Here is a 55845-nt window from a genome sequence, read left to right as displayed (position 1 = left end):
CGGCGAGCACTGGCCACCCCACTCCGTTCGATTGGAGATGTTAGAAGAGGCGGTCGCAGTGATTCGAAAGCTCTGGGAGGGCGGCCAGACAAGCCACTACGGCAAACACTACACCGTCGAGAACGCCCGACTGTTCACCTTACCCGATGAGCTTCCACCAATCGTCGTCTCGGCGTTCGGCGAAAAGACCGCGACAGCTGCCGGCGAAATCGGTGACGGGTTCTGGTGTGTCGGGCCACAAGGTGACCTCCTCGACGCCTATGAAAATGCAGGCGGCTCCAGTCCGTCCTATTGTCAACTCCACGCCTGTCACGCCGACAGCGAGGAAGAGGCAGTTGAAACCGTCCACGAGGTATGGCCGAACTCCGGACTCCCGGGTGAACTCGCTTCGCAGCTACCGACCCCGCGACACTTCGAACAGGCAACACAGATGGTGAGTGAAGAAGACATCCGCGAGGGAGACATCATCACCACTCCTGACCCGGACGAACACATCGATAGCATTCAGCAGGCTATCGATGCAGGCTATGACCGCGTGTACACGCACCAGATCGGTGACGACCAACAAGCGCTGCTCGACCTCTATGAAGAAGAGATCCTGCCAAGCTTCGAGTGAGTGTTCATAACGCCAAAATCGTCGCCCCGACAAAAGCTACCCGTAACGGCATTCCGCCGCGTCAGTAGGCGCGATCCCATGCAGCGATTGAGTGGGATATCGAGTAGCGCTATTCGACCGCAGCAATCCCAACACCTTGTGATGGCAAGCAAAACGTCTGTACCCCCGCCTTCCGTCTTCGAGAGGAGTTACTCGTATGTTTGAAACAGCTCTCGGTGTCGGGTTCGTGGTCGTACTCTTCGCGAGTGCGTACGTTTTGCGCACTCATACCACGACAGTGGAAACGACGGCTGCCGACGGCGGCGTGTTGCCCGAAAGTCCGGGAACCGAAACGGGCAGCAAGACCGAGGGGAAAACTGCCGGTCTCGTGCGCTGGCTCACCACCACCGACCACAAGGACATCGGCATCATGTACATCGTTTTCGGGACTGTGGCGGCGCTGTGGGGCGGCGTCGATGCGATGATGATACGGACCGAGTTACTCACACCGGCGGTCGATATCTGGACCGAAGGGACCTACGACGCACTCTTTACGACGCACGGTCTCACGATGCTGATACTGTTCGTCACGCCCGTCGCCTTCGGTCTCGCGAACTATTTCTTGCCGCTCTTGGTCGGAGCCGACGACCTCGCCTTCCCGCGGCTCAACCTGCTCGGGTTTTGGTTGCTGCCGCCCGCGTTGCTGCTCATGCGCGGCGGATTGTCGATAAACATCCTCGCGAAGGTCCTCGGACTTTTCCTCTCAATGGACACTATTGGCTTTCTGTTTACCATCCAACCGCCGGAGCTCGGCTGGTATCTCTACGCGCCGCTGTCCATCGAATCGCCGAACCCACAGGTCGATTTCATGCTGCTCGGCCTGCATCTGAGCGGCATCTCGACGGTCATCGCCTCGATAAACTTCATCATCACCACCTTCGCCGAGAGGAGCGAGGACGTCGCGTGGTCGGATATCGACCTGTTCACGTGGACGATAGTCACGACCGCCGGTCTCGCCCTGTTTGCCTTCTCGATACTCGGCAGCGCCATCGTGATGCTGCTGCTCGACCGCAACTTCGGGACGACCTTCTTTACGACCGAGGGCGGCGGTCCCATCCTCTGGCAACACATCTTCTGGTTCTGGGGCCATCCGGAGGTCTACATCATCGTTTTGCCGGGCTTCGGGCTGATGAGCCTCATCCTTCCCAAATTCTCCGGTCGGACGCTGTTCGGCCGCCGGTTCGTCATCTACTCCACATTTGCTATCGGCGTGCTCTCGTTCGGTGTCTGGGGCCATCACATGTTCTCGACGGGCATCGATCCGCGCATTCGTGCGGGATTCATGGCGATCTCGCTCGCCATCGCGATTCCGAGTGCCATCAAGGAGTTCAATTGGATTACCACCATCTGGAAAGGACGAGTGCGCCTGACCGCGCCGATGATGCTCTGTGTCGGCGGACTGAGCACGTTCGTCATCGGTGGCATCACGGGCGTGTTCCTGGCAGCTATCCCCGTGGACATCCTCTATCACGATACCTACTACGTCGTTGGGCACTTCCACATGATTTTGATGGGCATCATCCCGTTCATGCTGATGGCGGCGAGTTACTACTGGTATCCCATCGTTACCGGCAAGATGTACGACCAGCGCCTCGCCAAGCTTCAGGTATTTTTGATGATCGTCGGCGTACTCATTGCCTTCGGCGCGATGCTCGTCACCGGTGCGCTCGGTCTCCCGCGGCGGTACGCGAGCTACCCCCCCGAGTTCGCCTTCCTGATGCAGATTACGACCGTAGGATCGTACGTCATCGGTATCAGCGTCCTCATGTGGCTCGTGAACATGCTCAAATCGTATCTGTGGGGACCGCGCATCACCGAGGCCGATGTCTGGAACCTCAAGGAGACCGGCCAGTTCACCCGCGAGTGGCAGTGGTTCGAACAGCGCCTCGACGAGCGCTACACCACCGACGGCGGCGAGCAGGCCGACGACCGTGGCGACGGAACCACCCACTCATGAGCGACGACGAACTGGCGGGTGAGGACGAAAAGGGGTTCTTCGAACACTTCGCGCCGGTCTATCGGAGCCTGAAGCGGACGGTGACGAGCCGGTCGATACAGACGTATGCGGTCTCGGTCGTTGGGATACTCGTGCTCTCGGCGAGCATCGGCGGGGCCGTCGTCGGCGTGTATGGACTCGTTCAGGAGGATTTCGGTCTCTGTAGCAACCCCATCATCGAAGTCACGCCACCGGAAGCCGCCGACCTCGCCGCCGACGACGCACAGCCATCGCTGCCCCACATCGACTACGAGGAGTTGACCCGTGACGAACAGCGCGGGTTCCGCACGGCGCTCAACGTGGCGAACAACGAGGAGGAAGTCGAAGGCAACGTCACCCACCTCCCGCTGTTCCGCAACGGTGCCATCGTCGAGTACCGCGGCGAGGAGTATTACGTGGCGGTCAGTTCATTCAACGAATGCGTCGACCCGGGGGCGTTCGACCTCCCGTTCAGTATCGCCGGAGTGATCGTTGGCGCGGGCATCGTCGCCGCCCCCAGCCTCTGGAGGCGGTTCCGATAACATCATGACAAAGTACGACATCCATCGACCGAGTTTTTCGGCCACGACCACGGACGACTGGGAGTTCCCGACCGAACAGGACTTCCCAACTGATGACCTCTCGGCGGTCGCCGACCATTTCCTGCTGTCGGCCTCGGGGTTCGACGATCCCGACCAGTTCGAGGATTTACAGTTGCCGGTGGTCAACTCGCAGGGCTATCTGAGCAACAACGGTCTCTGGGCCGCCCGGAGCGGTCCCTACAGCGTCGAGCGTATCGCGGATATCGACCCCGAGACGAAAGCGGAGGTGCTGGACCTCATCGATGACCTCGGCACGGAAAACTTCGATACGTTCGAGGACGTCGTCGTGACCGAACCCGAGTGGGGGGCGACGACCGGAAGCCAGCCGGCAGATTCGGCGGGTGGGGTCGTCGATTCCGCTATCGATGCGGCGGAGGCGTCGCACTCGCCGGGCGGTGCCGTCGTCGGTCTCGGATTCCTTCTCGTCGCCGCTGCCGTCGTCAACGACCGGCGGGGATGAGTGGGGCAGTCGCGTCTCTGGTGGCAGGTCACTGGAAGGTCGTCCCGACGAACGCGATGTCGATGCGTGGTTCGGCATATTCGAAGGCGAGACCGACGACGAGTCCGTAAAGACACTGCCCGAGGAAGGTGAGGACGACGAACAGGACGAGTGCTATACCCGTCTCGCCGGAGTAGAAGGCAATGGCGAAGCCACTCCAGCCGATGGCGGCGAAAGTGACACCGCTGACCGCCATCCGCCAGCCGGGGAGGTACTGATGCAGTGCAGCGAACAGGAACGGCCACGTCGTCATCCCGCCGCCGACGAAGATGAGATAGCCCACGAGCGGATCGCCGGTCCCGAGGAACGGGTCGCCGATGCCGGCGAGCGAGGCCATCTCGCCGAATTGGGTGGGGTCGAACGCATCGAGGCGGATGGCGACGTAGAGCACGACGCTATCAGCAAGCGTGCCGAGACCACCGGCGATGGCCCCGACGATGCCGCCGACGACGACGCGCCGGAGATCGTTCGCCGCTTTGCTTTCGGATTCGCCAGTCACCCGTTCGACGAGCGAGCCGGTATCGACCATGCCCATGAGTACACCCACGGCCGCAAAAAGCCTGCTCCGGGGAGAGTATGGGCTTTCATTCGCCAGCAGTAGGTTCTTGTGCATACTATGCACCAACAGCTATAATGAGACGGGGACGGGCGGTGGCGGCGCTGGCGTTCGTGGTGTTTTTCATCAGCGCTGTCGAACCGGCGGCCGCACAGTCGATCAACAAGGCGTTGATTCGAAACCTGAACCGTCAGCTGCTGTACGTCGCCGTCCCCCTCGCCATACTGGTCGAGACGATTCTCTTCTATGCCGTCTGGCGGCACAAGGACAACGAGAACCCCACGCCGACCCGCGAGAACCGTTCGCTCGAAATCACGTGGACGATTGCGACCGCCATCATCCTCCTGTTCGTCGGGTTCGCCTCCTACAACGTGCTGGCCAATCCATATATCTCGCCGTCGTATGGGAATCAGGAGATCGCCGGGGCGAACGTGTCGAACCCTCACCTCCAAGGGGCAATCCTCCCCGACGACCCGGATGCCGTCGTCGTGGATGTCATCGCCTACCAGTGGGGCTGGGAGTTCGTCTATCCTGAGGCAAACGTCACAACAAACAACGTCTCGGTGCTGCCGGCGAACAAGGACGTCTACTTCCATCTCACCGCCCGCGAGGTAATACATTCGTTCCACGCGCCCGAACTCGGTCTCAAACAGGACGTCATCCCCAGCGAGACCAACACGATCCGGACCAACGTATCGAAGCGTGGACAGTACAGAGTGTACTGTTCTGAGTACTGTGGGGCCGGTCACTCGCGGATGTATGCCAATCTCACCGTCATCTCCCAACAGCGATACCGGAACTGGCTCGCCACTCAGCGCAACGCACGGAACGATACGCCAGTGTCCGTCAACGCCACCGAACCGTCGCGCGGTGCTACGCGAGTGACACCGACGCGCCGACGTACAGCAGCGTGACGATGAACACCCACACGAGGTCGACGAAATGCCAGTAGAACGAGACCGTCACCATCGAGGTGTCGCGCTCACCCGATAGCTGGCCGAGCAGCCCGCGGGCGAAGAGCACGCCGAGCAGTATCGTCCCACTGACGACGTGAAGCCCGTGCAGCCCCGTCAGCCCGTAGAACGCGCTGCCGAACGTCGAGGAGATGGTGAAGCCCTCCTTGACGATGAGGTCGTAGTATTCGTAGATTTGACCGAAGACGAACAGTACACCGAGGGCGAGCGTCGCGCCGAGCAGGCTCAGAAACCGCCGACGATTGCCGTCTTCGAGTGCCGAGTGGGCGGAGTGAAGCGTGACGCTGCTCGCGAGGAGCGCGACCGTATTGACGAACAGCACCGGACTCAGCAGTCCGGGGAGTTCGCTCGGCGGCCACCCACCCGCTCGGATGAAGAGGTAGTAGATAAACCCCGCGGAGAAGGTGGCGATGTCACTGATGAGAAAAAGCACCATCCCACCCCGGAGCGCGCGCGGCGCGCGCTCTGCCAACCCGCGCGTCCAGAAATCGATGAGGAAGGCGTGGTAGAGCCAGCCGAACAGACCGACGAGGAAGACGGCCGCACCCGAGAGGAAGACGACTGGTCCATAGATACCGGGGATGGGCGCGACATCGCCGTTGCCGAAGAAGTACAGGCCAGCACCGAGATACAGTCCGACCACCCCGAGCGCACAGACGACCGGCCACCACGTCGCCTCGCTCCTGCCCGCTGGAACGTCCGCACCCGCCGGCGGCTCCTGTCCGTCGCCCGGTTCGACCGCCTCGTTCGTTCCCATGGCCACGGATTGGACGGACCTCTCAAAAGTCCCCGGCTTGCGTTCGTCGAGACCTCAGCCGTTCGTTTCGGCGGCCGGTCGCGAGCGCGAGTCCGTCATTAGCGTCTCCCGCTCGGGGAGATAACACACCGCGAGAATGCCGACAGCATAGACCGCCGCGCTGGCGGCGACGACCGTATCGATACCGTCGAAGACGGCGATTTCGTAGCCTATTAGAATCGGGAGCGGGACGGCCACCAGCCGCGCGGTAGCCCACACCACCGCAATCGCCGTTCCATCGCTCGGAACGAGTTCGGGGAGGGACGCAGAGAGCCAGCCGAACTGCCCGACCGTGAAGTAGCCGACGACCACTGCCATCACCGAGAAGAGAACGGGCGTGCGTATCAGCAAGAACAGACCAAACACGGTCGACAGCGACCCGATAGCCATGACCAGCAGTGAGCCGACTCGGCCGATGCGCTCGGCGATGGTACCGGCTGTGAGCGAGCCGGCAATCCCGCCGATACCGTAGCACGCGCCCGCGATGGCGGCCCACAGGTCAGGTCTGGCCAGTCCGTAGCCCTCCGTGACGGTGGTCGCATACGCCGGCAGCCACGCGACGACACCCCACCAGCCCGCAAGCGCCGCGAACGCCAGCGCGGCAGCCACGATGGTTCGTCGCCGAGTTAGACCACGAAACATGTCTCCAATGGAGATGGTGTCCGTTCGGTCGTCATTCCTAGTCAACTGCGCCGAACCGGCCACGCGGCGAACGAAGGGGGTCGCTATCGCCGGCAACACGCCGATGGCGAAGAGGTATCGCCACGGCCCCGGACCGAAAACCGGCGCGAGGAACTGTGGGTCGAACGTCTGAAGGACGGCCCATGCGACCGATGCGAGGACGATTCCGCCGCCGAAACCGGCACTAACGGAGCCTGTGTACCGGTCGTCAGTCGTCCTCGCAGCTGCGTTCGTGAGTTCACCCCCGATACCGAGGAACGCGCCGGCGAGAAACCGGAAGATTGCGAACGCCAGAAACGTCTCGCTTGCGGCGGTCAGCCCGGCGACGACCGCATAACCGAGCAGGGAAATCGTTATCGCGTTCACCTGCCCGACGACATTGATGGTGAGCGCCCGAGCCGTCCCGCCAACGGCCCAACCCAAAAGCGTCGCAGCCAGCACAATGCCGGCGTAGAAATACAGCGACGAGGCGGCATACGGCGAGAGGAGATCGTCAAGAATCGGTCCGAGCGCCACCACGAACACGAACGTCTCGTAGCCGCGAAACAGCCATCGCAACGCCCCGGCTGCCGGCAAGCGAGCGTCATCCGTCTGATAGTCGTCTCCAGCCATCGAATACAGTCCGCCCCTGAGCCGGTTAAGCGCTTCCCGGAGTGAGCCAGCCGCGCGAGCCGAGGCAGAATATGCCAGCATCGAAGCTAAGCCGATACCGCGACGAATCGGCCTATGGATGAGCGGTTGGATGGACGCTTCAACGCAGCCATCGGCCGACGGGCAGCGCTGAAGGCCGGTGGAAGCGGCCTCCTCGCGCTCTCGCTGGCCGGCTGTATCGGGCGCGCGAACGTCGGTGAGCGTGGACTGAACCCGCCGTCGTCGGACACCATCGAACGGGGTGGGGTTTTCACCATCGGCGTCGCCGACCCGCCGGCGGGGACGAATCCGTTGGCGGTTTCGAACGAACAATCGTACGGCATGCTCGACCTCCTCTACGGGTTCGGGACGACCGTGGACCCGGTCGATTTCGGGGTGCATCCGAGCGTCTTCGCCAACTGGTCCGAACACCACACCGAGACGCCGACCGCGAAGCCGGCGGTGCGGTTCACTGTTCGCGAGGGCTTAACCTTCACCGACGGCACTGACTGTACCGTCGAGGACGTCCTGTTCACCTATCGGTACCTGCTCGACCACCGCCCGGAGAAGTATGCATCGCTGCTCGACCCCATCGAATCCGTCGAGCGGGCGTCGTCGAACCGCTTCGACCTCAGCATGCAGCTCTCGGAGCCGGTCAGCACCTACGACTCCGTCCAGCTCGCCGTCCCCATCCTCCCAAAACACATATGGGAAGGCATTGATAGTCCTGCGGAGTACCGCCCAACCGACCACGGCGGTCCCGTCGGTCTCGGCCCAGCCCGTGTGAGGACCTATGACCCCGACACCGCAATCGAACTCGGCTTTCGTGGCGATTACCCGCTTGCGGATCTGGAGTGGAAGAGGAAAAAGGAGGAACTGCTCCACGGCGGCCCGTTTCTCGACGGTCTCCGTTATCGTGTCTACGAGGACGACACCGCCCTCGAAACGGCGTTCCATCGCGGTGACGTCGATGCCATGTACGGCTCGTACACGGCCGAGGAAATCAAACCTCTGCTCGACGGCCGGAGGCTCGTTCGTGGCTCTGGCGAGGGCTACAAAGCGTTCGCGTTCAACCTGCGTCGGACGCCGCTCGACGACCTCCCCTTCCGGCAGGCGCTCGGGTTCGCGTTCGATGACCGCTACTGGGTGGAACGACTCAACGACGGCCACGTCATCCCAGGTGATTTCGTCGCGCCACCGGACTACACGGCCGTCAGACCCGAACATCAGCCATCCATCCTGCCTCGCCCCGTTCGTCCGGCCAGCCAGCAACTACTCACCGGTCCCTCGACGGAGGCGTTCGCGTTCCGCGAGACCGATGACGGCTCGCTCGACGTCGAGGGGATTCGGTCGTTCCTCACGGAGGGGGCGTTGATTACTGGTGGTCCTGGTACGTTCGCCGGGGAACGCTATCCGGGCAGCCTGACCGGTGTCGAGGCATCCCAGACCGAGGCGAAATACGAGTACACGTTCGGCTCGGTCGAATCAGATGTACTCAAAGCCGCCGATACCGAGCAGGAGTTGCGAGTTGATGGCACCACGATTACGGCGATACGCGACGGCCCGCTCGCGCTTCTGACGCGTCCGGCGAGCGAACACCCCGAGGAGGCGAAAATGACGCGGCGGTATACAAGTGCTCTCCGTCGCATCGGCATCCCAATCGAACGGCGCGAGCTGCCATCTGAAGAACTGCGCACAGCAGTCTACCGCGACGAAGCGTTCGCTGTCGCGCCAATCGACGGGGAGGCGGTCTCCGAATTCGCCATCGAGACGCTCTATGAACGGTTTCACAGCGACAACGCCGACGACCACGACACCGCCGACATCGGTACGCGGAACAACGCCGATGAGTTCGTGCGAAATGCGACCGGCTACGGTCTCACCGAGAGCGCCACGGCCGACGACCTCATCACAGCTGCGCGCGAGGAGATGGCCGTCGAGTCCAGAAACGACCTGATTCGTCGGGCCATCGAACGAGTCTATCTCGATATACCAGTACTAGTTGCCTCCTATGAGAAGCTGTACTGGCCGGCCAACCGGACGGGCTTCGATGGCTACGTCGAGAACCTTCCCGCTCCGGGTGACACGTATCTGTCGACGGAGTTACTCCAGCTTCACCGGGCCAGCACGAACGGTGTGCTGGTCGCTCGTCGTTAGTCGCCCGCTTGCCCGGAGCCGGCTTGGCCCCCATCGTTTCCCAGACTGAGGGGAGCGGGACCGGTCGGAACGACGTCGTGACCCATCGACCAGTTGGTGACCTTGGCGAACGCGACGTATGCCGCACACAGCGCCGAGACCAGCCCGAAGTAGCCGCCCCAGACATTGAGGGCGGTGACATCGAACCAGTAGCCGAGACCGATGAGACCGTACGTCATCGCCAACGTGGCGAACACGGCGGCCAGCGCCGTACTGTCGGCGAGCGAGCCGACGAACCACAGGATAGTGATGATCCCGAACCCGAAGTTGATGACGCCGAACGCGGTCAGGCTCGGACTGGGGGTGATAATGCCGGTGAGGCTGAACAGCTCGAACAGCGCGAACCACCACCAGTACGCGCCGTACGTGAGGAACGCGGTCTGTGCGAGCGTATTGCCGTTGCGCCACGCGAGTATGCCGGCGAACAGCTGAATCGTCCCACCGTAGGCGATGGCGAGCGGGATGACCGTACCGGTAGTCCCACCACCAGTCAACCAGTTCGTTTCGATCAGCCCGACGATGAACGTCGTGAGCGCGAAGCCGATGAGTCCAATCGGTTCCGGATTGGCGAGTTTCGTGTCCTTTGGCATGGTTCTGACACCGACTACCGGTTGTGCCGTGACTCAATTGACCGCCCGGTCTGCGAAAGTAGGGGGTACAAGTGTCACCAGCGAGCTGGTGCCTCCATAGACGAGGAGCGCGTACACCTACTTCGAATAGGTGCTAAACGATTCGACCGACGTATCCTTCTCGGATTCATGAAGATAAAGAGCACTGTTCACGAGACCGATGTGACTGAAGGCCTGCGGGAAATTGCCAAGCAACTCACCCGTTTCAGGGTCTATCTCCTCGGAGATGAGACCCAGTGGACTGATAGACTCCAAGAGGTTCTCATAGATTTCACGCGCACGTTCAGTGCACCCCATGAGCGCGAGACAGTCTACGAACCAGAACGAACACAGCATGAACGCTCCCTCCTCGCCCGACATGTCGTCGTGTTCGTACCGATAGACGAGCCCGTCATTGGTGGCGAGCCGGTCGTGGATTGCAGCTATCGTCCCTTCGATACGCGGATCGTCAATCGGGAGAAAGCCTATCAGGGGAAGCAGTAGGAGGCTCGCGTCGAGCTGGTCGTCGTCGAACGCTTGGACGAAACTGTTTTGCTCCTCGTCGAATCCACGTTCGATGGTGGTCTCTTTGATGTTCTCTCTATCCGTGTGCCAGTCATCGAGTGGGGCATCGAAGTCGTTTTCTTCGGCTATATCGATCCCACGGTCAAGCGCAACCCAGCACATCGCCTTCGAGTGGACGAACTGTTTCGGACCGCCGGGCATCTCCCAGATACCTGCATCCGGTTCGTCCCAGACTTCACGGACGTACTCTACGATCTCTCGAATGGCCTCCCAGTCGTGACTGGCGATGTCCCTATCCGACCGTGTGAGCTGATAGATTGCATTGATGAGTTCGCCGTACATCCCAAGTTGGAACTGTGAGGCAGCCCCATTACCGATACGTACCGGTGTCGAGTCTCGATACCCCGAGAGATGGTCGAGTTCGATTTCCTCGTAGGTGGAGTCGTGTTGGAGTCCATAGAGGGGCTGCATTTCCGCGGGGTCTGTCGAGCGGCTAAGGTCCAAGTACTCATCGAGGTAGTTCTCTGCCTCGTCAATAGCGCCGAGGTTGCTGAAGGCTCTCACTGTAAAGGCCCCGTCGCGTATCCAGCTGTAGCGATAGTCGTAGTTGCGAACCCCACCGATCACCTCTGGGAGTGACGTGGTCGGTGCGGCAGTGATTCCGCTGGTTCCTCGATAGGTGAGGAGTTTGAGGGTGAGACTCGAACGCACTACCGTATCGTGATAGCCCTCGAACTGACCCTCGAAGTCCTCGCCCAAGCGTGCCCAGTCGCGCCAGAACTCGATTGTGCCATCGAGTAGTTCCTCACATGATTCGTCGTCAGTCGGTGCTCGCATTCCGTATTGGAGGACGAACCAGTGAGTATCGTACTCGTTTACTGGATAGGACGCGGTCGCTCTCCTGTCCTCGCTATCGAGCGTCACGGGACTCGATAGCGAGAGTTGTCTGGCCGCACCGGTTGCGAGCACACCACCGGCAGTGGATTCGAGCATGGTCTCCGCGCGGGCGTAGTCGAAACGCGGGGAGAACTCGATGTCGAGGGAAACAGTGCCGTCCGTACAGGTCACTTTTCGATAGAGTGCCTGAATTTTGGGTTGGTCGCCCCCGCCATTGAACCGCGGCATGAAGTCGGTCACCGTCGCGGTTCCGGAGTCGGTGTGAAACGTGGTCTGCAGCACGTTTGTCCGCTCCATATACTCCTGTTCAGCTTCGTACTCGCCCGTGGGGTGGATGGCGAACCGCCCGCCGCGGTCGGCGTCGAGGATGGCGGCGAAGGTGCTTGAGGAGTTGAGGCGCGGTAGACAACACCAATCTATCGAACCATCAGTACCGATGAGCGCGCACGTTTCGAGATTGCCGATCAGACCATAGTCGGCAATCGGCTTGTACTCACTCATTCGTCTCCCATGCTCGTGTTCCGGTATCGTAGCGCAGCGTGTTGCGGGTCAAAGCGATGTTTCGAATCATGAACCAGATTGTCTGTCGTGTGGCGAATATATGGTTCTACCGCTCGAATTGACCGTATGAGGCCCGTGTATTTGCAAGCTATCGAGACAAGTGAACTACAACCACACGTTTAGCCGGTATGTCTATGGACGAAATCACGCCGCCGGCCGGGAGTACGGGATGAGCAATGGGAATTCCGATGTCGTCGTCATCACCGGCGCGACCTCGGGTATCGGACGGGCCACGGCGAGAAAATTCGGCAAAGACGGCGCTCGCGTTGGATTGCTTGCACGCGGCGAGGACGGGCTTTCCGGCGCGGAAGAGGACATCGAGGACGCTGGCGGCGAAGCGCTCACGATTCAGACCGACGTCACCGAGTACGAACAGGTCGAAGCGGCTGCCGACCGAGTAGAAGACGAGTTCGGTCCCATCGACATCTGGATAAACGACGCGATGACCACGGTGTTCGCCGAATTCCTCGACATCGAACCCGAAGAGTACAACCGGGTCACGGAAGTCACCTACCTCGGTACCGCCAACGGCTCGCGTGCCGCACTCTCCCGGATGGTGCCACGAGACGAGGGAAAACTCGTTCAGGTTGGGTCGGCGATGTCATACCGAGGGATTCCTCTCCAATCGGCGTACAGCGGTTCGAAGTTCGCCATTCGCGGGATGACCGAATCGCTCCGAACCGAACTCCTCCACAACGATTCGGATGTAGACATATCGATGGTCCAACTTCCCGGACTCAACACGCCGCAGTTCGACCACTGCCGAGGTCACGTTGACGAATATCCCCAACCCGTGCCACCCATCTACCAGCCCGAAATCGCCGCCGACGCGATTCACTGGGTGTCATACCATCGCCGCCGTGAACTCTACGTCGGCCGCTCGTCGCTGAAGACCATCTGGGGCAACAAGATCGCGCCGTGGATTGTAGATCGTTATCTCGCACGCACTGGCTACAGCGGCCAGTTTTCGGACCTCGACTATGACCCCGACCGCCCGGACAACCTCTTCGACCCCGTTCCCGGTGACCCCGGCGCACATGGCCCGTTCGATAAGCGCGCGATACCAACGAGTCGGCAACTCCAACTCGCAAAGCACCGCCGGGAACTCGGCGTCATCGGGACACTGCTCGTCGCACTGTTCGTACGTCTCTGGGTGGGTAGTGAGGACGAGAACGACCAGCACGACGAATCTGCGGGAACCTCCGAATGAGACGTCTCGTCGCTTTTCGGGCCGTCTACGGCGTATTCCTGCTCGTCGCTTCGAACGCGGTCGTCGAAACTGTAACCGGCAAGCAGTCACGAACGGCGGCGACGGTCGGACGCTTCATCGGGGCGAGGCACGTGATACAGGCCCTCACACTCAGTCGGACGCATTCCGAGGGCTGGAGAACCGTTGGCGTGGCTACTGACGTGCTCCATGCCCTCAGCATGGTGGCGCTCGCTGGTCTCAGCGAGCGGTATCGTCGGCTGGCGGTGCTTGCAGCGGCGTCGGCCGGCATCTGGGGAGCAAGCAACTGGCTATCACACCGAGGGTCCTGATCACGATCTTTGGGACTACACTGCGCCGAACAGTACTGAAAGCGAATCGTGTATCGAGTGGGAGATATACTGCGCGCCCGTACTTCTACCGCTCGACGGTAGTCACAACGCGGCTGCTACTAGAACCGTTACACGATTCCGGTCATCGACCGAATACCGGCTGATACCGGCGTCGTATGAGGCGAAAACTACATCTCGCCGGCCCACTGATTCGATAATCATGTCCACATCGACTCCTGAAGTCGTCCGCCGACCGTCGGCAAAGACCGCGGTCGGACTGTTCGCCCTCGTCGTCGGCTACCTGGGTGCGCTCGTCGGGACGGTGTTTTACACGTGGGCTGGGCTGCACACCCTGTATCGGGTTCCAGTGCTTGCCATCCCAGTCGTCGGGGTGCTCGTGGTTCTCGCCGGCGGAGCGCTGGTCTGGGCTGAGCGCGCCTGAGTTCACTCGTCGTCGGTGGCTACCTCGCCGGTGATGCGTTCGGCGATACGCGCCGCCGTTTCCGAGCCGCCGGTGTGTTCGGCCTCGGCGATGATGCGTCCGGAGACGTACGTGACGACCGCGAGAACGACGAACGGCACGACGTGGAGCAGTTGGGCCAACCCCATCGCGACGATGTCGCTGCCGAACGGGTCGAACACCACGAGCAGAACGGCGAAAAAGAGAATGATGGCGAGTGGGACGATGTTGACGGAGAGGTCAAGCAGCGTCTCGCGGTCAAAGGTGGTATCGGACATCGGTTTCTGTAAGGAACGCTGGAAAGATAAACCCAGCCGGTTAGGATAGGTCCAGCTGGCTCTCCATCGCACCACCTGCCGACTGGAGCGACACCATCATTCTGTCACGCCAATTCTGACCTCGCGCTCAAGATGGGTTTCGCCAGCGGCGAACGGTTGCAAGTCGTGATGTGAAGAGACTCGCTGCAACCTCCGCCTGTGATTGTACCGGGTTCAAACGACCCCATATCAGGCTTGAGATTGCATGCAACGGCTCTATGTGTGTTAGATTAGATACGCTATTCGATGGCCACAGATGGAATCATCGGGACCAGCCCGGCTGTTCGCGTCGCTGCCGGCAGCGATAGCTATACAGAGGGCCAGGAACTGCTTTCTGCCGAACAGGAGTCAGGAACGGCCATCAGGACGGTCATGGTCGGTTCAACCGGGTTCGAGGACCTCGAACCGCTCGTGCTGGCAACGCTCGACGGCGAGACGGCCTTTTTTCCGCGCTGTTCGACCGAACAGGTCCAAGCGGTCGTCGCGGAACTCGACGATGGCACGCTGCCGACCGATAGAGCGGTGGCGGTTGCCGAGCACGAATCCGGGACGGCGACGCTGCCGATACCCGACGATGGACCGTTGGGCGTGGGCGACCGGAACGTGCTCTCGGGCTGTGGCTGGGCAGTCCCGACAAGCATCGCGGACTACCGCGCTGACGGGACAACCGGCATTAATGACGAGAACCTGACAACACGGCTTCGAGACGTCGGCCTCCGGGGGCGCGGACGCGGTGACGCAGCCGCAGACGAGCCAGTTGTAGACCACTGGAAAGCCGCTGCGGCGGCCGATGGCGATCCGGTCGTCGTCGTGAACGCACACGACGCGGACCCCCACGCGGCGATGGATCGACTCCTGCTCGAAAGCGACCCGTTCGCGGTGTGTGAGCCGGCACTCGTGGCCGCGGCAGCGCTCGATGCGACCGATGTCGTCGTGTACGTCAACGAGACAGAGACGATTGCCCGTCGGCGCATACAGGAAGCGGCGAACGCGCTCGTCGACGAGTTCGACATGGGCGTCTCGATACGGGCCGTTACTGGTCCGGACGAATACAAAGCCGGCGAGCCGACGATGGCGCTCGAAGCAATCGAGGGCAATCACCGACTCGAAGCCCGGCGGCAACCGCCGGGACCGAGCGAACATGGTCTCGATGGCCGGCCGACGCTGGTCCACACGCCGCGGACGTTCGCGCAGGTCGGAGCAGTCCTTGATGGCGAGGACGTCGGCGCATCGTCGGACCCCGGGACGCGATTGTTCACCGTCGCTGGTGATGTCGAGGCGGCAGCCACCGTGGAGCTTTCGACGGATGCGACGCTCGATGCGGTGCTGCCAGCGGTCGAGACTGAGACCGAACGAAAGGCCGCGTGCGTCGGCGGCGTGTTCGGTGGACTGACGCGCTCGCTCGATGTTCCCGCGAGCGCGCCCGGTCTGCGAAGCGCGCGCCTCGGCACGAATGGGGTCGTGGAGATGATGGACGATTCGACCTGTACGGTGGCGTTTGTCGGCGAACGAGCGAAATTCGCCCGTGAAGAGAACTGCGGGCGGTGTGTTCCCTGCCGCGAGGGGTCGAAACAGCTCGTTGACCTCCTACGAGACGTCTACGACGGCGAGTACAAGGACGGGATGCTCCGCGAACTCGCACGGACCATGCGCGAAACCAGTATCTGCGGGTTTGGCCGCGAGGCCGCCAGACCCGTGACGACGGCGATGGAGACGTTCGAAACCGAGTTCAACGCCCACGCGAGAGGGAACTGTCCAACAGGGGCTTGCAACCACTCATGAACATTGAAAACAGCGAAAAGCGAGGGACACGATGAGCACGGACCCGATCTGGAAAAACTCACGCACGACCGGAGCGGACGTACCGTTGACCGAAGACATCGCACCGGGGACGGCGAACGACCCCGAAGCTGGTTCGACCGAGCCGGCGACGATAACCGTCGACGGTCAGCCGGTCGAAACCGAGACCGGGGCGACGCTACTCGATGCGTGCGATACGGTCGAGACCGATGGCGAGGTTCTCGCGCTCTGTTCGTACGACGACAACGAGAACATCGGTCCGCGCAGCGAGTGTCGGACCTGCATGGTCGACACAGATGAGTACGGCGTCGTGCCCTCGTGTAGCTTTCCCGCCGAGGACGGACTGACCGTCTCCACCGACGCCGAAGCGGCAAGCGAGGCCCGGGACGTGAACCTCGACCTCCTGCTCTCGAATCACAACCTGCTGTGTACGACCTGTGGAGCGAACGGCCGGTGTGAGCTTCAGGACGTCTCCATCGAAAACGATGTCGTCGAGCCGCGCTACGGCGTGAAGCACGACCGCAGCGAGCTGGAACCCATCGATGACTCCTCGCCGTTCATCCAGATAGACCGCAATAAGTGCATCCTCTGTAATCGGTGCGTCGAGGCGTGCAACGACGTGCAGGTCGAGGGTGTGCTCCGGATGGAAGGGACGGGCGAAGACACCCGCATCGGCTTTCAGAACGACGCCGAGACCATGATGGAATCGACGTGCGTCTCGTGTGGGCACTGCGCGACGGTCTGCCCGACGGGCGCGCTCGTCGAACAGGGTCTCGTCGACGCAACGACGATTCCCATCCCCGGGTTCACCCACAAGAACTCCGCCGAGGGGTATATCGGCGAGGACTACGACCACCAGCCCCAGCAGATGACGCCGATGAAACGCGAACTCAGTACGGAAAACGAACCGCGAGCCACCCACCATTCCACCGTGGATGGGAACGACTGACCATGACCGACGATTCGCACTCGGATTCGGACAAACAGTACGTCGAGGAGGGCGAAGACGAGAATCCGGCCGGGGAGGGCCATCCCAGACGACCGAGACAGCGGACACGAGACAATGAAAGCGCCACCGAAAAGGAGGGCGTCGCGGGATTCATGGCTCGTGCCCAAGAGAGAGCCAGCGCACGGGTCAAAGAGACCGCAAACGAGCGGGTCGTCCGGCCGTTCGAGCACGAGTTTTCGGATTTCATGGGTGATGCCATCTCCGAGGGACGGCTCTTTTCCATCGCGGACGCAGTAGGTGATTACCAGAAAAACGATATCGACGTGACGGACACGACCTGCGAGTACTGTGCGGTCGGCTGTCGGTTCGACGTACTCACGAAGGACGGCGAGTTCCTCGGTACGCGACCGAACCCCGAGAAAGCGCCGGTAAACGGGATTTCGACCTGCGTGAAAGGGAAGTTCGCCCACGGGTACACCAACAGTGACGACCGGCTGACCCAGCCGCTCGTCAAGGACGAGGGCGAGTTCCGGGAGGCCTCGTGGGCCGAGGCGCTCTCGCGGGTCGTCGAGGGTCTCGACGGCATCATCGAGGAGGACGACCCGGACGCACTCGGGTTGGTGGCGTCCTCGAAAGCGACCAACGAGGCGAACTACGTGATGCAGCGCTTCGCCCGCGAGGTGCTCGGCACGAACAACATCGACAACTGCAATCGACTGTGCCACGCGGCCACGGTCTCCGGTCTCTCCTCGACGGTGGGCTTCGGCGCGGCCTCCGCCGGCATGGAGGGTTTGGAGGAGACCGACTGTTATCTGATGACGGGGACGAACACCACGGAGAACCACCCGGTCTTTGCGACGAAAATCAAACAGAACGTCAAGGACAACGACGCCGACCTCTTCGTGTTCGACCCGCGCAAAGTACAGATAGCGGAGTACGCCGACCAGTATTCCAGAATCGAACCCGGCTACGACAATACGTGGCTCAACGGCCTGATTCGATACATCATTGAGGAGGACCTCCACGACGAGGAATACATCGCAGAGCGCACTACCGGCTTCGACCAAGTGGCCGAAACGGTCGAGAAGTTCACCCCCGAATTCGTCGAGGAGAAAGCTGGCGTTCCCCCCGAAGAGCTGAAGAACGCGGCCGAGACCATCGCGACGGCCGATTCGTGTCTGTTTTGCTGGACGCTTGGGCTGGCGGAGCATTCCCACGCGACCGAAAACATCTACGCGATGGCGAACCTCGCGCTCATCACGGGCCACGTCGGTCACCCGAAGGGCGGTCTGTCGCCGTTCCGCGGCCAGAACAACGTTCAGGGCGGCGGTGGCGACATGGGACCGGTCCCGAACAACTTCCCCGGCTATCAGCCCGTCACCGACCCGGACAACCGAGAGAAGTTCGCCGACGCCTACGGGATGGATGCCGACGAGATGCCCGCACACGAGGGGTATCGCATCACCGATATGTTTCTCGCGGCCGACAACGGCGACCTGAAGGGGATGTTCATTCAGGGTGAAAACCCGGTGGTTTCCGAACCCAATATCCCTCACGCACGGGAGGTGCTCGAAAACAAGCTCGAATTCCTCGCCGTCCAGGACATCTTCCTCTCGGACACGGCGGAGTACGCGGACGTGGTGTTACCGGCGACGGCCTCGCTCGAATCGAACGGTACTTACACGGGGTCGAGCCGGCACGTACAGTTGGTCAAGCGCGCGCTCGAACCGACGGGGAACGTGAAACCGGACTGGGAGATAACCCAAGAGCTTGCCGAGCGCTTCGGCTACGAGTGGGATTTCTCGTCCGCGAGTGAAATTATGGACGAGATCGCCGACCTCACGCCGATCTACGCGGGCATCAGTCATGAGCGTCTCGAAGCACTCGATAACGACCTTCAGTGGCCCGTCTGGGACGACGAGCATCCCGGCTCGCCGTATCTCTACGAGGAGCAGTTCCAAACCAACGATGGGTTGGCGCACATGCACCCAGCGGATACGGTCGACCCGAGTGAGACCCCGGACGAAGACTATCCGATAGTGATGACATCAGGGCGCGTACTCTACCAGTATCACACGGGCACGATGACGTTCCGCGACGAAGGGACGATGTCCTACACCGATAGGAGTTTCGTCGAAATTCACCCGGACACGGCCGAGGAGTACGGGATTTCGGACGGCGACACGCTCGACATCGCCTCACGACACGGGGAGACCCAGGCAATGGCCCAGATCACCACCCGGCCAAGCACGGGCGAGATATTCATCCCGATGCACTACCTCGATGGTGGCGCGAACAACCTGACCAAGGAGGACCCGCTTGACGGGCCGAGCAGGGTCCCCGAATACAAGGTGACTGACGTGCGAATCGCGGTCGCCGACGGGGACGGGTCTGCCGTGGCCGTTCCGGATTCGAGCACGAACGAGCGGACGGCGGACGACGACTGACCATCGAACGGAACCACACGAATGATAATTGATAACAGGTATCCCATGCGACGCCCGAACAACAACCCATGACAGAGGTAACCGAAGACGACATCGGCAAGCCGATCTTCAGCGCCCAAGAGAACGAGATCGGCACGCTCCGCGGAGTTGACAGACCAACCATCTATCTCCGCATTGCAGATGACATCGACACGTCCCTTCGAGGAAGCATGAAGATAGCCGAGACGACGGCTATCACGGACAACGGCGAGAACTACGCCGCGGCGACGATGGCCGCGATCTCCGACATCACCGACGACGAAATCCACCTCTGGCCGGCGTATGCCACCGAAGCGGAACACGAATCGGTCGACTATGAGGAGATTCCGGGACAAGACAGCAACATCGAACCCGAGGATGGCTAATGCGTGAACTGCGTCCCACACTGTGGTGGGCGGCCAACGACTAAATGGACTGGCGTACGAGGAGAGAACATGGAACGCACGATAGCACTCAAAAAGCTCGTTGGACTCGACCCCACCCCGACAGGAATCGGCAGCGAACAACGCACCACCCACGAATGCACGGTCTGTCGAACGGAGTTCAATACTTCGGAGACGACCTGCCCTCAATGTGGAAGCCACACCTTTCGGACTAAAGAGACGACCCCAAACGCGACGTTCAACTTGCTGTTCGTCCTGGTCATGACCGGGTTCGCCATCGTCTACAACATCGCGACGGGTGACTACCCGAAGGGAGGGCCGGGAGCGTAAACACGGTCTTCATGCGCCAAACAGTGAACAGAGGGGAGATGACTCTGTCCGAGATGTCGTTCGGGGCCATCATAGCTATCCGGCTTCCGCTCATGTGAAAACCTGATGGCAATCGATGTAGATGCAGCGCGCGAGGAACTCCAGCGTGCTAGCGATGCGGCGGACGGCGAAGTACAGCGCCACATCAACTCCATCGACGAAGGACTGATGGAACTCGCCGAGGGCGACAAGATAACCGAGGCGGAAGCGGACCCTGACCGTGTGGCCGAACTCGAAGAGAAACTCGCTGGTCTCAGCGCGGAAACCGACGATCAAGCAATCGTCTCCCACATCGAGAACGTGCTTGACCATCTCGACGCTGCGGACGAGTTTGGAACATCATAGACCCGCTTCAGACGGTTTGCAAGCTGTATTCCGTGAAGAAATTCGTCCACACGGGCGCAGTAGTATCGTACTGCCACTCTCTTCTGTCGCTTCAGGCGTCTCAAGGCAGGACGGACAGACAAATCCCCCAGTATCGAGGCTGAGCTGATTCTCCGGCGACGACTGACCGCTGAATGGCTCGGTTATTGGCCCGCAAGCCGTCTTACTCCCGAAAGCCACCCCTTCGGTGGCACACTTATCTTTGTCATCTCTCCACTACACTGCTGGCAAACGTCAGGATGGGGCGCACCACCGACTTCATAGACTCTGTTTTCACACTCAGTGCATTCGTAAAGACCTCTTCCACCCATAACCGAATGTGTCATTTCGTACTACTTATGGATTCGGGCGACGAGTGCAACCAGTATATGAGTCGAGTCTGACGGAGCGCCACGACGATGTCATGGATGAGTACCACTCTGAGAAGCCGGTGGACTACTCCTGACACTGGTGACACCGCCCATCTTCGATATATACTGCCAGCATTGATTCGCCGCAGCTGGCACACTCTTCGAGCGCCGCATCAGTATTCTCTTGTTCTGGGTCACTCATGAATAGTGGATCGTTGTCTCAATAGTCCCGATTTTCGGTGACGAGTTCGGTTGCGACGATACCACGATACGCGCGGCGAAACCGCTCCGAGAGCGCCTGATGGGAAATTCCGAGACCAGTGGCGACTTCCTCCAGCGTAACGTTTCGCGGGATGTCGTAATACCCAGCCTCGAATGCCTCAACCAGTGCCTCGTGCTGGTCGTCGGTCAGCCCAGAACGATTTGAACCATCACCATCCAAGCTCGAAATGCTTCGACACCTGTCCCCACAGTCGAGATCGTCCATGATTTCGTGCGCCCGGCCAATCCCCTCTCGATTGGGAGCCAGCAACCGGAGCTGCCACTCGCCGCCTTGTCCCCGTGCAGACACGAGCGTGACATCCACAGCGACGAGTCGCCGAATCAGCCGGCGCGGGCGGCCCTCCCACGTCACTCGGTACGTCCAGCCGTCTGCACGTTCGCCGAAGCGTTCGACCGTCCCAACGTTTGCATCCGCCCGGAGCGCGGTGTCGACGTGATTCTCACGGCTGTCAGCTCGTACCACCAGCAGGGCGTGGTCTGTGGGATTGGCGACCGCGGATTCGCACTCGACACGTGCATCGGGGACGCGCTCGAAGAACTCCGCAAGCGCGAAACCCTCTGCCGGGAGGGTGAACCGTGCGGTAGATGCGACGGTGTCTGCCGCCGAGGAGACCGGTGATGTTGGTGTGCTCACTGGATGAGTAGTATGTTTAGACATTGTTGGATTGGCGAGGCGCGTGGGCCTCGCGGATCTCGGCTCCCTCTCGGAGTTTGTCCTCACAGTTCGGACAGACGCGCACGTCGTCCATTCCCGCTGGCGCGAATACCCGCACGTACTGGTCGGTCACGAATCCCTCACAGTTCTTGCAGGCCGGCATAGCAAGTACCCAATCGAAGGGCAATCACATGCCAATATGGGGTACTTGTGCACCTCTCATCATAGGGGGAGTGATATCAAGGGACAAGACTGGGTCGGACACTATCCGTACAGGAGAGGAACCGTACTTCTGGAGGTTCTATTCGCGGATGATTTCACTATCGATATCGTGACCCGTTTCAACCGTGTGTCCGATGGCACGACGACCGAGTTCTTGAGTACTGTATTCACCGGTAGTGGCCGACCATTCGCAATCGCGACAGTAGTTGCGTCTCTCCGGTGGCGACATATCACTACAATCACGACATCCTCTCGGGCGATAGCGGTTCCGCTTCCATGTGCGGGGCTTCTTTACCACAACAGCGCGAGGCGCAGTGCTGACCACTACTGATACTGTCATCCGCAGTGACCCACTACCGAATCGACGCAATAGGAGCTGTTGGTCCACTTCTGAGACTGTTGAGCCGTCCGATAAATCGGGAATTCTACCACGCGGTCAGCTCGTCCTTACTCACAGTCGAAAAGTGTGTCTTCCATCACCAGCGTATGGGTTAGCACCGAATCCAGCCCTCGCATGAGTCGCCGCGAAAACGCTTGGTGGCTAATGCCAACGTCATCTGCAAGGTCGGTCAGCGAAATCGTCCGCGGGACAGCGAAATAGCCCCCATCGTAGGCACTCATGAGCGCTTCGCGTTGTTTCGTGGTGAGATTCCACTGCCCCCCTTCAGACCGCTCTGGACTGGAGATGATCTGTTGAATCCCCAGTTCCATCCCTTGCTCGGAGCAGGCATCATAAAACGCCGCTAGTGCCTCGCGTTCTGGAGCACGCAATTGAAACCGCCAGACATCAGCGCCGGTGCCGACGTTAGCCTCAGTCGGTGCCCTCTCATCAATCTCCTCTTCGCTACTAAGAGTATTGGCCTGCTCAACCCAGACTTCATGTTCGATTAACATATCAAGGAGATCATCGATACCATGCACCCACTCGATACGATAGAGGGTCTTCTCTTCGAGGTCGTCAACGACCTGTAGCCGCTCGACACGGTCGTCCCCTTCGACCTGCTCGATGAACCTCTCCTGATCGTGATCAGCGGCATTCACCCAGAGATACGGGACAAGACTATCGCTAATCTGGACGAACTGAGGCAGTTCGATACGGACTCCTGTCTCACTAAGTACCTCACCGAGGGCGAAGTCGGTAGCAGGCAGCGTCATCATCGCACTCACCGTCATGTTAGTTCTCCCGCTGCTGTACAAACTCCAGCAGTGCTGGCTGTTCCCGACGAGACCCACCCGAATGGGCCAATCGAGCGTTCCACCGATTGGAGAAAGGAGATTTCTGAACAGCAGGTGAGACCCACTCCCTCTGGCAGGATACGTCGTTCACACTGTACGCTGCTCTCCCACCGGGAAGTATCCTAGCTTCAATGACGAAGGCGCTTGAGATGCAGGGGGCGACTGACTTTTTCGCTGCGCTACTCGTGAGGATGGACACCGATGAGGAGAGCATCCTCAACCAGTGCTTTCGTTCCGCGGCGGAGCCGTTGGGAAACTGCTCCATCCGAGATTGCAAGCGCTTCAGCGACGTCTTCTAAGTATGCAGTACGAGGGACGTCGTAGTAGCCGGCTTCGACGGCGCGTCTGAGTGCCATGTATTGCTTGCTGGAGAGTCCGAACCGACCGGCAGGTTCACCGCCCAGCTCGCGCATTGTATCCACATCGAAGGTCAGCCCCTCTGTCTCGCAAAACCGCTGGGTGTCGGTCACCGCTGCGCGTGTCGGATAGAGAATGCGGAGATACCAGTTCTCTCGTCCACCGCCCCCGTAGGCATCCAGAACGGTCGCCTCCGCGCGTGCGAGCATCTGAACAAGGAGTTCGATCTCGGTCGTCCACTCCATTTGGTACAACTGCTCGTGATTGAAGGTGGTGAGCAGCGAGAGATTCTCCACGCTCGAATCAGCCGCGAACGCCTCTCGGATGGCGTCTTCGTCAGCCCCACGCGCCCACAACAGCGGCATGACGTTCTCGCCGCTTTCGACCAGCCGCTCGGTCTCGACTTCGATTCCCGAGAGGCTCGTGAGTGCGTCATGGAGCGCGAATTCCTCGCTTGGCACGCTCCCGCGAACGATAGTTGCCATATCGGACTGTCTCACTGGCAGACCCTGAAGCAATCGCTTGCGATAACATCGCCTTCATCATCGAAGGGCACAACAACTACCGACACCGCTTCAGTGTTTGGCCTAACGACTGTGACCGTGCGCCGCCACCTGAACAACCGTCATGAGGCAGGACGACGACGTCCTCAAGCGCTTCTGCGAGGAAGCGGTATCGAACTCGACGAAGACGAAAGTATCTGATATCTCATGGTGCCCGACGCGGTGCTAGCGAGGTTCTCGTGCGTACCTCAGGGCACGCGGCCGCCGCCCGAGCGCTCGACGACTTCGAGGAGGTCGTTCACGAACATCACTCGCATATCGAAGCCGGCGAACTCGCCAATCAGATGACCAACGCCTTCGAAGAAGCTGATCAGCAAGCTAGGGCAGGTAGTGAGCAAGAATGATTGACCTGCACCGTCTCGATGAACGCCGTACCGAATCCCGCCACCCCACTCGTTCCTGTTCAGTCCCGTACGAGGCCACTGGGATTTCCTCACGAAAGGTTCGATTCATCAACATACCAACCACTCATCCGGAACGGTACGGTTCCGGGTGTGAGGAAGACCCATGACTTTAGTCACGGGTCGCCCGACAATCGACCCGATGAATGCCGATGACGCGATTGAGCCGCCACCAGCGTTCTGCAAACAGTCAACCCTCACGACTGATCCTCGTGAGCGTTTCAGCGACGAGTGGCCCGAAGCGTGGGACGCCGCCGCCGATCTTCTCGATTGGTTCGAATCGTACGACGCGGTTCTCGATGGTGAGACGCCGCCGTTCAACTGGTTCGATGGCGGACAGCTCAACGCCAGCCACGAGTGCCTCGACCGCCATCTCGGCGAGCGGAAAAATCGCCTCGCGATCCGGTGGGAGGGACAGCTCGGCGAGACGCGCACCTACACCTATCTCGACCTCCATCGCGAAGTCAACGAGTTCGCCGCAGCCCTCCGCGAGCAGGGTGTCGGGGCGGACGACGTCGTCACGCTCTATCTGCCGGTCGTCCCCGAACTGGTGGTGGGGATGCTCGCCTGTGCGCGCCTCGGTGCACCGCACAACGTCGTTTCGGCTGGTTTTTCGGCCGACGCGCTTGCCACACGGATGGAGCGTGCCGATTCGCGCTTTCTCGTGACCTGTGACGGCTACTACCGACGCGGTGACGCGGTCAATCAGAAGCGACGGGCGGACAACGCTCGATTGGCCATCGACCACGACCTCGAAGCCACCGTCGTCGTCGAACGGCTCGGCGACACCCGACTCGGAACCGACCAGTACGATTACGGCCAGTTGCTCGCCGCCAACGCCGGGCGTGAGGTCGAACCGGTCGCCCGCGACTCGATGGAGACGCTGTTTTTGATCTACACCTCCGGGACGACCGGAGAGCCGAAGTCCGTCACGCACACCACCGGCGGCTATCTCGCTCACGTGGCGTGGACCGCGCGCAACGTGCTCGATATCAAATCCACGGATACCTACTGGTGTTCGGCCGACATCGGCTGGATTACCGGCCACTCCTACATCGTCTACGGGCCGCTCGCGCTCGGCACCACGACCATGCTCTACGAGGGGACCGCCGACCACCTTCGAAAGGACCGTCTCTTTTCGATCATCGAACGCAACGCCGTCGATGTCCTGTATACCGCACCGACGACGATCCGGTCGTTCATGAAGTGGGGCGAGGAGTATCCCGCCCGTCACGACCTATCAAGCCTCCGGCTGCTCGGCACCGTCGGCAAACCCATCGACCCGCGGGCGTGGAAGTGGTACTACACCCACGTCGGCGGTGAGTCCTGTCCGGTCGTCGATACGTGGTGGCAGACCGAAACGGGGGCTATCCTCGTCTCGACACTGCCCGGTATCGACGCGATGAAACCTGGCTCCGCCGGGCCACCGCTCCCGGGTATCGACGCCGCCGTCGTCGGCCCGGACGGCGACGAGCGACCAGCCGGCGAGAAGGGCATGCTCGCGGTCCGGACGCCGTGGCCGGGGATGCCCCGAGAGCTTGCGGCGGCGACCGACTGGGGGGCGAGTGCCGCCGCGGGCGAGGAGTGGCGGTACATCGCGGGCGACGAGGCGGTCGCCGACGATGACGGGTATGTTCGTGTTCTCGGCCGGATGGACGATGCCATCACCGTTGCCAACCAGCGAATCGGCATCGCGGAGATAGAGCGTGCCATCGTCACCGTCGAGGGCGTCGCCGAGGCCGCAGTCGTCGGCGTCGATCACTCGACGCGGGAGACGGCGGTGTACGCCTACGTCAATCCGGCGACAGAGCAGGCTGCCGACGATGCACTCCACGAGGCGATTATCGCCGCCGTCGAGGAGGCGATTGGACCAGCGGCCAGTCCCGAGCGGGTCGTCTTCACGCCGGAGCTCCCGAAGACTCGCTCGGGAAAGATCATGCGTCGGCTGTTGGAATCGGTCGCCAACGACGAGGACTACGGCGACCTCAGCGCGCTGCGCAACCCCGAAGTCGTCGGCGAGTTGGATTCGAACGAAGACGGGATTTCGGATGAATAGGTTCTTTCGAAGCATTTCTGTGGATTTCGGAAGCCACCTCGGAGCCAACGGCGATAAGCGGGCGTATCGACCGCAACATCTATTTCGCTTCTCCAAATAAATCGAAACTGAATGGATGGGCTGGCCCAGTTCCTCTGTGCGGGTGGTTACGAGCGTCTCCGTCGGGCGACCCGGACCCACCGTGGCGACCTCGTCGTCCGACTGTGTGGGGAGGTTGGACTCCAGCCGAGCGAAGTGGTCGCCATCGGTCCCGCTGCTATGCACCAGACCGGCAGAACACGGCTGCTCGACGTTGGCGACCGCGAGGCATTCGTTCCGGCAGCGGTGGCCCATTCGATACGGAAGTACGCCCAATCGGTCGACGACACCGACCCACTCGTGGACGTCTCGGAGCGTCGCATCCAGATGTTGGTCAGCGAGAGCGGCACGCGGGCCGCCGACGCGACCGGCGACGACCGGTTCCGGGACGTCTCGACGCGGGACCTCCGGGCCGCCCACGCCCGTCACCTGTTACACGACGGCGTCGATACACGAATCGTCCTCGCAGTGACCGCCTACGAGCGGGTGGCCGCGCTGGAGTCCCACCTCCCGACCCCGGACCGTGAGGCGGTCGCAACGGCCCTCTCCGAGGAGGGCACACTGACAGCCGACGGCCTGCCCGCCTGGCTCCGGCGAGCAGTACGGGTCGCAGCCGATGTCGGGGAGGCACTCGCGGTCGCCAGTAGCGCATCGGACATCCACGAGACGGTCTGCGACCAGCTCGCCGAAACGGACGGCTATCGCTTTGGCTGGGTCGCGGAGACGACTGGTGATGGTCTCGCGGTTCGGGCACACGCCGGCGTCACAGCCGATAGCATCGAGCAAACGCTTGCCGACCGAACCGACCTCGTCACGGAGGTGATCGAGGAGCAGACAGTCCGATCCGTAGACGCCGGAAACACCACGCTACTCGCTGTTCCGCTCGTCGGGGAGACGACCCGTGGCCTGCTCGCGGTCGGAACGCTACGGGGGGACGTTAGCGCTATCGAGCGTGACTTACTCGGCGCGCTCGGTGCACAGGTCGGCCACGCGCTCGCCGTCATCGAGCATCGGCGGTTGCTGCTCGCCGATACGGTGACGGAGCTGACCTTCGATATCGGACGCGAGACGGCGTTCCTGCCCGAAACCGCGGCCGCACTCGGCTGTGAGTTCGAACTCGTCGGCATCGTCCCCGCCGATGAGGGGGTGCTCTGTTACGTCACGACCCGAGCGGTCACGCCGGATGCGGTCTTCGAACGCGCGAGCGCTACCGATGCGGTGGGCGACGTTCGGTTCGTCAGCGACGCTGAGACGGGCGTTCTGCTCGAAGTCATGCTTCGGCGGTCCCCGATTCAGGCGCTCGCGGCGGTCGGCGGCCAGATTCGGTCCTACGAGGTCAGTTCGCAGGGTGGGCGACTGGTCGGAGAGGTATCGACCGACGCAAACGTTCGGCACATCGTCGAGACCATGACCGATACGTTTCCCACGGTCCATCTGACGGCGAAACGGGAAACCGAACCCGAGGCTGCGACTGACGTCCGATTCCGCGAGACACTGGCCGACGAGCTCACCGAGCGCCAGACCGCAGCGCTTCGGTCGGCCTACTTCGGCGGGTATTTCGAGTGGCCGCGTGACTCGACGGCCGAGGAGCTGGCTGACTCGCTGAACGTCTCGTCGCCGACCCTCCATCATCACCTTCGCATCGCCCAACAGAAACTGCTCGATTCGTTTTTCGACGACAGCGTCGAGTGATGGCCTGCGGGGTCTCCGAGAGCTGCCCTAACTGTCTAGGATGGCAGACGCCACGGTAACGACACTCGTGGAGGTGATTCTCACTCGTTTCGGTGTCTCAAGGCAAAGCAGCAGTCCCGATACCGACGAACTGGCGGGATATGGGGGTGACAACGATGCCGTTGGAATAATTAGCAGGTTTCTTTATGATAGACCCCTTGGGAGAGCAACTCGCCAATGTCGGAACAAAATGTCGAACTGGAGGCCCGGCTGGCCGAACAGGACGAGTTCGAGCCACCGGGGTCGTTCGTCGAACAGGCAAACGTGTCCGAGCCGTCGATATACGACGAGTTCGCGGAGGACTGGCCGGCGTGCTGGGAAAACGCCGCGGCCCTCCTCGATTGGTCCAGGGAGTACGAGCAGGTCCTCGACGACTCGAACCCGCCGTTTTACGAGTGGTTCACCGGTGGCGAACTCAACGCCTCCGCGAACTGTCTCGACCGCCATCTCGACGAGCGCGGCGACGAGACCGCCATCGAGTGGGTCGGCGAACTCGGCGACACCCGCACCTACACCTACCGTGACCTCCACCGCGAGGTCAACGAGTTCGCCGCGGCCCTCCGCGAGCAGGGTGTCGGGGCGGACGACGTCGTCACCCTCTACATGCCGATGGTGCCGGAGCTACCGATTGCCATGCTCGCGTGCGCCCGCCTCGGTGCCCCTCACTCGGTCGTCTTTGCCGGGTTTTCGGCCAACGCCTTGGCGACCCGGATGGAAAGCGCCGATTCCCAACTACTCGTGACCTGTGATGGCTACTACCGCCGCGGTGAGGCGCTCGAACACAAGCCGAAAGCCGACGAGGGGGTAGCGGCTGTCGAGCATGACGTGACGGGCGTCGTCGTCGACCGCCTCGGCGAGGAGTACGACCACCCGATGCGGGAGGCCGACCACGACTACGACACCCTGGTTGCAGACCACGACGGAGAGGAGGTCGAGCCGGTCGCCCGCGACGCCGAGGACATGCTGTTCCTGATGTACACGTCGGGAACGACCGGCGAGCCCAAAGGCGTCAAACACACCACCGGCGGCTATCTCTCGTGGGTTGCGTGGACGAGCCACGCTGTTCTCGACGTCGAGCCGGAGGACACCTACTGGTGTTCGGCCGACATCGGCTGGATCACCGGCCACTCCTACATCGTCTACGGGCCGCTCGCGCTCGGCACCACGACCGTGATGTACGAGGGGACGCCCGATTACCCCGAGAAGGACCGGCTCTGGGAAATCGTCGAGGAGTACGACATCACCCAGCTCTACACCGCACCGACGGCGATTCGGTCGTTCATGAAGTGGGGCGAGGAGTACCCCGCCCGCCACGACCTATCGAGCCTCCGGCTGCTCGGTACCGTTGGCGAGCCGATCAACCCGCGGGCGTGGAAGTGGTACTACAGACATATCGGCGGTGAGTCGTGTCCGGTCGTCGATACGTGGTGGCAGACCGAGACCGGCGGGATGATGGTGACGACGTTGCCGGGCGTCGACAGCATGAAACCCGGCTCGGCCGGCCCGCCGTTGCCGGGCGTCGATGCCGATATCGTCGATACCGACGGCGAGGAGGTCGCGGCCGGACGGGCAGGCCATCTCACCATCCAGAAGCCATGGCCCGGCATGTTGCGAACGCTGTACCGAAACGACGAGCGCTTCATCGAGGAATACTGGGCCGAGTACTCCGACACCGACTCCGACGACCCCGACGACTGGGTCTACTTCCCGGAAGACGGCGCGAAAATCGATGACGACGGCTACCTCACCGTCCTCGGACGGGTCGACGACGTCATCAACGTCTCCGGTCATCGCCTCGGGACGATGGAAATCGAGAGCGCCATCGTCGGCGTCGAGGGGGTCGCCGAGGCCGCAGTCGTCGGCGGCGACCACGAGGTGAAAGGCGAAACCGTCTACGCCTACGTCATCACCGAGGACGGCTACGCGGGCGACGAGGGGATGCGGGAGGCAATCATCGCCGGTGTGGAGGACGGTATCGGCCCTATCGCGCGCCCCGAGGAGGTCGTCTTCACCGCCGAACTCCCGAAGACCCGTTCGGGAAAGATCATGCGCCGGCTGTTGGAGGACATCGCCAACGGCGAGGAGCTGGGCAGTACGAACACGCTCCGCAATCCGGAGATCGTCGACGAGATTCAGCGGCAAGCCGGGGGGAGCTGATTCGAGATGTCGGTGTCGAAACCACGACCTCGGAGGGACGACGCCCCACAGCGGTGGCCGACTGCGCGGACGAACACGGCAACGACGAGAACACGATGACAGACGACCCTACACGAACCACGAACGAGGCAGGAACGGTCGAGACGGACGGCGGGGTGGCGACGAACCGCCGTTCTACTGACTACCTCGATGCGGAGGTAAACATCTTCAGGCCGGACACCGCGTTCATGCGGGACCACCTGAAACTGATCTGGGCGACGTTTCTGGCCTGGACGGTTGCGGTCTTCGGGCCGGTGACGGCTGCGCTCGTCGCCCCCGACTTGATGACCGAGACAATCGTCCTCGGCTTCCAGTTGCATGTCCTCCTGACGGGTATCGGCGCGCCCTTCGGCGCGCTCGTCCTGTCGGCGGTGTATGCCTACCGACGCGACAAACTCGACGAGAAATACGGCATCGAACACGGACAGACGGCGACGAACGCCGACACGGCGGCGGCAACTGATGGCGGTGAGAACGCATGACCACGGATGTACTGCTGCAAGTCGTTCCCGAGGGACTCAATACCGGCTTCAAGCTCATCCCGGCACTGACGACCATCGGGATGTTGGTGGCCTTCCTCGCAGTCGGGTTTTTCTTCCGCGTGGCCGACACGGACAATCTCTGGGTCGCCGGTCGTTCGATTGGGAACATCGAAAACGGGATGGCAATCGGTGCCAACTGGATGTCGGCGGCGTCGTATCTCGGCGTCGCGGCGACCATCGCCACGCTTGGGTACTTCGGGCTGGCGTATCTCGTCGGCTGGACGGCGGGCTATTTCATCCTCCTCATCTTCCTCGCCTCGCAGTTCCGCCGGTTCGGCAAGTACACCGCGCCGGACTTCGTCGCGGACCGGTTCTACTCCGATACTGGCCGCGCCATCGCGGCGGTGACGACGCTGTTTATCGCGTACGTGTATGCCGTGAGTCAGGGACGCGGCATGGGGCTGATGTCGATGTATCTCTTCGGGACGAGCTACACGCAGGGCGTGGTCCTCCTCATGGGTGTGACCATCGGCTACGTCGCCCTCTCGGGAATGCTTGGCACGACGAAGAACATGGCGCTGCAGTACGTCATCCTCATCATCGCCTTCCTCGGTGGACTGTACGCAGTCGGCTGGACGCAGGGCTACTCGACGGTACTCCCGTATCTCGAATTCGGCGACGAGGCGACGCTCGTCGCGGAGCAGATCGCTCGCGAGTTCACGGCTCCCTTCGCCAACGCCGGCTACTACGAGTGGGTAGCGCTGTGTTTCACCCTCATCGTCGGTACCTGTGGACTGCCACACGTGCTCGTGCGTTTCTACACGGTCGACAACGAGCGGACGGCTCGGTGGTCCTGCGTCTGGGGGCTGTTTTTCATCTGCCTGCTGTACTGGGGCACCGCCGCATACGCCGCGTTCGGCACGTTGCTGTTCGACCAGAGCGCAACGCTGTCGTTCCCCTTCACGTCGGACCAGGGTGACGTCGTGGTCGTTCTCACGGCCCAGCTCGCCGACCTCCCGGAATGGCTCGTCGGTCTCGTCGCCGCCGGAGCGGTCGCAGCGGCGTTGGCGACGGTTGCAGGGCTGTTCATCTCCGGCTCGTCGGCTGCCGCACACGACATCTACACGAACCTCTACAAACCCGAGGCGACCCAGCGCGAGCAGCTCATCGTGGGTCGGTTGACGATACTCGGGCTCGGGATTTTGGTCGCGGCGACGGCGATTGCCGACGTCGGCGTCATCGCCTCCCTCGTCGCCGTGGCGTTCGCAATCGCCGGTGTCGTGATGTTCCCCGTGTTCTTCCTCGGTCTCTGGTGGGAGCGCACCACCCGGGAGGGAGCTCTCGCGGGGATGCTCGTCGGACTGACGATCTCCATCGTGACCATCGTCAACGACTACGCTTCGCAGGTGATCGGTGGTGAAGGCCCGCTGGTGCCAGCACTCAACGCGGTGTTGCCCGCGACATCGACGGCACTCATCGGCGTGCCGGTCGTGATGACCGTTATCATTGCGGTCTCGTTGGTCACTGACGACCCGCCGGAAGAGGTCAAGCGTCTGGTCCGCCAGTGTCACAGCCCCGAGCCAATGGACCGGATGGAAAGTGCCGAAGAGGTTGCTACTGACGGTGGTGAGCAACAGTGAGACCGTCACATCGACTGACGACAGGTGTCTCAGTTCCACCGAAAACTCGGCAGTTCGGGATTATCTCGAACCTCTGGAGCCGATACTCGTCCGGCAGGTCGGCCACCTCAGCGCCGGTCAGCCCTCCGACAGTGTCAGAAGTGTTCTCCTCGTCGAGAGCGTCACTGTCGACCACCATCAACGACCGATTGTTGCTCGACCCATCACAGGTACAGCCTGTATCAACTGGACACGGGCCACGGACCGTACCACTCGAAGCTCAAGGGGACAGGGAGGACGACACGAGCAGTTGCAGTAGACCGCGCGCTTCTACAAGCCGTGGCCCATGTGAGAGTTGCACTCCGAGGCACCATCGATGAGTCTCCGTGAACACATTAGCGAACACCGCTCCGACATGCTCATCGATCTGGTGTTCGCCTGCAGTTGGGTGACGATGGCCACAGTTTTGTTCAGCGTACTTGATGGCCCACGGTGGGCCTACTATTTGTGTATGCTGGCGGGCGTGGTTGCCTACTACGGTTTTTTCACGTCACTCACAATCGCACGAGACAACAATACCATCTCATAATACCTCAGCAAAGCATGGATATCTATCGGTTGAAGGCCTGCTACCGATGATGTCGTGGATCGATATTTGAATGCTTCAACGCGGGGCAGCGGGAGCAACTGTGACCGGTTCGTTCGAAAGTCAGTTCTTCTATATTTCTCACGCCTCGTCACCCTCGCCAAACGGACGCTCGCCATCGAGCCGCTGCTCCTCCGGGAATCGCCGCGATAGTGGACTTGAGAGTCAATGTGGACAATCGGATAGCTTCCGCTGCTATCCCGAGTCTGTCAGGGCGAGCGAAATAAGCGAATCATATTGCGTTTTCCCGGTTCGCAGAGGAGGTGAGTGAAACCGAGATCGGAGAATATTCCTTTCCAATTGCGGTAGTAGAGCGGGAAGTCGTCGTGGACGTAGCTCACTTCAGTATCCGATTGGCCGCGCTGTGGACTGTTTCCCTCGTTCTCAGCGGTTATAAGCAGGTTACTAGTCACGCGAGCCAACTCCTCGAATACCCATGCGTTCTCGGGGAGAACGTGCTGCAGGGTTTCCACAGAGTAGACAGCGTCGAACGTGTTATCGGGGAGCTCAGGGAGTATCTTTTCAATCGCACCAGTTTGAAACGTTCCTGTTGCAGCGAGCTGTGGATACTGTTCGGCCATCACGCTGAACGATTCGTCGTTGATATCGATACCAGTGAGGTTCTCGAACCCATTATCGTGGAGGTGGGCGAGATGACGGCCAGAACTACAGCCGACTTCGAGAATCGCGGCGTCCGCAGACGCATAGTAGTCGAATATCGTGGAGAGGGTCTCACTGACCTCGTTCGCGCCGATCTGGGCGTAGTAGGTGGGCGAAAACTCTCCTGAGCGTTCAGCCCAGCCGCGGTGATTATCATCCAATTCCATATATATATATCGCCTCGTGGTCAGGGAGGTTAAGATGCATCTTCTCCCTGCGTCACAGTTCGGTTGGCTGAGGGTTTGGAGGGGAGGGGGAGGGGAACTCTACGTCTATACTCGACTCGGACCAAGACGACGGCGAGATCGGCCATCTCGAAATCCGTCGGTCGGTCAAACGTGGCGATTCTGGAAAGCTCCGTCGAACGGTCACACGCGACCTACCGAACCACAACGCCAAGCAAGAGCGGCGTGGACCTCATCGTCGCGGTTCCGGAGCTCGAATCGTACGCTGACATCGAGACAACGAAGGTGGTGCAGACGCCCAGTTTCGATATGGATGCCGAGTCGCTCACAGCGCTGGCTGAACGGACTCGCACTGCTGTTGACGACGGGACCGATGATGTCGTCATCACCCACGGCACTGACACCATGGAGGAGCACGGACGTCTTCGAGTTGGTAATACGATATTAACTCGTCGAACCCGAACCGCTCGACTCCGTTTCACCGGGAAGTCGAAGAGTAAGTAACGTGACAATTCCCATGAGAAGCGCCAACGAGAGATAGCCCTCGTCGAAGAAGCCACGCTCGGCGACCGCGCCGAAGAGCACCGGACCCATCGAGGCCAACAACGAGGCGCTTGACCGGACGGCTCCCAGTCCAGTGCCCTCTATCTCCGGCGGAATCGTCTCCGAAAGATACGATTGAGTGATTGCCCCCGAACCGAGCATCGAACTGATGAGCACCGTATCCCCTGCGAGCAACCAGAACTGGTCGAGAAAGGGGAGGAGGGCGAATCCGATGATGGCCCCACTGAGTACGATTGGCAGCGAGCGCCGAATACCGATCACGTCGTATGCAATGCCGGCAAGCGGCTTGGCAATGATGCCGAAAGCGAAAAACAGGCTGAACAGCGCGCTTGCTGTCGTCGAGGAAAACCCTTTGTTATTGATCAGATACGTGGGATAGAACGCCGAGAACGTCTGTAAAACACCGATATACAGAAACAAAATGACTGCCATAATCACCAACGTCGGATGGTAGAGCTCGCGGAGAACAGTCATTGCCCGTTGGAGAGACAGTTCCGTGTTTGCTGTGTCCGACGAGACGGTCGATGGGAGAACTCGCCAGACGGCGATTGCGACAACGACGAGGAGGGGCACGACAAAGACGAGACCGAGCTGCCACGTGAGACCGATGAGGATGCCAGCGACCAACGGAAGGACTGTCTGACCGGTGTCACCCGCTGCCATCGTGATTCCCAGCACACGACCGATACGGTCGGGGTAGAGGTCCGAGAGAACAGTGATTCGTGCGACCGGATACAGGGACAATCCGACGCCGATCAATCCGGTTGCAGCGAATAGGCTCCACGTTGTCGGAGCGAGAACGACCAAAGACACTGCACCAGCGACGATCACCAACCCCATTGTCAATATCGTCCGCTCACCGTATCGGTCAGCCAGAACGCCGCCTGGAACCTGACCAATCGCATAGGTGACCCAGATGAGCGTGACTAACAGGCCAGCAGTGGTGAGCGTGAGACCGAATCTCTCGCCCAATGATGGCAACAACACCGGATAGATCATCCGAATTCCGTTCAGGAGTCCCCACCCGAGAGCAATCGCGATCAGCTTCTTTCCGTTTCCATCGGCCCATAGTGCGCCTATTTCCTGTCGGAGAGAAGGCAGTGTATCCATCAGCTCCGGTAGTTCGCCCGTAACCAAGCAGGTTTCAAAACACTTGCAGTGCCAGCACAAAAATCCGGTTGTCAAATCACACGGGAGAAACCCGTGCCAACACATCTCCGCGCTGAAACTCGTCCTGTTCGTCGATCACGATCTCAGCTACCTCACCGGTCGTGGGGGCCGGGACGTCGATACTCACCTTCTCGATTTGAATCTCGGCAATCGGTTCACCTTCCGTTACCGCCGTCCCTTCATGCACGAACCAGTTCGAGACGATTGCCTCCTCGACATCATCGGAGTCGGCGGGCCATACCGCTGCCGAATCCACGACGACAGTCTCTCCGCTCATCTGTGGGTGCGCTCGCTCATTCGGCGACTTCCCGAATAGCGTCAGCAATGTCCGCTGTGTCCGGATTGACCGCCTGTTCCAGTGGCCGAGCGTACGGGATGGGCACGTCCGGCATCGTTACTCGGCTGACGGCTGATAGCTCGTCGAGCGCACCCTCTGTAGCCCGAGCGATGATTTCGCCCGACAGCCCAAACGAATGGTAATCTTCGTCAACGACGACGAGTCGGCCAGTTTTCCGAAGCGATTCGAGCACGGTCTCGGTATCGAGCGGGACCAGGGTTCGGAGGTCGATTACTTCAGCGTCGACATCCTCTGCAAGGTCATCAGCGGCTTCCAGTGCCCGGTGGACGTGGAGACCAAGCGTCACCACGGTCACATCGTCACCCTCTCGCTTTACGTCTGCCTCACCGAACTCGATGGTGTAGTCGTCTTCGGGGACCGGGGTCTTTGGGCCATCCGGGGCGGGCATCCAGCCGATACCCATCAGGCGTTTGTGGAACATGTACACCACAGGGTCGTCATCACGGATCGCCGTATGCATCAGTCCCTTGGCGTCGGTGGCGGTGCTCGGAACCACCACCTTCATGCCCGGTAGGTGGGCGAAGGTGCCATACAGTGTCTGTGAGTGCTGGGCGGCATCGTTGTAGGTACCGCCGACAGCCGTCAGGAGTACCATCGGGACGTTCACCGTGCTGGCGCTCATGTAGGTGTTTTTCGCCATCTGGTTGTAGATTTGGTCCATCCCGACTCCGAAGAAATCCGTGAACATCAGCTCCGCAATGGGGCGCATGCCGGCCTGTGCGGCCCCAACGGCGGCCCCGATGAATCCCGTCTCGCTGATCGGCATGTCCATGATTTTCTCCCGACCGAACTCCTCAAGCAGGCCTTCGGTGCTGTCGAAGATACCACCGTAATCGGCAACGTCCTCGCCCATCACGAACACGTCGTCGTTCCCGCGCATCTCCGAGGCGATGGCGTCGACCATCGCTCGACTCATCGTTATCTCGCGCTCCGCAGCCGGTTCGGTTGCTTCTGGCTCGTCTGCTTCCGCCATCAGTCATCACCTCCCGTGGTTTCGGCGGGTTCCGGCTCCGGATTGGGCGTCCATCCCGCCGGCGGGTTCGTGAACACGTCCTCGTAAGCCTCCTCGGGGTCGGGTTCGGGCTGGTCTTTGGCCCACTTGATGGCGTCCTCGACCCGTTCGTGGCTCCGGTCGCGGATGTCCTCGATAGTGCTGTCGTCGATGCCCGCGTTCTGGAGTGTGTTCTCCATCCGCTCGATGGAGTCGCGCTGTTTCGCCCGTTCCGTATCAGCATCGGGGCGGTAGCCCTCGGCGTCACCCATGAAGTGTCCCATCCGCCGATGGACCTGCACTTCGAGGAGGGTTGGCCCGTTGCCGTCACGCGCGCGTCCGACCGCCTCGCCCGCAGCCTCATAGACCGCAACCGCGTCGTCGTGGTCCACGCGCATGCCGGGCATGTCGAACCCGTCGGCGCGCTTGGCACCGTTTTCGACGTCGGTGACTCGCTCTTTGGGCATGCTGATGGCCCAGTCGTTGTCCTCGATGACGAACACCACCGGAAGGTCGTGGACGCTCGCGAGGTTGAGCGATTCGAGGAAGCCACCCTGACTGATCGCGCCTTCGCCGAGGTACGCGACGGCGACGCTGTCCTCGCCGCGTTTTTTGGCTGCGAGTGCCGCCCCGACTGCTGGCGGACAGCCTTCGGCGATGATGCCGCTGCCCGCGAAGTTGACCTCGGCATCGAACAGATGCATGTGGCCACCCTTGCCCTTGGACAATCCTGTGCGCCGGCCGAAAATTTCGGCGGTCATTCGGTCGAGATCGACACCTTTGGCGATAGCGACGTGGTGGGGACGATGAGGGGCGGTTACAGTGTCGGCACCGCGGAGATGAGCACACACGCCGGCAGCGGCAGCCTCTTGGCCAGCAGCGAGGTGCAGCTCGCCCGGAATCGGGCCGGCCGAGATATCGAATGCTGGCTGTTTCCCCTCCAGGTACTCCTCTTGGAGCCGTTCTTCGTAGTACCGTGCTGTCACCATCCAACCGTACATTTTCTGCAATTCGGTATCACTTAACATGATAACCCCCGTACAGACATAGCACTCCATTCACATAAACGTAATTGACGTCAATTCCACTCTTCCGCAAACATCTATAGACGACTGAGAAGGACTGGAGAGGACACCCTCGACATCGAGTGGGAGCGCACGGGCCCACATACTGTCGCCAGACCGCCGACTCAGCCGGATGAACGCCGAAGTGAGGTCATCGAGAAGCGACTCTCGGAGAGCCAGAACGACCGCGGCCACGTGAAGAGTCGAAGAGAGGGACTCAGCCATGACGACGAGGTGATCATCTCCATGATCGGGAACGGAATCTACGCGCGCCGGGCCGACGGTGGATGAATCCGGCCATCGGGGATCGAGCAGACGCTCGCTCACCTCAATGAACCGCTCGGGCTGATTGCTGCCATTGGACTGTGCGGCGGGAGCGCGCCCTCTATACTCGGATATAGCGCAAGCTTCCGTGACAGATAGACGAACTCTGGCTAAAAGACCTACAACGAACCGTCGTTCCGTTCCGGATGATGTCCGAGACGCGATGTGGTTACGTCGAGGACGTGGAATGGCTTCTAGACCGTGGCACGGCCTACTGCTGGCGGCCAGTATGCGATGGTGGTGAGCGGTGTTTCTGGCACGCGTCGGGACCGAAGACGCGTGAGGCGCTCAACGCCCATCGGCCGGCACCGGGCGAGCGTCTCGACGGCGCGGACCTTCGGCATGCGGATCTCGCTGGCGCGGACTGGCTATGCGGGCGGAGTCTCGTCGGTGCGGACTTCTCCGACGCAACCCTTCGCGGTGCGGACCTCTCGGATGCTGACCTCCGGCGGGCGACGTTCGACGGCGTGGATGCGCGACAGGCTCGATTCGACGGTGCGAACCTCGAAAACGCAACGTTCGTCGCCGCTGATCTCCGGGAGGCGTCCCTCGACCGGGCGAGGCTCTATCGCGCCGGCTTCACCGACGTACGTCTCGACCGGCGGAGTGACTTCGGCGACTGCGTGGTCTACGAGGAACATGTGTCGGAGGCGGACGACCACGAAACGCGTCTCGCCGCGCTCGAAGCGACGGGTTGGACCTACCGCGAACTCCGACGGCTCTTCGAACAGGACGCCCTCCCGCGCCGCGCGCGGACGTGCTATCTCGGCGAGAAAAGCGCCCGACGGCGGGCCGCGTGGGCGCGCGGTGAGTACCTCCGCGCGCTCAAGCTCGAAGGCTCACGGTGGGTGATGCGCTACGGTACCAGTCCGACGCGAGTCGTCGCCAGTTCGCTCGGACTGATCGCGTGCTGTGGGGTGATATACCCGCTTATCGGTGGATTTCGTCAATCCGAGGGCGGAACGTTCCACCTCGAAGCACCGCTTTCGACGCCGCCAGACCACCTCATCCACCTGCTGTTCAGGGGACTCTACTTCAGCGTCGTCACGTTCGCTACGCTCGGCTACGGCGATATGCAGCCAATAGGACTGCTCGCGCGGTCGCTGGCCGGATTCGAGGCGCTCGTCGGGTCGTTGTTGATGGCCGTGCTCGTGTTCGTCCTTACCCGTCGTGTCCGGTAATCCGCGCCACAAATGGCTCACGCGTTCCTACTCGCCGCACAGCTTCCCCCACGCGTCCGAGAGCCCGTCGTCCTCCTCGTCCGAGTTTGATCGCTTCGGAAGGTAGGTTTGCAGAAGAGGTGATGGGTTCCACTCACGAAAACTGCATCTGTTCTATCGGAACACAGAGTTCGTGCACGGGTTTTGGTTCTCTCATCTACGGGCCTCCACAACGGCTTTGGTCCGGTGGTCGCTTCAGCAGGTATGGCCGATATCGACGACCAGGAGTGGCGGCTCATTCGGGAAGACGTTCGAAGGGGGCCACTGAACATGGCGCTCGACGAGATCGCCGCCGAGACCGCCGCTCGTGGCGGCCCGCGAACCCTGCGCGTCTACCGCTGGGAGCCGGCGACGCTTTCACTGGGATATCATCAGGACCCCTCGACCGTGGACTGGGAGTTCTGCGAGCGCGAGGGAATTTCGGTGACGCGCCGGCCGACCGGCGGCGGCGGCATCTATCACGACAGTCATGGTGACATCTCCTATTCCATCGTCGCGCCGGCCGACGAACTGCCCGGCGACCTGATGGAGACCTACGAACTGCTCTGTGAACCCCTGTTCGATGGGTTTGACCGCCTCGACACGCCTGTGTCGTTCGCGAGCGAGGACCGCCCGGCCATCCACGACCCCGCCTGCTACCTGCGCGCGCTGCATCCGGCCCACGACGTGGTCGCCCCGGATGGGCGCAAAATCAGCGGCAACGCCCAGTACCGCCGCCGCGACAGCGTCATTCAACACGGTTCGATACTGTTCGACGACGCGACCGAGCGCCATCTCGCGTGTTTCGCCGACCCGCCCTCCGCGGAGCGATTCGACGAGCGAGTGACGAACGTCCGCGAACAGGGTGACGTGAGCCGAGAGACGGCGGTCGCGGCGTTCGAGGACGCGCTCGCCGACTGGGCCGACGCCGAGGAGGGCGTGTGGTCCGACGGGGAACTCGACCGAGCGCGCGAGCGCGCCCGCGAGAAATTCGCAAGCGACGACTGGAACCGCCGCCGGGAGGACCCGACCGGGTAGGTCGTCGTCCTTCGACGGTCCTATGGGTGCCGGCGGCGATGTCCGCGCATGCACGTCGGAGCACACGTCTCAATCGCCGGCGGCGTCGATAACGCCATCGAACGCCAGACCGACGTCGGCGGGAACTGCGGACAGATATTCACGGCCTCGCCCCAAGTCTGGGCCGGTCCCGATATCGACGACGAGGAGGCCGCCCGCTTTCGTGATTCGGACCTCGGCCCGTGGGTCATCCACGCCTCCTATCTGGTGAATCTCGCCACACCCAAAGACGACCTCCGCGAGAAATCCATCGCGAGCCTCCAAGCAGAGTGCGACGCCGCCTCACGGTTGGGAATCGAGTACGTCAACGTCCATCTCGGCGCACACACCGGCACGGGCGTCGAAAACGGGCTCGACAACGCCGCGAGCGCCATCGATGAGCTCGATATCCCATCCGAGGTCACGCTGCTGGTCGAGAGCGACGCCGGCAGCGGCACCAAGTTGGGCGACGAGTTCGCCCACCTCGCGGCCGTCCGCGACCGCAGCCATGTGGATATCGAGTTCTGTCTCGACACCGCCCACGCCTTCGCGGCGGGCTATGACCTCTCGTCGCCCGAGGCGGTCGAAGAGACCGTCGCCGCCTTCGACGACACCGTCGGACTCGACGAGCTTCGCTGTCTCCATCTCAACGACTCGAAACACGCCTGCGGCACGAACAAGGACGAACACGCCCACATCGGTGAGGGGTCGATTGGCGATGCTGGCATGCACGCCATTATCAACCACGACACGCTCCAGGGAGTCCCGTTCGTCCTCGAAACGCCGACCGAGGACGGGCGTGGATTCGCGTGGAACATCGACCGCGTTCGTGAACTCCGCGCCGACTGAAACCGGTTCGCGCAGCGATTCCGGCCGAAGTGGCTGCTCCGGTTGCCGAACTCGGTTCTCGGTTTAGCCCTCCTCTCCACCTTCGCCACCGTTACCGCCGCCACCCTCGCCGTTTTCCTGCTCACCACCGCCTCCCTCCCCATCTCCACCGCCGTCGCCACCACCGCCCTCCTGCTCTCCGCCCTCTCCACCGCCACCGTTCTCGCCACCTTCACCGCCGCCTCCGCCATCATCGCCACCCTCTCCGCCCTCGCCACCGCCGAGACCGATGTCGGTGCAGCCGGCGAGCGCGACCGCGAGCGCGCCGGCCGACAGCGAGAGCGTCCGTCGTCGGGTCAGCCGTCCCTCCATGTCCTCGACCATGCGACCGGCCGACGGCTGGTGGGAAGTTAACTGTTCCCGTATTTCCCGATGGCTCGGGGAGCGAACGATTGATACGGAACGGCTCTCTACGAGGGGAGGGTTGAACATGGACGTACGCGATGGGGTAAGCTACGACGACGTGTTGGTGGTGCCAGAGCGTTCGGTGGTCGCCCACCGCGCCGACGTGAGCCTCGAAACACGACTCGCGCCGAATCTCGCGCTCGATAGCCCGATCCTCGGCGCACCGATGGATACCGTCATCGAGAGCGAGGCAGCGATTGCTCTCTCGGAAACGGGCGGTCTCGGAACGCTACACCGATTTCTCCCCATCGACGAGCAGGCCGCCGAGGTCCGGCGGGTGGTCGCGGCGGGCGAGCGGGCCGGCGGCGCGGTCGGCATCGACGAGGCGTATCTCGAACGGGCGGCAGCGCTGGTCGAGGCTGGCGCGGCCTGCGTGATGGTGGACATCGCCCACGGTCACATGGAGCGCTGTCTCGATGCGGTCGGCGAACTCCGCGCGGAGTTCCCCGAAACGCCGCTCGTCGCCGGCAACGTCGCCACCGCGTCCGGCGTTGCGGACCTCGCGGCCGCCGGCGCGGACTGCGTAAAGGTCGGCGTGGGTCCCGGCTCACACTGTACGACCCGCGAAGTAACCGGCGTCGGCGTGCCCCAACTCACGGCGGTCTCGGACTGTGCCGAGGCCGCGAGCGAGCACGGCGTGACCGTCATCGCCGACGGTGGCATCAGGAAGTCCGGCGACGCGGTGAAGGCACTCGTCGCGGGAGCGGACGCGGTGATGCTCGGGGGGCTACTCGCCGGGACGACCGAAGCACCCGGTGAGACAATCGAACGCGACGGAACTCGATACAAGTGCTCGCGGGGGATGGCCTCGACCGAGGCCAACAACGAGCGCACGGACAAGAACGGCGAGACCGCGATGGAGGAGGGGATTGCCGGAGCCGTGCCCTACCGCGGCGACCTCGCGGGCGTGGTCGCAGGCCTCGAAGGTGGGATTCGCTCGGGGCTGTCGTACTGTGGCGCAGCGTCGATTCCGGCCGTTCAGGGAAACGCCGAGTTTATCCACAACTCCGCCGGCGCGCAGGCAATCGAGGGCGTTCACGCGAGCGTCCGCGAGCGCTAGACGACATCGCCGCGGACGCTCGCGCCCTCCTGTCGCTCGCGATATGTTCGCACCGCGTCGGCAGCCCGCTCGGCCTCGGTCTCGTCCATTCCGACCATTCCGAGCGCGCCGGCCAGCGTCGGAAAGACGAACTCCCCCTCTCGAAGCTTCTCGAAGGCCTCGTCCGAGCGCCGACCATCGAGCCAGAGACAGACCCCGCGCGGGTCGAGCAGTTCCTCGTAGTTCTCGCGGGCCATCGCCCCCTTGAGGCGCTGGGTCACGTTGTCCTCGAAGCTCGCGTTGCAGACTTCGAGGTGGATTGGTTCGCGCTCGTCCACGAGGTGGGCCGCGAGACACTTCTCGGGGGCGGCGTAGCCGTTCGGATTCGCGCGGATGTGTTCAGGGTGCTCGTCGGCCCACTCGGCGCTCACGGTCTTACCGATGCCCTCGATGCCGTGTGACTCGCGGAATGCGGCCTCGCGATTGTCGTCACCATGAAAGAGTAGGTCCTTCGTGAGGTAGACGTCGAGACGCTCGACCGGGTCGAGACCGAGCGCGATATCGCCGTAGACCCACACCTCGCGCACCGGGACGGGCATCGATTCCTCTTCGATTGTTTCGACGAGGCGCTCGATGCGCGCGACGGCCTCCTCGCGGGCGAAGTCGGTCATTGGCAGTCATAGTCGCCCGCACGGAAAAAGCGACTCGCCCCAGCAGTTATTGTGGCTCCAACGGATGGAGGGGTATGACACGCGAGGCAATCGACTATGGAACGTTCGAGACGGGCCGTGACGTGAACTACTGGGACCTCGACCGAACGCTCCAGTACGAGGCGCGGCGGACCTATCCCGACGAGGAGTTCGTGTGGGCCGAGTCACGACTGAGGGAGTTCGGGGACGTCGTCGGCTCGACGGTTGCCGACAACGCCGACCGCATTGACAGGCACGGACCCGAACTCCACACGTATGACAAAGAGGGTGAGGTTCGAAACGAGGTCGAATATCATCCCACCCAGCACGAGAACGAGCGCCTCGCGTACGAGAAATTCGGCCTGACCCACGACGCCTTCCACGCGCCACCGGGCCGCGACGAGCCGGTGGGGCTAGCCCACACCCTGACCCAGCAGACGCTGCTTTCGTACGTCGATATGGGCTTCGTCTGTCCGGTCTCGATGACCACCGGCGTCGCGCTCGTGCTCGACGCATTCGACGACGGGAGCCTCGACGACTACTTCGAGCGGCTCACCAGTCGGAGTGGCGACGACCACATCGAGGGTGCGATGTTCCTCACCGAAAAGCAGGGCGGCAGCGACGTCGGCACGAACGAGACCGTCGCCGAGAAAGCCGACGATGGAACCTACCGCCTCACCGGCGAGAAGTGGTTCTGCTCCAATATCGACGCCGAGGGCGCGCTCGCGCTGGCCCGCCGACCCGACGCACCCGAGGGAACCGCCGGTCTCTCGCTGTTTCTGGTCCCGCGCACGAAACCGAACGGCGAGGTCAACGACGCGCTCTTTCGCCGGTTGAAGGACAAGCTCGGGACGATTTCGGTGCCCACGGGCGAAATCGAGTTCCGGGGCGCGGAGGCGTATCTCGTCGGCGAGCCGGAGAGCGGCTTCCGACAGATGACTGAAATGTTGAACTTCGAGCGGCTTTCGAACGTCACTGGCGCTGTGGGCATCATGGGCCGCGCCCTTCTGGAGTCGAAGGTTCGAGCGGCGAACCGCGAGGCGTTCGGCGAACCCATCCAAGAGAAACCGTTGCTGCGCCGCGATTTAGTGGACATGGCCGTCGATTACGAGGCCGCCACGGCCTTTACCTTCGAGTGTGCGCGCCTGCTCGACCAGTATCGGCGCGAGGAGAGTAAGGAGGCGTTCAGATTGCTACGTGCGCTCGTCCCGATTGCGAAGCAGGTGACCGCACGAATGGCCGTCGAGACCGCCTCCTACGCCTGCGAAGTGCTCGGCGGCAACGGCTACGTCAGGGAACACGTCACGCCGCGGCTGCTCCGAGACGCCCAAGTATTGCCAATCTGGGAAGGGACCTCGAACGTTCTGAGCCTCGACCTGCTCCGGGCGATGGAGCGCGAGGACGCCCACGAGGCGCTGTTGCCCGCCATCCGCGAAAACATCGACGCGGCCGACCACCGCGCGCTGGCCGAGTGCGGCGAAACGGTCGAGGAGGAGTTCGCGGAATTACAGGAGGCGCTCGCCCATCTCGCAGGGGCGGACACCGAGGAGGCGCAGTTGCAGGCGAAAGAACTCGCCGAATACGTCTTCGACGTCTATACCGCGGCGCTGCTGCTCGCCGAGGCCCAAGGAGAACTCGACCGCGGCGACGCCCGGAAGGCACTGGTCGCAAAGCGCTTCGTCGACACCCGACTGTGCGAATCGGGCGCGCGTGGCATCACCGACGGCGAGCGCTTCGCCATCGAACGCTTCGACGAAATCGTTCGGTATGCCGCCGCAGCGCCCGAGACACTCGCCACGACGATGACAGTCGACGACTGACCGCTACTCGAAGAACTCCTTGTAGGCTTCGAGGGTTTCCTCGATGTCCTCGTCGGTGTGGGCGTCGCTGACGAACCCCGATTCGAGCTGGTTCGCCGTGAGGAGGATTCCCTGCTCTTTCATTTCCGGTCGGAAGAGCCTCTCCCAACGGTCGGTTTCGGCGTTCTCGACGTCGGCCCCCGTCTTCGGACAGCGCGCGAAACGTTCGCAGTCGGGCGTCTGGCGACAGCCCGCCCCACAGGTCTCGCTGACGTCCGTCGAGCCGGCGCGCGTGAAGACGAGCTTGAACATGCTGTCGGTTCCCAACACCGTGTAGCCCGGCGCACGCTCGGCCACGATGTCCGTGATACCGCCCCTGAGTTCCTCGCCGAGTTGGTTCACGTGGTCGTAGACGTCGTTTTCGGCGGCGTAGCGCAGGGTTTCGAGACCGGCGGCCATCGCCACCGGATGGCCGGAGAAGGTACCCGACTGGAAGACGTCGCCCGCAGGAGTGAACAATTCGAGGATTTCGGCCGGGCCGCCGACCGCACCCGCCGGGAAGCCACCGCCGATGATCTTCGCAAAGGTCGTGAGGTCGGGCGTCACGCCGAATTTCCCCTGGGCGCACTGGAGGCCGCCGACGCGAAAGCCAGTCATCACCTCGTCGAAAATCAGGAGTGCGCCGTGGTCGTCACAGAGGTCGCGCAGGTGCTCGTGGTAGCCCTCGATTGGCATGACGCCCGCGGTGTTGCCGAGCAGCGGCTCGGTCAGCACACCAGCGATGTCCTCGCCGTGGGTTGCGAAGACGTCCTCGATGGTCTCCATATCGTTGAACGGCACGGGGATGGTGTGTTCGGCGAACGACTGAGGGATGCCGGGTGAGGACGGCCGCGGGTTCGCCGAATCGCCCGCGACGAGTGTCGATTCCTGTGCGCCGTGATAGCCGCCCTGCATGACGACGATCTTCTCGCGGCCGGTGTACCCACGGGCGAGTCGAACGGCGGAGACGGTGGCCTCGGTACCCGAGTTGACGAAACGCAACATCTCGACGCTGGGGACGTGGCGGGCGACGAACTCGGCGAGTTCGACCTCGATTTCGGTGGGTGCGCCGTACATCGGCCCGTCGCTCATCGTCGATTGGACCGCTGCACGCACCGATTCGGGCAGGTCGTGGCCCAACAGGAGGGGTCCGTAGCCCATCACGTAGTCGATGTAGCGATTGCCGTCGGCGTCGATGACGTGGCCGCCGTCGCCGCGCTCGATGAACGCCGGGTAGGGTCGGGTCGCCCGCACGGACGAATTGACGCCGCCGGGAAGCACCGAGAGCGCACGGTCGTAGAGGTCGCGCGAGCTATCGTGATTCATGGCCCGAGTTCGACCGGCGGGCTGAAAGTCGTTACTGAGACGGAACGGCGAAACCGTTCCGTGATGTCGTCGGAACGCGAAGCGTTCTGACTGCAAGTCGAGCAAAGCTCGACAATGACGAAAATCGCTCCGCGATTTTCGAACCACCCCGCAGTAAAAACGTTCAGGATGATGCCGCGCGTTCGCGAATCAGTTCGCGCAGGGCGTCGGGGTCGTCGATGGCGGCGATCTCCTCGCGTTCGATGAGTGCGGTCTCGGCGACGGCGTCGCGGCTGGCATCGTCGACGACGTAGACCGAGCGTGTGCGGGTGACGGTGCCGAGCGAGGACATGATGCGGGCGCGCTTTTCGGCGGTCTGGGTGAACGTCGAGTGTCCAGTCAGAACGTTCTCCTCGTCGCCGTCGTCCTCGCTCACCGTCTTGAACGGCGCGCGCGTCGTCGGATGCACGTTGAAACCGACTCTCGTGAGCACGGCGACGAGCGCGTCGTCGGTCTCGTCGTCGCTCGCGTCCTCGTCGGCGAGGTCTTCGGCACCGCCGAGTACGTCGACAGGGTTGGCAAGCGGCGCGTCGAGGAGGTCCTCCATCCGGGCGGCGACCTCGACGGAGGCGTTCATCCCGTCCTCGTACTTCGACACTGTCCGCCGCGAGACGCCGATTTCGGAGGCCAGCCGGCCGAGACTCCACTCGCGCTCGGCGCGCTCGTCGGCGAGGACCTCGCCGTCGATGTTCACGTAGAGACCACCGGGAGCGGCGTATATCATCGGCGGTACGTCCTCAATGAAGAGGTCGAGGGCGGTGTCGGGACTCAGGACCGGGACTCCATGACGGAGGTACATCACGCCCGGCTTGAGTTCCTCGTCGCGGGTTCGCAGGCCAACGACCATCGGGGTGGCGTCGAGATGGGTGCCGAGCCGCCGCATCTCGATGCCAGTACGGGAATCGAAAGCGTCGATGTTACCCAGAATCTTCACCAACAGGACTGTGTCGTCGCGGCGGGCGGCCACGTCGAAGCTCTTCGGGCGGACCGCACATCGCTCGCTGACGAGAAAGCCCGCGTCTTCGAGCATGGCCGTCACGTTGCCGACGAGCGCGGACCGGGACATGTCCATACGTAAGTAGCGCATCGTATATAGTGGTTGTGCCGGCGGGAGACCGCCTCCTCCGGCGATTCATGTCACGAGCGGCGAAATATTTATATATGAGTTTCGAGCCGGAACGCCGTTGACGCGGGAAGGGGTACACAGAGTGTGACGCTCATCGGTCTCGACGACACCGACTCGCGCGAGCAGGGGATGTGCACGACGTATCTCGCCGCACGGGTCGCCGAGGAAGTGCGCGCGGCCGGCGGAGCGGTCGAACGATTGGTGCTCGTCCGACTCAACCCCGCCATCGAGCACAAGACGCGGGGCAACGCCGCGCTCTGTGTGCACACCGACCTCGCTGCCGAGAAGTCTCTCACCATCGCCCGCGAGGCGGTCGAGGCCCTCGCCGCGACCGATGACCCGCGGACGAACCCCGGTATCGTGGTTGCGCCGGGTGACGACGCACCGGAACCGGTCGTCGAGTTCTCTCGGCGCGCGGTTCGCGAGTTCCTCACGCTTGCGGAGGCCGAATCGCACGTCGAATCGGTCGGCTATCGCCACACCGGCTGGGGAAATTCGAGAGGCGTCATCGGCGCGCTCGCGGCGGTCGGCGCGTGGCAGGCATTCGATGACCCGACCTACGAATACATCAGCTATCGGGAGTCTCACAGACGGGGAACGCCGCGCGACATCGACGCTGACTCGCTGTTTGCGGCCGCCGACTGGGGCTATCCAAGCGCATGGGACACCGTCGACCGCGGCGAGGGAGCGATGGTCTGCGTGCCGCACGCGCCCGGCCCGATTCTCCACGGGATTCGTGGCGACGACCCCGAAACCGTCCGTGCGGTTGCCGAGCGCATCGAGAACGAACCAGTCGAGCGAGGAGGCCTGTTCGTGACCAATCAGGGTACCGACGCGCACCTGCGCGACGGCACAATCGAAACCAGCGAGGACGGACGAGCCTACCGGCTCGATGGTCGGGTGTCGAACGCGCCAACAACACGCCGTGGCGGGCACGTCTTCTTCGAACTCGGCGACGGTGATGGCGCGCTCGCCTGTGCGGCCTTCGAACCCACGAAACGGTTCCGCGAGCGGGTTCGCGCGCTCCGGGTCGGCGACGACCTCACCGTCTGTGGCGAGGTTTCGGAGGGTACCCTGAAACTGGAGAAGTTCGCCGTCCGCGACCTCGTGGACACCGAGCGCACAGTTCCACCCTGTCCCGACTGCGGGCGCTCGATGGAGAGTGCGGGCCGCGGACAGGGTTATCGCTGTCGGGACTGCGACACGAGTGCACCGGGGAAAGTCGCGCGACCGGTCGAGCGCGACCTCGAAACCGGCTGGTACGAGGTGCCGCCGTGTGCGCGCCGCCACATCGCCAAGCCGCTCGTGCGTGGCGGGTTCGACGCACCGACCCATCCCGAGCGCTGACGCCACGGATTCAAGCGCCTGCGTCCCCGAGCGCCGTGCATGGGGATTCGACGCGGGTTCGTCACGCAGGTCGGGATGGGCTACGAGGAAGCGTTCGGGCATGCCGGGGAATTCGACCTCGATTTCGTCGAATTGATGATGGATGGCGCACATGAACGGTCCCGACTCGACGCCGAAGCAGTGCGCGAAAGCGCCGCCGAGAATGACATCGACCTCGCCGTGCATCTCCCCTTCGCCCTCGACATCGCCTCGCCGTTCGAACACGTCCGCGAGGGCGCGCTGCGCGAACTGCTCGCGGCCATCGAAACGGCCGCCGACTGCGGTGCCGAAAAGGGCGTCGTCCACGCGAGCACGTCGGCGTGGTCGCCCGCCTGGGAGCACGCTGACCTCCACGACCATCTCATCGACTCGGTGCGCGAACTCGACGAGTTCGCCGACGAACACGATTTCGAGATATGCGTCGAGAACGTTCCCGGTGACTTTTTCCCGAGCGAGTCGTTTCCGCGCCTGTTCGATGAAACAGGGGCGAACATGACCTTCGACACCGGCCACGCGCGGATGAACGGGATGGATTCGAAGGAAATGACCGACTTTCTCGCTACGCACGGCGAGCGAGTGTCCCATCTCCACCTGAACGACACCCGCCGGCCCGCCGACGAGCACCTGCCCTTCGGCGCTGGCACGCTCGATTTCGGGGCGGTTCTCGAACCCGTGCAACAGAACTGGACCGGCACGCTCTCGATTGAGACGTTCACGCTCGATTGGGGCTACATCGAGACGAGCGTCGAGCGGCTCGACGCGCTCCTCTGAGTCAGTTCTTCGCTCGACCGGTCAGCGGCACCACCACGTCGGCGTCAGCGGCGAGCACTCCGCGCTCGCGGTAGTCTCGGAGAGCGGCCGGTGCGACAGCGCTCGTCGGCTCGACGGGGAAGCCCGCCCTGTGGAGGCGTTCGTGTTCGCGTTCCGTTGCATCGGCGTCGATGGCGATTGCGTCGCCGCCCGTTTCCGCGATGGCTTGCTCGATCTCGTCGGCACGGACCGGTTCGCGGATGTGGATGCCGTCGGCGCGGTCGTTGTCGCTCTCGGAACCCCCGACGAATGGAGCGTAGCCGGTTGCCTGTGCACCGAGTAGCCGTGGCTCCGCGGCTAGCCAACCTGCATCGGCGAGTGCGCGAAACCCACGATAGAGACCCAAAAGTAGCGTGCCGTGGCCGAGCGGGCAGACGACGGCCTCGGGAACCTGCCAGTCACGCTGGGCGGCGATTTCGAGGGCCACCGTCTGAGTGCCGGCGTAAAACGACGGTCGCCACGCGTGGCTCGCGTACCAGCCCGCACCCGTCTCGACGGCGTCGATGGCCGCCTTCGTCACGTCCGCTCTCGACCCCTCGACGCGAACGACCTCCGCACCCGTACGCTCGATGGCCCGGAGCTTCGCCGCGGTCGCGTCCGCTGGCACGTAGATTTCGCTTTCGAGGCCTGCACGGGCCGCATAGGTCGCGATGGCGGTTCCTGCATTCCCCGACGAATCCTCGATGAGGCGCTTGGCCCCACAGGCGAGCGCCCGCGAGACCGTCACCGCTGCGCCGCGGTCCTTGAAGCTCCCCGTCGGCGAGACGGATTCGAGTTTGAACTCGGTGTTCGAGGTGGGTGCGCCGAGGAGCGGCGTCCAACCCTCGCCGAGCGTGACGCGGCGCTCGACGGGAAGGAAGTCGTCGAGCGTCCACAGACCCTCGCGGGTGTCGAGGGTGGCCGGTGCGGGCGGGGAGCCGTCTGGCAGCGGTCGGGTGACGAAATCGAGTGGCTGCCCACACGTACACCGCCAGCGGTCGGCGTAGCGATTTCCGCAGGCAGCACAGCGGAGGTCGGGTGGCATACCACTCGAACGTGCGTCACGAACCAGTACCTGACGGTCCATCGCGGCGTTTTCGTGTGGTCGGCGGTGCGGCTGCGGTGCGGTGCCTGGCGGATGAAGGGCGAGCGAACGGAGTGAGCGCGGTTCACTGCGAACGAGCGTAGCGAGTGAGCAGGAGTTTTTAGTCCAGGTTTTTGGACGGGGGTTGAGCGCGAGCGCAGCGAGCGCGATGCCCCCGTGTAAAAAAGTGGGGTTCGGTTATCGCTCGTCGATGGGGACGAACTCCTCGTCTTTCGGCCCGACGTAGCGTGCGCGTGGGCGGATGAGGCGGTTGTCGGACTGGTATTCGAGGACGTGGCCGACCCAGCCGCCGACGCGGCTCATCGCGAAAATCGGCGTGTACATGTCGAGGTCGATACCGAGTTGGTAGTAGACAGTCCCCGAATAGAAGTCGACGTTGGGTGCAAGCCCCTTCGCCGGGAAGTCCTCCTCTTCGGTGAGGTATTCCTCGATGGCGGCGGCGTAGTCGTACCACTTCTTCTCGCCGGAGGTCTCGCCGAGTTCTTCGGATTTCTTCGAGAGGATTTCCGCACGCGGGTCCTTCACGTTGTAGACGCGGTGGCCCCAGCCGGGAATCCGGCGGTCGTTGTCGATGGCGTCGCGGATCCATTCGGTGGGGTCCTTGTCGCTCTCGTCGAGTTCGAGTAGAGTTTCCATCACGTCCTGATTCGCACCACCGTGAAGCGAGCCCGCGAGCGCGCTGATTCCACCGGTGACGGCGCTGTAGGTGTCGGCAAGCGTGCTGGCGATGACCATGCCGGTAAAGGTCGAGGCGTTGAGGCCGTGGTCGGCGTGGAGGATGAGCGCCATGTCGAAGGTCTCGGCGGCCACGTCGTCGGGTTCCTCGCCGGAGAGCATGTAGAGGAAGTTCGCGGCATAGGAGAGGTCCTCGCGGGGGTCGATTGGGTCCTGGCCGTTGCGCAGGCGGTCGTAGGCCGCGAGCACCGTGGGCACCTTCGCGGCGATGCGGCGGCCCTTCCGCAGGGAGGCATCGAGGTCCTCGGGGTCGGTCTCCTCGGCGTCGCTCGCAGACAGCATCGAGACCGCGGTTCGCAGCGCGGCCATCGGGCGCTCGCCCGCCTCGGCGAGGTCACGCAGCGTCGTGATGACCTCCTCTTCGACCGCGTACTCGGCGGATAGCTCCGCGACGAACGAATCGAGCGCGTCGCGGTCGGGGAGTTCGCCGTGCCAGAGCAAGTGGAGGACCTCCTCGTAGCTCGCCTCGCGCGCGAGGTCTTTGATGTCGTAGCCGCGATAGACGAGTCGCCCGGCGTCGCCATCGATGTGACTGAGCGAGGATTCCGCGACTAACACGTCGTCGAGGCCCTTCTGGAGGTCATCGGCCATACGTAGGGATTCGGACCTTCCGGGAAAAGCATTACCGTTGCACCGCGGCAAGCTTTTCCCATCGCCTGTCGAATTTCGGGTATGCCACGGGAGGTCGGCTACGAGCCACGGAGCGTCAAACAGCTCCTCGCGGAGATGAAGGACATCGCCGAGCTCATGATCGACCTCTCGTACTCGGCGGTGCTTCTGGACAACCGGGAGGTCGCCGCGGAGGTGCTCGAACTCGAAGCCGAGATGGACGTCCTCCAGCTCAAGACGCGGATGAGCCTGCTGATGGCCGCCCGTAGCCCCGACGACGCCGAGGCGCTCGCCCCAGTAGTGGGTATCGTCGGCGCGACCGAGAAGGTGAGCGATGCGACCGGCGACATCGCCAAGATAGTCCTCGAAGAGATCGGTCTGCCCGATGCGATTCGCGGCGCGCTCCCGGAGGCCGTCGAGACGGTCGTGCGTGCACAGGTCGCCGCCGACGCGCGCTTCGCCGGGTCGACACTCGGCGACCTCAACCTCGAAAGCGAGACGGGCGTGCGGGCGATTGCGCTGCACCGTGCGGGCGAGTGGGTGCTCAACCCCGACCACGAGACGGCGCTGCGGGCCGAGGACGTCGTGCTCTTTCGCGGTCCCGAGGCGGCGCTCGCGGGCGTCTATCAGAGCACAACCACCACCGCCTACACGCCGGCAAGCCCGCCGGAACCGGCCATCGGGGACTTAGAGCGGGCAACCGATTCGGTAGTTCTCATGAAAAACATGAGCGAACTCGCCGTCGACTTGGCCTACGGCGCGGTGTTGTTCGACAGCGACGACCTCGCCAGCGAGGTGGTGAGCCTCGAAGCCGAGGTCGACGCGCTCCAAGACCGCTTCGAGGCGTGGACGCTCCGGGCGGCGGGCCGCATCGACGACCCCGTCTCGCTGCGTGGGCTGGTCCACCTCGCCCGCAGCACGGAGGTCATCTCCGATGCGGCCGTCGAGATCAGCGAGGGCGTCCTCAGGGGCATCGGCTCCCATCCCGTCATCGCCGAGGCCGTCGGCGAGTCCGACGAGGTCATCGTCCGGCTGACCGTCGCGCGCGGCAGCGACCTCGACGGGGCGACCCTCGGCGAAAAGACGGTCAAAACCGAGACCGGGATGCGCGTCATCGCCGTCCGGCGGACAGGAAAGGAAGACGTCACCGGCGAATCGGTGACGCCGGAGACGGTGACGCGGACGCGCGACGAGTGGGAAGTCTCGCCCGGCCCCGCAACCGAACTCCGGGCGGGCAACGTGGTGCTGGCGAAGGGACCGCGGACGGCCGCCGAACGACTCGGCGCGCTCGCCGGCGAGGACAGTTAGGGCTCGCGCGCGAGCCGATAGGCCGAGACGAGCGTGAGCGCGAGCGCGACGAGCGCGGCGACGGCGAGGGCGAGCGTCAGCGCGAGCGTCAGAAAGAGCAGCGGCGACCCGCGCGTGTCCGCCGACGGTCCCAGCACCTCGAAAACACGGAAGAGATAGGCGAGCACGGCGACCGCAACGCCGCTGGCGAACCCGATTTTCGCGTTCCGGGCGACCGACAGCGCTGCCATGAATCGGGCAGTCGGCGGGCGCTCGGGAGCGTCCCTCGACACGTTCGAACCACGTTTGGCACCCCCAAATCCGCGTCGGTTCGGCCCGAATATCGAACGCCTCAAGAGCGTCGGGAAGTCCTGTTTCGATAATGACGAGCCTCGGAACTGCGAGCGCCGCTCCCGGCGAAATCGACACCGGGCGATTGCCGGTCGGCGAGACGCGCGACGGCGCTCGGGCGGGGCTTCCCGTCTGTGTCATCAACGGTGCGGAAGCGGGCAAGACGCTCTACATACAGGCCGCAAGCGACGGCGACGAACTCAACGGCGTCGGCGTCGTTCGGAAACTCGTCCCTCGACTCGACCCAACGAATCTCGCAGGCACGATTCTCATCGTCGGCATCGTCAACATCCACGCCTTTCAGGTGGCCGAACACCGCAATCCCGTCGATGACACCAAACTGAATCGGGCCTACCCCGGCGACGAACACGGCACCTCCTCCGAGCGCATCGCCGCAGCAACCTTCGACGTCGTCAAGCGGGCGGACCTCGCGCTCGACCTCCATCAAGGCTCGACCAGCCGGATGATTCACGAAACCAGAGTCCGCTGTGGCCCGCGTCACCACCTCCACGGCGAGTGTCTCGACCTCGCACGGACCTTCGATTGTGGGCACGTCCTCGACCAGAAGGGACCGGACGGTCAGCTCGCCCGCGCCGCTCCCGACGAGGGGATTCCCACCATCGACCCCGAACTCGGCGGTGCAGTGGGTCTCGACGCCGACAGCGTCCGTGCGGGCGTCGAGGGCGTCCGTAACGTTCTCACGGCGCATGGATTCCTCGACGGCGACATCACCAACGGCGACCAGACCCGCGCGACCGGCTTCGAACAGTACGGTGCGCCCGCCGGCGGTCTCGTCGACTTCGAGGTCGACCTCGGCGAGCGCGTCGAGCATGGCGACCGGCTCTTCCGCGTGACCGACGTCTTCGGGCACGTGAAAGCCGAAACGACCGCCGACGTCGACGGCGTGTTCTGGCGCAGCCGCCGCCTTCCCCAAGTGGCGACCGGT

The 55845-nt window shown here is 62.7% G+C and carries 54 protein-coding genes (2 of these 54 only partly in view); 32 read left to right on the top strand and 22 right to left on the bottom strand.

Annotated elements, in window-relative coordinates; all coding sequences use genetic code 11:
- From ACQUQO_RS09425 to ACQUQO_RS09410, 4 genes are all read left to right on the top strand, one after another.
- Positions 1–616, top strand: the 3' portion of a protein-coding gene (locus ACQUQO_RS09425; protein ID WP_435077753.1) for a TIGR03557 family F420-dependent LLM class oxidoreductase. Its footprint begins 341 nt before the window's first position; only the last 616 of its 957 coding nucleotides appear in the window; the start codon falls outside the window, past its left edge; the stop codon is at positions 614–616.
- A 196-nt stretch (positions 617–812) separates the two neighbouring features.
- Positions 813–2612: a cytochrome c oxidase subunit I gene (locus ACQUQO_RS09420; protein WP_435077731.1), complete on the top strand. Its 1800-nt coding sequence runs from the start codon at positions 813–815 to the stop codon at positions 2610–2612.
- Entirely contained in the window at positions 2609–3172 is a 564-nt protein-coding gene (locus ACQUQO_RS09415) for a hypothetical protein (RefSeq protein WP_435077730.1), read from the top strand. The genes ACQUQO_RS09420 and ACQUQO_RS09415 overlap by 4 nt, the downstream gene beginning before the upstream one ends.
- A 4-nt stretch (positions 3173–3176) precedes the next feature.
- Positions 3177–3692, top strand: a complete 516-nt coding sequence (locus ACQUQO_RS09410) for a hypothetical protein (protein WP_435077729.1) — start codon at positions 3177–3179, stop codon at positions 3690–3692.
- A 28-nt stretch (positions 3693–3720) separates the two neighbouring features.
- Here the strand turns inward: ACQUQO_RS09410 and ACQUQO_RS09405 are convergent, their stop codons facing one another.
- Positions 3721–4260 carry a DUF6789 family protein gene (locus tag ACQUQO_RS09405; protein WP_435077728.1) on the bottom strand — a complete coding sequence of 180 codons (540 nt, stop codon included), beginning with the start codon at positions 4258–4260 and terminating at the stop codon, positions 3721–3723.
- 104 nt (positions 4261–4364) lie between these two features.
- Here ACQUQO_RS09405 and coxB point away from each other — a divergent pair, with 104 nt between their 5' ends.
- The gene (gene coxB, locus ACQUQO_RS09400) at positions 4365–5201 is read left to right on the top strand and encodes a cytochrome c oxidase subunit II (protein WP_435077727.1); all 837 of its coding nucleotides are present in this window, start codon (positions 4365–4367) and stop codon (positions 5199–5201) included.
- Here coxB and ACQUQO_RS09395 read toward each other — a convergent pair.
- Positions 5161–6018 (bottom strand): cytochrome c oxidase subunit 3, encoded by an 858-nt coding sequence (locus tag ACQUQO_RS09395; protein ID WP_435077726.1) that lies wholly within the window; start codon positions 6016–6018, stop codon positions 5161–5163. The genes coxB and ACQUQO_RS09395 overlap by 41 nt on opposite strands.
- Positions 6019–6072: 54 nt before the next feature.
- Positions 6073–7350 (bottom strand): MFS transporter, encoded by a 1278-nt coding sequence (locus ACQUQO_RS09390; RefSeq protein WP_435077725.1) that lies wholly within the window; start codon positions 7348–7350, stop codon positions 6073–6075.
- A 114-nt stretch (positions 7351–7464) separates the two neighbouring features.
- Between ACQUQO_RS09390 and ACQUQO_RS09385 the strand changes: the two genes are divergently transcribed.
- Positions 7465–9525, top strand: a complete 2061-nt coding sequence (locus tag ACQUQO_RS09385; protein WP_435077724.1) for an ABC transporter substrate-binding protein — start codon at positions 7465–7467, stop codon at positions 9523–9525.
- On the opposite strand, the gene ACQUQO_RS09380 is transcribed toward ACQUQO_RS09385, so the two are convergent.
- The gene (locus tag ACQUQO_RS09380; protein WP_435077723.1) at positions 9522–10154 is read right to left on the bottom strand and encodes an acetate uptake transporter; all 633 of its coding nucleotides are present in this window, start codon (positions 10152–10154) and stop codon (positions 9522–9524) included. The two genes, ACQUQO_RS09385 and ACQUQO_RS09380, sit on opposite strands and share 4 nt — an antisense overlap.
- A 117-nt stretch (positions 10155–10271) precedes the next feature.
- On the bottom strand, positions 10272–12095 hold the full coding sequence (locus ACQUQO_RS09375) for a glycoside hydrolase family 15 protein (protein WP_435077722.1): 1824 nt from the start codon (positions 12093–12095) through the stop codon (positions 10272–10274).
- 160 nt (positions 12096–12255) lie between these two features.
- Between ACQUQO_RS09375 and ACQUQO_RS09370 the strand changes: the two genes are divergently transcribed.
- From ACQUQO_RS09370 to ACQUQO_RS09360, 3 genes are all read left to right on the top strand, one after another.
- The gene (locus ACQUQO_RS09370) at positions 12256–13365 is read left to right on the top strand and encodes an SDR family oxidoreductase (protein WP_435077721.1); all 1110 of its coding nucleotides are present in this window, start codon (positions 12256–12258) and stop codon (positions 13363–13365) included.
- Entirely contained in the window at positions 13362–13694 is a 333-nt protein-coding gene (locus tag ACQUQO_RS09365; RefSeq protein ID WP_435077720.1) for a hypothetical protein, read from the top strand. Before ACQUQO_RS09370 ends, ACQUQO_RS09365 begins: the two co-directional genes overlap by 4 nt.
- Before the next feature lie 220 nt (positions 13695–13914).
- Positions 13915–14136: a hypothetical protein gene (locus ACQUQO_RS09360; protein WP_435077718.1), complete on the top strand. Its 222-nt coding sequence runs from the start codon at positions 13915–13917 to the stop codon at positions 14134–14136.
- Positions 14137–14138: 2 nt separating this feature from the next.
- Here ACQUQO_RS09360 and ACQUQO_RS09355 read toward each other — a convergent pair whose 3' ends face one another.
- The gene (locus tag ACQUQO_RS09355) at positions 14139–14432 is read right to left on the bottom strand and encodes a DUF6684 family protein (RefSeq protein WP_435077717.1); all 294 of its coding nucleotides are present in this window, start codon (positions 14430–14432) and stop codon (positions 14139–14141) included.
- Positions 14433–14717: 285 nt separating this feature from the next.
- On the opposite strand from ACQUQO_RS09355, the gene ACQUQO_RS09350 reads away from it, so the two are divergent.
- From ACQUQO_RS09350 to ACQUQO_RS09325, 6 genes are all read left to right on the top strand, one after another.
- Positions 14718–16253 (top strand): NADH-ubiquinone oxidoreductase-F iron-sulfur binding region domain-containing protein, encoded by a 1536-nt coding sequence (locus tag ACQUQO_RS09350; RefSeq protein WP_435077716.1) that lies wholly within the window; start codon positions 14718–14720, stop codon positions 16251–16253.
- 31 nt (positions 16254–16284) lie between these two features.
- Complete coding sequence (locus ACQUQO_RS09345; RefSeq protein ID WP_435077715.1) at positions 16285–17220, top strand: 2Fe-2S iron-sulfur cluster-binding protein; 936 nt, start codon at positions 16285–16287, stop codon at positions 17218–17220.
- A 152-nt stretch (positions 17221–17372) separates the two neighbouring features.
- Complete coding sequence (fdhF, locus tag ACQUQO_RS09340) at positions 17373–19667, top strand: formate dehydrogenase subunit alpha (protein WP_435077752.1); 2295 nt, start codon at positions 17373–17375, stop codon at positions 19665–19667.
- A gap of 68 nt (positions 19668–19735) precedes the next feature.
- The gene (locus ACQUQO_RS09335; protein ID WP_435077714.1) at positions 19736–20071 is read left to right on the top strand and encodes a hypothetical protein; all 336 of its coding nucleotides are present in this window, start codon (positions 19736–19738) and stop codon (positions 20069–20071) included.
- Between the two features lie 69 nt (positions 20072–20140).
- Positions 20141–20419 carry a hypothetical protein gene (locus ACQUQO_RS09330; protein WP_435077713.1) on the top strand — a complete coding sequence of 93 codons (279 nt, stop codon included), beginning with the start codon at positions 20141–20143 and terminating at the stop codon, positions 20417–20419.
- A gap of 105 nt (positions 20420–20524) precedes the next feature.
- A complete protein-coding gene (locus ACQUQO_RS09325; RefSeq protein ID WP_435077712.1) occupies positions 20525–20803 on the top strand; it encodes a DUF7553 family protein in 279 nt (92 codons plus the stop codon).
- Between the two features lie 609 nt (positions 20804–21412).
- On the opposite strand, the gene ACQUQO_RS09320 is transcribed toward ACQUQO_RS09325, so the two are convergent.
- The 4 genes from ACQUQO_RS09320 to ACQUQO_RS09305 form a co-directional block, all read right to left on the bottom strand.
- Entirely contained in the window at positions 21413–22108 is a 696-nt protein-coding gene (locus ACQUQO_RS09320) for a helix-turn-helix domain-containing protein (RefSeq protein ID WP_435077711.1), read from the bottom strand.
- A 16-nt stretch (positions 22109–22124) separates the two neighbouring features.
- The gene (locus ACQUQO_RS09315; protein ID WP_435077710.1) at positions 22125–22292 is read right to left on the bottom strand and encodes a DUF7563 family protein; all 168 of its coding nucleotides are present in this window, start codon (positions 22290–22292) and stop codon (positions 22125–22127) included.
- 506 nt (positions 22293–22798) lie between these two features.
- Positions 22799–23524, bottom strand: a complete 726-nt coding sequence (locus ACQUQO_RS09310; protein WP_435077709.1) for a helix-turn-helix domain-containing protein — start codon at positions 23522–23524, stop codon at positions 22799–22801.
- 242 nt (positions 23525–23766) lie between these two features.
- On the bottom strand, positions 23767–24429 hold the full coding sequence (locus ACQUQO_RS09305; protein ID WP_435077708.1) for a helix-turn-helix domain-containing protein: 663 nt from the start codon (positions 24427–24429) through the stop codon (positions 23767–23769).
- Between the two features lie 257 nt (positions 24430–24686).
- On the opposite strand from ACQUQO_RS09305, the gene ACQUQO_RS09300 reads away from it, so the two are divergent.
- The 7 genes from ACQUQO_RS09300 to ACQUQO_RS09270 all read left to right on the top strand — a co-directional run bounded on the left by ACQUQO_RS09300 (position 24687) and on the right by ACQUQO_RS09270 (position 33659).
- On the top strand, positions 24687–24851 hold the full coding sequence (locus tag ACQUQO_RS09300) for a hypothetical protein (RefSeq protein ID WP_435077707.1): 165 nt from the start codon (positions 24687–24689) through the stop codon (positions 24849–24851).
- 199 nt (positions 24852–25050) lie between these two features.
- Positions 25051–26964, top strand: coding sequence for an acetate--CoA ligase (locus tag ACQUQO_RS09295; RefSeq protein ID WP_435077751.1), 1914 nt, complete (start codon positions 25051–25053; stop codon positions 26962–26964).
- Positions 26965–27075: 111 nt separating this feature from the next.
- Positions 27076–28734 (top strand): bacterio-opsin activator domain-containing protein, encoded by a 1659-nt coding sequence (locus ACQUQO_RS09290; RefSeq protein WP_435077706.1) that lies wholly within the window; start codon positions 27076–27078, stop codon positions 28732–28734.
- Between the two features lie 216 nt (positions 28735–28950).
- Positions 28951–30930: an acetate--CoA ligase gene (acs, locus tag ACQUQO_RS09285; protein WP_435077705.1), complete on the top strand. Its 1980-nt coding sequence runs from the start codon at positions 28951–28953 to the stop codon at positions 30928–30930.
- 95 nt (positions 30931–31025) lie between these two features.
- Positions 31026–31451, top strand: a complete 426-nt coding sequence (locus ACQUQO_RS09280; RefSeq protein ID WP_435077750.1) for a DUF4212 domain-containing protein — start codon at positions 31026–31028, stop codon at positions 31449–31451.
- On the top strand, positions 31448–33091 hold the full coding sequence (locus ACQUQO_RS09275) for a sodium:solute symporter family transporter (protein ID WP_435077704.1): 1644 nt from the start codon (positions 31448–31450) through the stop codon (positions 33089–33091). Before ACQUQO_RS09280 ends, ACQUQO_RS09275 begins: the two co-directional genes overlap by 4 nt.
- Positions 33092–33446: 355 nt before the next feature.
- On the top strand, positions 33447–33659 hold the full coding sequence (locus ACQUQO_RS09270; protein WP_435077703.1) for a hypothetical protein: 213 nt from the start codon (positions 33447–33449) through the stop codon (positions 33657–33659).
- A gap of 266 nt (positions 33660–33925) precedes the next feature.
- Here ACQUQO_RS09270 and ACQUQO_RS09265 read toward each other — a convergent pair whose 3' ends face one another.
- Complete coding sequence (locus ACQUQO_RS09265) at positions 33926–34543, bottom strand: class I SAM-dependent methyltransferase (protein WP_435077702.1); 618 nt, start codon at positions 34541–34543, stop codon at positions 33926–33928.
- A gap of 171 nt (positions 34544–34714) precedes the next feature.
- Here ACQUQO_RS09265 and ACQUQO_RS09260 point away from each other — a divergent pair, with 171 nt between their 5' ends.
- Positions 34715–35065, top strand: coding sequence for an asparaginase domain-containing protein (locus ACQUQO_RS09260; RefSeq protein ID WP_435077701.1), 351 nt, complete (start codon positions 34715–34717; stop codon positions 35063–35065).
- On the opposite strand, the gene ACQUQO_RS09255 is transcribed toward ACQUQO_RS09260, so the two are convergent.
- From ACQUQO_RS09255 to ACQUQO_RS09240, 4 genes are all read right to left on the bottom strand, one after another.
- The gene (locus tag ACQUQO_RS09255; RefSeq protein WP_435077749.1) at positions 35006–36124 is read right to left on the bottom strand and encodes an MFS transporter; all 1119 of its coding nucleotides are present in this window, start codon (positions 36122–36124) and stop codon (positions 35006–35008) included. The two genes, ACQUQO_RS09260 and ACQUQO_RS09255, sit on opposite strands and share 60 nt — an antisense overlap.
- 187 nt (positions 36125–36311) lie before the next feature.
- Positions 36312–36572: a lipoyl domain-containing protein gene (locus ACQUQO_RS09250; RefSeq protein ID WP_435077700.1), complete on the bottom strand. Its 261-nt coding sequence runs from the start codon at positions 36570–36572 to the stop codon at positions 36312–36314.
- 16 nt (positions 36573–36588) lie between these two features.
- The gene (locus ACQUQO_RS09245) at positions 36589–37626 is read right to left on the bottom strand and encodes an alpha-ketoacid dehydrogenase subunit beta (protein WP_435077699.1); all 1038 of its coding nucleotides are present in this window, start codon (positions 37624–37626) and stop codon (positions 36589–36591) included.
- Positions 37626–38645 carry a thiamine pyrophosphate-dependent dehydrogenase E1 component subunit alpha gene (locus ACQUQO_RS09240; RefSeq protein WP_435077698.1) on the bottom strand — a complete coding sequence of 340 codons (1020 nt, stop codon included), beginning with the start codon at positions 38643–38645 and terminating at the stop codon, positions 37626–37628. The genes ACQUQO_RS09245 and ACQUQO_RS09240 overlap by 1 nt, the downstream gene beginning before the upstream one ends.
- Before the next feature lie 536 nt (positions 38646–39181).
- On the opposite strand from ACQUQO_RS09240, the gene ACQUQO_RS09235 reads away from it, so the two are divergent.
- The 3 genes from ACQUQO_RS09235 (at position 39182) to ACQUQO_RS09225 (ending at position 42136) form a co-directional block, all read left to right on the top strand.
- Complete coding sequence (locus ACQUQO_RS09235) at positions 39182–40213, top strand: pentapeptide repeat-containing protein (protein WP_435077697.1); 1032 nt, start codon at positions 39182–39184, stop codon at positions 40211–40213.
- Between the two features lie 243 nt (positions 40214–40456).
- Positions 40457–41269 (top strand): lipoate--protein ligase family protein, encoded by an 813-nt coding sequence (locus tag ACQUQO_RS09230; protein WP_435077696.1) that lies wholly within the window; start codon positions 40457–40459, stop codon positions 41267–41269.
- A gap of 48 nt (positions 41270–41317) precedes the next feature.
- Complete coding sequence (locus tag ACQUQO_RS09225; RefSeq protein ID WP_435077695.1) at positions 41318–42136, top strand: deoxyribonuclease IV; 819 nt, start codon at positions 41318–41320, stop codon at positions 42134–42136.
- A 63-nt stretch (positions 42137–42199) separates the two neighbouring features.
- Here the strand turns inward: ACQUQO_RS09225 and ACQUQO_RS09220 are convergent, their stop codons facing one another.
- Complete coding sequence (locus ACQUQO_RS09220) at positions 42200–42499, bottom strand: hypothetical protein (protein ID WP_435077694.1); 300 nt, start codon at positions 42497–42499, stop codon at positions 42200–42202.
- Positions 42500–42605: 106 nt separating this feature from the next.
- Here ACQUQO_RS09220 and ACQUQO_RS09215 point away from each other — a divergent pair, with 106 nt between their 5' ends.
- Positions 42606–43640, top strand: a complete 1035-nt coding sequence (locus tag ACQUQO_RS09215; protein WP_435077693.1) for a guanosine monophosphate reductase — start codon at positions 42606–42608, stop codon at positions 43638–43640.
- On the opposite strand, the gene ACQUQO_RS09210 is transcribed toward ACQUQO_RS09215, so the two are convergent.
- Positions 43637–44290: a DUF7095 family protein gene (locus ACQUQO_RS09210; protein ID WP_435077692.1), complete on the bottom strand. Its 654-nt coding sequence runs from the start codon at positions 44288–44290 to the stop codon at positions 43637–43639. The two genes, ACQUQO_RS09215 and ACQUQO_RS09210, sit on opposite strands and share 4 nt — an antisense overlap.
- A gap of 74 nt (positions 44291–44364) precedes the next feature.
- Between ACQUQO_RS09210 and ACQUQO_RS09205 the strand changes: the two genes are divergently transcribed.
- Complete coding sequence (locus ACQUQO_RS09205; RefSeq protein ID WP_435077691.1) at positions 44365–46128, top strand: acyl-CoA dehydrogenase family protein; 1764 nt, start codon at positions 44365–44367, stop codon at positions 46126–46128.
- 3 nt (positions 46129–46131) lie between these two features.
- On the opposite strand, the gene hemL is transcribed toward ACQUQO_RS09205, so the two are convergent.
- A complete protein-coding gene (gene hemL, locus ACQUQO_RS09200) occupies positions 46132–47472 on the bottom strand; it encodes a glutamate-1-semialdehyde 2,1-aminomutase (RefSeq protein ID WP_435077690.1) in 1341 nt (446 codons plus the stop codon).
- A gap of 163 nt (positions 47473–47635) precedes the next feature.
- Complete coding sequence (locus tag ACQUQO_RS09195; protein WP_435077689.1) at positions 47636–48577, bottom strand: transcriptional regulator; 942 nt, start codon at positions 48575–48577, stop codon at positions 47636–47638.
- A gap of 144 nt (positions 48578–48721) precedes the next feature.
- Here ACQUQO_RS09195 and ACQUQO_RS09190 point away from each other — a divergent pair, with 144 nt between their 5' ends.
- Complete coding sequence (locus tag ACQUQO_RS09190) at positions 48722–49984, top strand: TiaS agmantine-binding domain-containing protein (RefSeq protein WP_435077688.1); 1263 nt, start codon at positions 48722–48724, stop codon at positions 49982–49984.
- A 39-nt stretch (positions 49985–50023) separates the two neighbouring features.
- Entirely contained in the window at positions 50024–50794 is a 771-nt protein-coding gene (locus tag ACQUQO_RS09185; RefSeq protein WP_435077687.1) for a sugar phosphate isomerase/epimerase family protein, read from the top strand.
- Between the two features lies 1 nt (position 50795).
- Here ACQUQO_RS09185 and ACQUQO_RS09180 read toward each other — a convergent pair whose 3' ends face one another.
- Complete coding sequence (locus ACQUQO_RS09180; protein WP_435077686.1) at positions 50796–51857, bottom strand: pyridoxal-phosphate dependent enzyme; 1062 nt, start codon at positions 51855–51857, stop codon at positions 50796–50798.
- Between the two features lie 237 nt (positions 51858–52094).
- Entirely contained in the window at positions 52095–53243 is a 1149-nt protein-coding gene (gene citZ / locus ACQUQO_RS09175) for a citrate synthase (protein WP_435077685.1), read from the bottom strand.
- A gap of 81 nt (positions 53244–53324) precedes the next feature.
- On the opposite strand from citZ, the gene ACQUQO_RS09170 reads away from it, so the two are divergent.
- The gene (locus ACQUQO_RS09170) at positions 53325–54569 is read left to right on the top strand and encodes a potassium channel family protein (RefSeq protein ID WP_435077684.1); all 1245 of its coding nucleotides are present in this window, start codon (positions 53325–53327) and stop codon (positions 54567–54569) included.
- Here ACQUQO_RS09170 and ACQUQO_RS09165 read toward each other — a convergent pair.
- Positions 54566–54841 (bottom strand): DUF7536 family protein, encoded by a 276-nt coding sequence (locus ACQUQO_RS09165; protein ID WP_435077683.1) that lies wholly within the window; start codon positions 54839–54841, stop codon positions 54566–54568. The genes ACQUQO_RS09170 and ACQUQO_RS09165 overlap by 4 nt on opposite strands.
- Positions 54842–54930: 89 nt before the next feature.
- On the opposite strand from ACQUQO_RS09165, the gene ACQUQO_RS09160 reads away from it, so the two are divergent.
- Positions 54931–55845, top strand: partial view of a succinylglutamate desuccinylase/aspartoacylase family protein gene (locus tag ACQUQO_RS09160; protein WP_435077682.1) — the 5' portion only. The gene runs 42 nt beyond the window's last position; only the first 915 of its 957 coding nucleotides appear in the window; the start codon lies at positions 54931–54933; its stop codon lies off the right edge, out of view.

The organism is Halococcus sp. AFM35 (genome assembly GCF_051195015.1).
In the GTDB taxonomy this organism is placed as follows: domain Archaea; phylum Halobacteriota; class Halobacteria; order Halobacteriales; family Halococcaceae; genus Halococcus.
This window is presented reverse-complemented; position numbering and strand designations above follow the sequence as displayed.

Excerpts from the sequence above, each read along its gene's own strand:
- ACQUQO_RS09420 (WP_435077731.1), top strand. The coding sequence starts at position 813 with ATGTTTGAAACAGCTCTCGGTGTCGGGTTCGTGGTCGTACTCTTCGCG.
- ACQUQO_RS09415 (WP_435077730.1), top strand. The coding sequence starts at position 2,609 with ATGAGCGACGACGAACTGGCGGGTGAGGACGAAAAGGGGTTCTTCGAA.
- ACQUQO_RS09410 (WP_435077729.1), top strand. The coding sequence starts at position 3,177 with ATGACAAAGTACGACATCCATCGACCGAGTTTTTCGGCCACGACCACG.
- ACQUQO_RS09405 (WP_435077728.1), bottom strand. The coding sequence starts at position 4,260 with ATGGTCGATACCGGCTCGCTCGTCGAACGGGTGACTGGCGAATCCGAA.
- coxB (WP_435077727.1), top strand. The coding sequence starts at position 4,365 with ATGAGACGGGGACGGGCGGTGGCGGCGCTGGCGTTCGTGGTGTTTTTC.
- ACQUQO_RS09395 (WP_435077726.1), bottom strand. The coding sequence starts at position 6,018 with ATGGGAACGAACGAGGCGGTCGAACCGGGCGACGGACAGGAGCCGCCG.
- ACQUQO_RS09390 (WP_435077725.1), bottom strand. The coding sequence starts at position 7,350 with ATGGCTGGAGACGACTATCAGACGGATGACGCTCGCTTGCCGGCAGCC.
- ACQUQO_RS09385 (WP_435077724.1), top strand. The coding sequence starts at position 7,465 with ATGGATGAGCGGTTGGATGGACGCTTCAACGCAGCCATCGGCCGACGG.
- ACQUQO_RS09380 (WP_435077723.1), bottom strand. The coding sequence starts at position 10,154 with ATGCCAAAGGACACGAAACTCGCCAATCCGGAACCGATTGGACTCATC.
- ACQUQO_RS09375 (WP_435077722.1), bottom strand. The coding sequence starts at position 12,095 with ATGAGTGAGTACAAGCCGATTGCCGACTATGGTCTGATCGGCAATCTC.
- ACQUQO_RS09365 (WP_435077720.1), top strand. The coding sequence starts at position 13,362 with ATGAGACGTCTCGTCGCTTTTCGGGCCGTCTACGGCGTATTCCTGCTC.
- ACQUQO_RS09360 (WP_435077718.1), top strand. The coding sequence starts at position 13,915 with ATGTCCACATCGACTCCTGAAGTCGTCCGCCGACCGTCGGCAAAGACC.
- ACQUQO_RS09355 (WP_435077717.1), bottom strand. The coding sequence starts at position 14,432 with ATGTCCGATACCACCTTTGACCGCGAGACGCTGCTTGACCTCTCCGTC.
- ACQUQO_RS09350 (WP_435077716.1), top strand. The coding sequence starts at position 14,718 with ATGGCCACAGATGGAATCATCGGGACCAGCCCGGCTGTTCGCGTCGCT.
- ACQUQO_RS09345 (WP_435077715.1), top strand. The coding sequence starts at position 16,285 with ATGAGCACGGACCCGATCTGGAAAAACTCACGCACGACCGGAGCGGAC.
- fdhF (WP_435077752.1), top strand. The coding sequence starts at position 17,373 with ATGGCTCGTGCCCAAGAGAGAGCCAGCGCACGGGTCAAAGAGACCGCA.
- ACQUQO_RS09335 (WP_435077714.1), top strand. The coding sequence starts at position 19,736 with ATGACAGAGGTAACCGAAGACGACATCGGCAAGCCGATCTTCAGCGCC.
- ACQUQO_RS09330 (WP_435077713.1), top strand. The coding sequence starts at position 20,141 with ATGGAACGCACGATAGCACTCAAAAAGCTCGTTGGACTCGACCCCACC.
- ACQUQO_RS09325 (WP_435077712.1), top strand. The coding sequence starts at position 20,525 with ATGGCAATCGATGTAGATGCAGCGCGCGAGGAACTCCAGCGTGCTAGC.
- ACQUQO_RS09315 (WP_435077710.1), bottom strand. The coding sequence starts at position 22,292 with ATGCCGGCCTGCAAGAACTGTGAGGGATTCGTGACCGACCAGTACGTG.
- ACQUQO_RS09310 (WP_435077709.1), bottom strand. The coding sequence starts at position 23,524 with ATGACGGTGAGTGCGATGATGACGCTGCCTGCTACCGACTTCGCCCTC.
- ACQUQO_RS09305 (WP_435077708.1), bottom strand. The coding sequence starts at position 24,429 with ATGGCAACTATCGTTCGCGGGAGCGTGCCAAGCGAGGAATTCGCGCTC.
- ACQUQO_RS09295 (WP_435077751.1), top strand. The coding sequence starts at position 25,051 with ATGAATGCCGATGACGCGATTGAGCCGCCACCAGCGTTCTGCAAACAG.
- ACQUQO_RS09290 (WP_435077706.1), top strand. The coding sequence starts at position 27,076 with ATGGATGGGCTGGCCCAGTTCCTCTGTGCGGGTGGTTACGAGCGTCTC.
- acs (WP_435077705.1), top strand. The coding sequence starts at position 28,951 with ATGTCGGAACAAAATGTCGAACTGGAGGCCCGGCTGGCCGAACAGGAC.
- ACQUQO_RS09280 (WP_435077750.1), top strand. The coding sequence starts at position 31,026 with ATGACAGACGACCCTACACGAACCACGAACGAGGCAGGAACGGTCGAG.
- ACQUQO_RS09275 (WP_435077704.1), top strand. The coding sequence starts at position 31,448 with ATGACCACGGATGTACTGCTGCAAGTCGTTCCCGAGGGACTCAATACC.
- ACQUQO_RS09270 (WP_435077703.1), top strand. The coding sequence starts at position 33,447 with ATGAGTCTCCGTGAACACATTAGCGAACACCGCTCCGACATGCTCATC.
- ACQUQO_RS09265 (WP_435077702.1), bottom strand. The coding sequence starts at position 34,543 with ATGGAATTGGATGATAATCACCGCGGCTGGGCTGAACGCTCAGGAGAG.
- ACQUQO_RS09255 (WP_435077749.1), bottom strand. The coding sequence starts at position 36,124 with ATGATCTATCCGGTGTTGTTGCCATCATTGGGCGAGAGATTCGGTCTC.
- ACQUQO_RS09250 (WP_435077700.1), bottom strand. The coding sequence starts at position 36,572 with ATGAGCGGAGAGACTGTCGTCGTGGATTCGGCAGCGGTATGGCCCGCC.
- ACQUQO_RS09245 (WP_435077699.1), bottom strand. The coding sequence starts at position 37,626 with ATGGCGGAAGCAGACGAGCCAGAAGCAACCGAACCGGCTGCGGAGCGC.
- ACQUQO_RS09240 (WP_435077698.1), bottom strand. The coding sequence starts at position 38,645 with ATGTACGGTTGGATGGTGACAGCACGGTACTACGAAGAACGGCTCCAA.
- ACQUQO_RS09235 (WP_435077697.1), top strand. The coding sequence starts at position 39,182 with ATGTCCGAGACGCGATGTGGTTACGTCGAGGACGTGGAATGGCTTCTA.
- ACQUQO_RS09230 (WP_435077696.1), top strand. The coding sequence starts at position 40,457 with ATGGCCGATATCGACGACCAGGAGTGGCGGCTCATTCGGGAAGACGTT.
- ACQUQO_RS09225 (WP_435077695.1), top strand. The coding sequence starts at position 41,318 with ATGCACGTCGGAGCACACGTCTCAATCGCCGGCGGCGTCGATAACGCC.
- ACQUQO_RS09220 (WP_435077694.1), bottom strand. The coding sequence starts at position 42,499 with ATGGTCGAGGACATGGAGGGACGGCTGACCCGACGACGGACGCTCTCG.
- ACQUQO_RS09215 (WP_435077693.1), top strand. The coding sequence starts at position 42,606 with ATGGACGTACGCGATGGGGTAAGCTACGACGACGTGTTGGTGGTGCCA.
- ACQUQO_RS09210 (WP_435077692.1), bottom strand. The coding sequence starts at position 44,290 with ATGACCGACTTCGCCCGCGAGGAGGCCGTCGCGCGCATCGAGCGCCTC.
- ACQUQO_RS09205 (WP_435077691.1), top strand. The coding sequence starts at position 44,365 with ATGACACGCGAGGCAATCGACTATGGAACGTTCGAGACGGGCCGTGAC.
- hemL (WP_435077690.1), bottom strand. The coding sequence starts at position 47,472 with ATGAATCACGATAGCTCGCGCGACCTCTACGACCGTGCGCTCTCGGTG.
- ACQUQO_RS09195 (WP_435077689.1), bottom strand. The coding sequence starts at position 48,577 with ATGTCCCGGTCCGCGCTCGTCGGCAACGTGACGGCCATGCTCGAAGAC.
- ACQUQO_RS09185 (WP_435077687.1), top strand. The coding sequence starts at position 50,024 with ATGGGGATTCGACGCGGGTTCGTCACGCAGGTCGGGATGGGCTACGAG.
- ACQUQO_RS09180 (WP_435077686.1), bottom strand. The coding sequence starts at position 51,857 with ATGCCACCCGACCTCCGCTGTGCTGCCTGCGGAAATCGCTACGCCGAC.
- citZ (WP_435077685.1), bottom strand. The coding sequence starts at position 53,243 with ATGGCCGATGACCTCCAGAAGGGCCTCGACGACGTGTTAGTCGCGGAA.
- ACQUQO_RS09170 (WP_435077684.1), top strand. The coding sequence starts at position 53,325 with ATGCCACGGGAGGTCGGCTACGAGCCACGGAGCGTCAAACAGCTCCTC.